Here is a 57,671-nt window from a genome sequence, read left to right as displayed (position 1 = left end):
CTGCTTCATGGTCTCTTGCAGGTTTTTCATCGCTTCCGCACTCCCTCCCCAGCAAAGGCACGACTGTCTTTGTACGATAGAATATGTACTGTTGCCTGGGGGGTGTGTTCAAGATCATCCAGTTTGCCCTACATCAGCACTATCTGTCGCTGGTGCAGGCGGAGCCAAAATATCTGGTGGTGGCATGTTACTATCCGTCGGCTCAGGATTGGATTCGCCGCCATTTCCATCTGGTACAGTCGGCGGTGTTACAGGCTCCTGTGTTGATTCTGGGGCCGGATTTGGTGATGGTGTAGCTGGTTTTTGTGTTTTTGGCTGCTCTTTCGTACCTGTCGTGGGCTTGGGCTTCGGAGCTGGTGCTCTCTTCTCTGCTTTCATTTCGACCTTGGCTACTTCCGCTACAGCTGCATCACTGAGCTGTTCGCTCGCTCCAGCTACACCCACTTCTGTTTGCAGGGCAGTTCGAACAGCTTGCATGTTCTCCCTCGGCCACAAGGAATAAGGAGAGCTCCAGATCGCCCCATTATCCAAAGTAACCATGTTGCTTGACGAAAAGCTGGCAAAATCAAGGGCCAATCCTTTTATTTGGTCTGTCGACAGATCGGTTTTAATATGCTGACCAACGGTATCCAGTACGGCTGTCAAACTCGATAATCCATCCAAGGACATGCTCTTTTCTGCAACAGCACGAATCACCTGCTGCTGTCTGCGGTTGCGATCGAAGTCGCTCGAGTTGTAAGCGTCTCCACGTCTGTCGATGCGATGACGGACGAAGCCGAGTGCCTGCTCTCCGTTCAATACTTGTTTCCCTTTTTTCAAATTACGGTATACACCTTGCTTCGGCAGTTCGTATACGAGATCGCGATCTACATCAACCGTAATCCCGCCCAGCTTGTCAATGACCGCTGTGAAGCCCTCAAAGTCAAGCTGCACATAATGCTCAACCGAGATCCCCAGCATGTGATTCAATGTTTTCTTGAGCATCGTCATGCCATTTTCTGTAACAGGCTTTCCTTTGATTTCCGCATCTTTCCTGATATTTTCCCCTAATGCAAATACTTCATTGACCTTGTGAAAGCCTGGATATCCTGGGATTTGAACGCGGGTATCACGGGGCAACGATACCATGCTCAGCTTTTGCGTAACCGGATTAGCGACGGCTACGACCAGAACATCCGTGTTTAACATACCGATGTTTTTGCGCGTATCCACCCCGACGATGGCGAAGGCGATTGATTTCTTTTGTTCGTACAGCTTCTCCACCACAGGTTGATCCGGTAACTTGTAAGGGTCTTGCGTTACGATGTCCAGTGTCTTGTCTAACTGGTTGAGGGCGAAGCCTGCTCCTACGGCCAACAAACAGAGGAATAAGCAACCCGCCAAGAGCAGATACATCCGCTTGCTTCGCTGGCCACGCTTGATCCGTTTACGCGGCTGTTTTGCAGGAGCTTGAGGCTTGTCATTCTTGGCTTGCACGTTCGGTTCACTCCTTTTTAAAATCACAGGGTCCATAGTGCTTTGGGCTTTTCATTTTTCAATATATTCTGTAAAACTTTCGTCCCATTTTACCACAATATCCCGTCAAAATGTAGAATCCTGCCGATTCAACTCGATCGGTTTTCCCTGAGAGTTCTTGCACTTACGAATCGAAAAAGGTAGTCTAAAACTGAGGAAAATCAGATAGATGAATAAGGGAATCGGAGGGACTTGAGAGTGGAACACATACAGGTGCTGATCGCAGGTGGCGGCATCGCAGGGTTGTCCGCAGCAATATGGTGCCAACGATTAGGTCTTTCTTGTCTTCTTATCGAAAAAACGGATAGACTCGGCGGCCAATTGCATCACATTTACAACGAGATTACCGACTTTCCACCCCTTGTATATGACCAGGGAGCTGCCCTTGTAAAGGTACTGATCGCCCATCCTTTCATCCAGCAGCCAAACATACGATTGAACGAAGCCATTCTTTCCATTGATCGGGAAACGAAACAGGTAATGACTTCGAAATCCGTTTATCGTGTCGACTATCTACTCATCGCCACAGGAGTTGGCTGGAATGAAATACCGGCCCTAGCTGATTGTCCAAGTGTCCTGTCGCCTTGGTTTTCTACAACAGCCCAAGCCCACACCATCGCCGGGCAAGATATCGCCGTTATCGGCGGAGGAGATCGCGCATTGGAGAGTGCAGCAAATTTGAGCTTTCATGCCCGACAAGTTTATCTGTTGGTTCGGAGCAGTGAGTGGCGTGCTCGTCCCGAATGGCAAAAGAAAATCACAGGCCTCCCCAACATCCAAGTCCTGTGGGAAACACAAGTAACTGACTATCAGGACGAAGAGGCACGGACGGTTCTGACACTCACCTCTACGCGCGCAGGCAATCCAGAGACGATCGTAGTCGATTGGATTCTGCCACGAATTGGTGTTCATGGAAACACAGTGGGTCTCGAAGGTTTGGACACGTTTGGCGATGACTATTTGCAAACGGATTCCTATCAACGAGTCAACTCTCCATGGATATACGCAGTCGGAGATGTGAGCAACGGAGCCGCTTATGCGAGTTTGGCACTGGCAGCTGGTCAAGCGATGAAGGCAGTCAAGCATATTTCCTTGCAAATTCAAAACAATAGATCAATGAGCCTGTAGAGGAGCGCTTTGCATGTACGCTTTTTACGACGATTTCGGCTTACCTGTCCAGCTAACCTTTTCTCCCGAAGAGTATCGTAACCACCAAGCAGGTCACGTGCTGATCTTCGCTTTTTATCAGGGAAAGCTGTTATTTACTCGCCATCGTACACGCGGTGTGGAGCTACCAGGGGGAAAAGTAGAAGCGGGTGAAAACAGCCTGGCGGCAGCAGTTCGTGAGGTCTATGAAGAAACCGGCGCCATTCTGGAAGGGATTGAGCGCATCGGACAGTACACCATCGACGACTCGATGCGAAAAGACATTTATACCGCAAAGGTAGCGCATTATACAAACCAGCCAAGTGGCTCAGACGTGCTCGCCACCATTGTGTTTGCGGATATCCCGCGAGATGTAAAAGGCAATCAGGAGTTTAGTCGTATTCTGCAAGATGATGTGTACCCGCTCGCACTCGAACGAGCTTTACGTCATCCCTTTGCGGAGTCCTAGCCATCATAAACAGGCTCGTCCCTGTCGCTCCCCGGCTTTGTATTCGGTGAGACTGACCGACAGAGACAGCCTGTTTATTGTTTTTCCTTTTCCTTCTTTCCCGACAACACACGCTTGACGAGCTCATTTGGATCAAAGCCATACTTTTCGATGGCTCTCTCTCGTTGTACCTCGTGCACCGTTTCTGGTTCAATTCCCAGTACCTCTGATATTTGCCGCCACCCATTCGTCTCGCTGTCTTTTGTCCCTTGTCCTGGCTGCTCGACCTGCTTGGGCTTCAAGAAAAAGATCGCTAGCACAGCGAAAACGAGCGATAAACATGCGATTGATAGAAACATGACCGTCCGAGAAATCCCGAGCAACCAGGTAAAAATAGGTGGGCCGATCGCAACACCGATAAAACGTACACCACTATACAAAGAAGTAATCATGCCTCGCTCTGTTTTTTGTACGGCCCCAACGATCATGGAGTTCAAGCACGGTAAAATCATTCCCGTCCCCGCGCTGCCGATGACCAAAATGCCAATCAGGACATAAGCCCCTTTGACAAAGCTGGCCAGAATGTAAGACGTAGCCAGCAAAAACATGCCGATAATCACAAACAGACGCATCAGCTTCAGCTTCTTTTTGATAATGACTCCTGTCACATATGCCGCGATACTCATCACGAGCAAGGGAATCGCCAAAAAGAAGCCTTTGATGACACCATCAATCTTGTATTTTTCTTCCAATAAATCAGACAGGTAAAACAGTACACCAAACAACGTGAACAGGCAGATGCTCCCAATAAAAAACGCGGGGACAAGCCATTTTCCATGCTGCTTAAACACTTGCGCGATCGAATGCATGTACTGCTTGACAGGGAGTAGCTTCTTATCCTGTTTCTTTTCCTTAGTCAGAAATAAAAACATCAGGAGGACGACACCGCAAATAATCGGAAAAGCTAAAAAGACCATGTACCAAGAAATGAGAGCAAGCAAGGAGCCAAAAATCGGACTTAATACTTTTCCCATCCCGTTTGATGTCTCCAACAGCCCCAATGCCCTACTCTCCGAAGCGCCATCGAACAGATCCCCTACCAATGCCATTGCGATGGGCGCTGTCCCGGCAGCCCCGATCCCCTGCAAGACTCGCCCTCCCATGATAGCCATATAAGGTTGATCTATCCACAACGCGGCAAGCCCTGCGACCAAACCACCAATACCGTACAAGGCAAGGGAGCTGATAATGACAATTTTTCTCCCAAATCGATCTGACAAATAGCCGGCAAAAGGGATAACAATACCTGCTGCAATCGAAAAAGCAGTGATCAACAAGCTCGTCTGTAAGGCGGTGAGCTTCATTTCTGTTTTCATTGTAGGCAGTACAGGGATCAGCATCGAGTTGCCCAGCACCATCACTAATGGAACCCCGACAAGCCCAATCAGGTTTTTCGCATTTTGTGCCATACGAAACTCCTTGTCTTACGCATAAGCGCTACCGTCCCAGCGCGACGCGTTAATAATCTCCCAGTCAGGTTCAACGCCTATTCCCACGCCAGTAGGAAGCGTCACTTCGCCATTTATGGGTCGCAGCGGAAACAATTGTGAAAACGGGTTCTCCATGACATCCCATTCGACAGGCTCAATCGGATGGCTATCCATCTTGGTCCATGCCAGCAAGCACGCTTGTGCAAATAACGTATACAATCGTGCCAGTGATCCGTCAAAGGAATGTGGAGACACGCGATAGCCAAACTGACGGGCCATTTGAAGATGCGTTCGATAATCGTCAATGCCCCCCGTATGCATCAGGTCAGGCTGAGCAATATCGATAGCGCCCCCCTCATACAAGGGCAAAAACTGTGCGCAGCGAATCAAGTTTTCTCCACCAGCAAGCGGGATGGATAATGCCGAACGAAGCTTGATATACTCGTTTGTACGATCCATGGGCATCGGCTCCTCCAGCCAAAGCCAATTGCCATAACGGGAAAAAAGCCCCTCCCACTTCCTTGCAGTCACACAGTCGTAGCTCTGATTGGCATCTACCGCTACTTGAACTTGTTCAGGAAGCAAATTCATCAGTTTTTCGATGTGCGTCTGATCCTCTTGAACAGAGCGCCCTCCAATCTTTACTTTCACCATCTTGAAGCCGTCGTCGACTTGCTGGCTGACTTGCTTCCATGACTGCTGCATCCAGTCTTCTGTTTCACGGTAGGATTGGAGGGAGGCATATACCGGGATGCCCGAATGTATCTGGCCTCCCCACAGTTGACCCACAGATAGCCCCGCCGCTTTTGCCAAAATTTCCGTAAGTGCCATACTGACACCTGAAGCCGATCGCTGATGCCACTTTCCTATGACATCGACAATGGCTACTCTGTTGTCCACCTGCTTACCCAGCAAGTACGGAATGATGCGCTCACAAAAGCCCTTATGGAGCGTCGGCAGCCAGTCGATAATTTCTCCCCAGCCATCTATTCCTGCCCTTGTGATAATCCGAATGAGATAACTGGTTCGATAACGCTTATACCCATTCGCATCGCCGTAAGCTTGCGATAGCCGATGAAGTAGCGGATACGTTTCCACTCGCTCAATTTGCAGGTCAATGACCGCTATCTGCTCATGAGTAGTCATCCAATCCCTCTCGTTCTGCTTGCTCTCCTTCGTAATCGTCATAGGAGAGCAAGTTTCCTTTCCCTTCTCCTTTTCTCATGTACTCCTCATACGTCCCGCTTCTCATAAAATGCACACTGTCCGGTCCGTGATAGCCCTCAATATCGGTATAACCGATTTCCTCTACGGCTTCTACAAAGCCATCCGGCTCATTGCTCTCGATATACATTTCGTCGTAATCCGTTTTGTCGGGTTCCTGGTAGGAGAAAGGCGTGCTGGATGTCCCCCATGACTCGACAATTTGCCAAGCATCCTCACCGTCGAATCCGTTCTGGCCTTCTTTTTCATCCAGAGATGTACGTCCGAACGGCGGCTGCAAAAACTGTTCCTCGATCGGACGCGACTCGTTGATTGACGGCGCTGGTGCATGCTCCTTGCACGTTTGTGCCTGAGGTAGTGCTTCCAGTCGCTCCACAGGTATTTGCTCTCCACAGACCGTACACAGGCCGTAGGTGCCTTCCTCCATGCGCAGTAGCGCCTGATCAATCTCTTTTAATGTCTCACGATCGAGACTGTCTAGGGCCAAATCTTTTTCCCGTTCAAACATCTCACTGCCGATATCTGCCGGATGATTATCGTACATGGCAAACTCCTGCAAAGAGGTTGTCATCGGTTCTCTCATGCCATAATGGTCCTGTACGCGGTCTTCCAGTTCTTTTTTCTGTTCCAGCAGCTTTTCCCGGAAGCTGGCCACTCTCTTTTGGTCCACGCTGTACACCACCTTTGTTTGGTTTCCTCAACAGGTAGTATGTCTTGGTCCCGTAGGAAATATGACCAACAAAACGGCCATGATCGTTTTGTTGGTTCGCATGTGGCCTATCACAGCAAAAAACCTGCCATCCCCAAAGGGAACGACAGGTTAATCAACCGATTTTTATTCTGCTACATGTGCGTAGTTTTGTTCTACGATATCTGCGCAACGTACGCAGAGCGACGCGTGCGACTCGCGAGTGCCAACATCCGGTTTCACTACGCGGCAACGCTCGCATTTTCCACCGTCTGCGGCAGAGACCACAGCAGCAATTCCTTCGAGTTGTACCGCTTCTGCCGGAGCAGAACCGCTGTGTACGTCCACGTGAGCCACGATGAACAGGTCAGCCAGATCGTCCATTGCTGCCAATGTTTTCGCAACTTCTTCCGTTTGTGGGTACAGAGCCAGCTTCGCATCAACGGAGTTACCGAACACCTTGTTGCGGCGCGCTTCTTCCATGGCTTTGAGAACCTCGTCTCGGATCGCCAAGAACGCATCCCATTTGCTCTCTGCTTCTGCTGCAAAGCTGAGATGTTGTTCGTCGCCTTCTGGCATATCCGTCAACTGCACACTCTTCTCTTCCACGCCTGGAATGAACGCCCACACCTCATCGGCTGTATGCGGCAACAGTGGAGCAACCAGCTTCACCAGACTGATCAAGCAATCGTACATCACTGTCTGTGCAGCGCGTCGTTTCAAACTATCTGGCGCCTCTACATACAGGCGATCCTTGCAAATGTCCAGATAGAACGCGGACAAATCAATAACGCAGAAGTTGTGAACGGCATGGAAAACGGTATGGAACTGATATTCATCGTACGCTTTGCGTGTACGCTTCGCTACTTTTGCTGCTTTCGCCAGAACATAACGGTCAAGCTCTCCCAGCTCTTCGTACGCTACGCGGTCTGTTGCTGGATTAAATCCATCCAGGTTACCCAACAGGAAGCGGAACGTATTGCGGATTTTGCGGTACACCTCAGCGATCTGATTCAGAATCGCATCGGAAATTCGTACATCAGCCTGATAATCAACAGAAGCTACCCACAGACGCAAGATATCTGCGCCCATCTTGTCAATAACTTGTTGAGGCACGATGACGTTACCGAGGGATTTGGACATTTTGCGTCCTTCTCCATCCAAAGCAAAGCCGTGGCTCAGGACGGATTTGTAAGGAGCTGTGCCATACACAGCAACACCCGTCGAGAGAGAAGAGTTGAACCAACCACGATACTGGTCAGAGCCTTCTAAGTACATGTCAGCTGGCCAAGCAATGCCTCTTTCGCGCAAAACAGCCTGGTGGCTGGAACCGGAGTCGAACCAAACGTCCATAATATCCGTTTCTTTGCGGAAATCCTTGCAATCGCATTTGGTGCAAGAAAGCCCTTCTGGAATGAGCTCATTTGCTTCACGGGAGAACCATACTTTCGATCCTTCTTTACGGAACAGATCAGCAACATGGTTGATCGTCGTGTCGTTAATGATCGGTTCGTTACACGATTTGCAATAGAAGATTGGAATCGGTACACCCCATACACGCTGACGGGAAATGCACCAGTCGCCACGATCCGCAATCATGTTTGCCAGACGAGTTTCTCCCCAATGCGGAATCCATTTTACATTTTTAATCGCTTCGAGCATTTGCGCACGGAATCCGTCGATAGATGCGAACCATTGCTCTGTCGCGCGATAGATAACCGGTTTTTTCGTACGCCAGTCATGTGGGTAAGAGTGCGTGAAGAAATTGAGCTTCAAGAGTGCTCCGTTTTCTTTCAGCTTTTCTGTAATCACTTTGTTGGCATCTTCGTAGAACAGACCTTCAAAGCCTGGTGCCTCATTGGTCATTTTACCTTCGTGATCTACTGGGCAAAGGACACCCAGATTGTATTTTTGACCAACGGTAAAGTCATCTTCCCCGTGTCCTGGAGCAGTATGAACGCAACCAGTACCTGCATCCAAGGTTACATGCTCACCCAGGATGAGTGGAGACTTGCGATCATAGAACGGATGCTGAGTTTCTACGCCTTCCAGATCTTGACCTTTAAAGGTCGCGAGAATCTCTACGCCTTCCCAGCCAATTTCTTTGCTCGCAGCTTCAATCAGACCGTTGGCTACCAGGAATTTGCGGCCATCTACCTTCACTACGTTGTACTCGAGTTCAGGGTGCAGGCTGATCGCAAGGTTTGCTGGCAATGTCCACGGAGTCGTTGTCCAGATAACAACGCCTGTTTCTGTGTCCAGCTTGCCTTTTCCATCTGCTACCTGGAAGCTGACGTAAATAGAAGGAGAGCGCTTGTCTTTGTATTCGATTTCTGCGTCAGCCAAAGCAGTCTCAGAAGACGGAGACCAGTACACGCAGCGCAGACCTTTGTAAATATAACCCTTTTTCGCCATTTCGCCGAATACGCGAATTTGGTTGGCTTCATACTCAGGCAAGAGTGTCACATAAGGGTTTTCCCAATCTCCACGAACGCCCAGACGCTTGAATTGGTCGCGTTGCTTGTCGATGTAGGACCAAGCATACTCTTCACAGCGCTGGCGGAAATCGTTCACTTCAATGCTGCGGCGATCCAGCCCTTGTGCATTGATAATCGCTTGCTCAATTGGCAAACCATGTGTATCCCAGCCTGGGATGTACGGCGCATAAAAACCTGCCATGGATTTGTAGCGAACGATGAAGTCCTTGAGGATTTTGTTCAGTGCGTGACCGATATGGATGTCTCCATTCGCATACGGAGGGCCATCATGCAAGACAAAAGACGGGCGGTCTTTTGTACGATCTAACACTTGTTGATAAATATTTTGCTCTTCCCATGCCGCTTGCATTTGTGGCTCGCGGCTTGGCAAATTTCCGCGCATGGGGAAATCTGTTTTTGGTAGCGCTAAGGTTTTGCTGTAATCCATGGCCTGATTCACTCCTTAAATAAATAAAAGCTTTCACTCATCCCATAAAAGGGACGAGAGAAAGCTCCCGTGGTACCACCCTGATTGAACAAACCCGTACGACAAAAAAAGCCTGCATCGGAATTGTTCCACTTCACTCATTCGTAACGGGAATGACGCGCTCACTTACTCACCTGTTTCACCATCAAGGTTTTTCTGGGTTTTCGGATATTGAACTCCCGGGTGATTTTCTGCGAAAGCAACTGGCCGGGTTTTCACCTTTTCCCGACTCTCTAGGCAGTGCTGGCTCACGTACTCTTCCCGTTCATCGTCTATGATTTGTATAAGCCTGTTCAACTACTATAAGTGCTTTATTTCGAAAAAGTTGTCTTTCATTATAATACCATCATTGCTCGAACGTCAATGATTTATTCAACTGTTACAGGCGAATCAACTTGTGGCTGTTCAATGCTATCCCAATCGCCATTCTCCAGCATCTCGAGCTGTGCTTCCAAAAGCGTCCGAAAGCGCATGCGGTAAACCGAAGCACGTTTTTTTAATTCTTCGATTTCGATCGCGATTTTGCGCGACTTCGCCAGTGCTTCATTGACAATTCGGTCTGCATTTTTCTCGGCTTCTTTTAAGATGAGCTGCGCTTCTTTGCGCGCATTCGACTTCACGTCCTCCGCTGTCTCCTGCGCCACCAGAATCGACTTGCTCAAATTTTCTTCCAAGCTCTTATAGTAATCTACGCGCTCATTCAGAATGGCTACGCGCTCTTCCTGTTCTTTTTTCTCTTTTATCAAGAGCTCAAAATCTTTGATCACCTGATCGAGAAATTCATTCACTTCGTCAATGTTATACCCACGAAAGCCTGTGCTGAATTCCTTATTGTGTATATCCAACGGCGTTAATGGCACATGAACCCCCCACTTTTCCCGATAATTCGTCTTCAATCATTTCGACAGAATTAGCTGTGTTTCCTGCCGTATTTTACAAATTTTTGAGCCTTGGTCCATCTTATGTAACCAGTCCGACAATCATGCGAAGTCTTCCACTGCGTGTTGGACCTGCTACCTCAAGAATTTTGAACCGACCATAGCCTGCAAGAGATACCATGTCTCCCATCTGGAGTTGATAAGATGGGTCTTCGATTACTTTCCAGTTGATTTTTACTTTTCCCGCTCGAATTGGCACCAGTGCTTTTGCGCGAGACATATTGTGTACTTCTCCAATGATCGCGTCAATTCGCGGTGATGGAACGGTGAGTGTTTTCTCTACAAACTTGGGTGCAGGCGGTGTAAACGCCTCCCATGCTACCCGCTCAAATTGAACAGATGTCCGATGAATTTGTGTCACCTGCGCACAAACAAAATCAGCGACTTCCTCTGCTACAATTGCGTAACTGCCAGCTGAATCTGTCAGCATATCTCCGAATTTCTCCCGCTTCATCCCGACGCCCAGCATCGCCCCCATCACATCTCGATGCTCTAGCACATGAAAGCGCTGATCAGCCTTGATTGCCAATAAGGTAAGGCGATAATCCTCAGGCTCAACAGGGAGGTACTCCGGATGGATGATAATCCGAACACGCTCAGCACCCTCGTAGCCTCCATAAGGAGAAACCTTCACATCTCTTACTTGTGAAGATAGACTCTCAAAAATCATCAATTGCCTCGGGTCTACAAAATCAGTAAGGCGCATGGCCTGCGTCCGCTCTACTTGCGTCAGCATTTCCAGCGCCCGTTCAACAAAGGGACGTTCTTCTTTTGAAAAATGGTCAAATATGCTCATCGTTTCACTCGCCTACATGATTTGTTGCAAAATGGCGAACAGGCCAGATTGGGCAAAGCGCAGTGCAATCAATGCGACAATGGGGGAGATATCGATGAAGCCGAGCGGTGGGATAAACCGGCGAAATGGAGCCAAATAAGGCTCAACCAGTTTTTCCAGTAACTGTCCGATGCCTGTACCTCTCATTTGAGGAACCCATGACATCAAAATGTAAGCAATAATCATGTATTGATATACCGTAAAAGCAAAATTTAAAACCGAAAAGACAGCAATCATTTGCTCACCCTTTTAATTTCGTCTTAATTGGCTACTCTTCCAACACACTTGAAATCGTACCCTGAATATCCACATGATCAGGCGTGCACACGAAAATCGTGTCTCCGACCTTTTGGATATCGCCGTTTAATGCGTAGACCGTCCCGCTCAAAAAGTCGATAATTCTTTTAGCTTGGTCTTTTTCCACACGATGGAGGTTGACCACAACCGGTCTACGATGACGCAGGTTGTCTGCGATATCCTGTGCATCACTGTAATGACGGGGTTCACAGAGAATCAAACGGATTCCCTCCTTTTCCCGTGCTTGAAACGGTACCACGTTGTTAGTTCGGCCGATCGCTGGCTGGCGTTTGTGCGAGGACTCTTGCTCTTCTCTTTCCTCTTCCACCGTTGTTGTCTCTTCGATGTATTCCTCGTTTTCTAACCCCAGAAACCCCATCAATTTATTCATAACACCCATACTCTTCCTCCTCTCTTACTCCGTGGTTTGGTCTGTTTTCCTTTACTCCGGCTTGACCAATACCGATCCCAAACGAATATATGTAGCTCCCTCTTCAATGGCAACTTCAAAATCACTAGACATGCCCATGGACAGCTCTTCCACCTGGGCGTGTGGGAATGCCATTTCGTTAATCCGTTGCTTCCACTCATAGAGGCCACGGAACACCTTCCTGGCTTCCTCTTGGTTTTCGACAACAGGCGCCATCGTCATTAATCCGACGATACTTATATGTTTCATATTACTGGTTTCGCGCAAAAAAGCCAATACGTCATTGGGACTAAGCCCAAATTTTGTCTCTTCGCCGGATATATTGATCTGCAAAAAGCATTTTACGACATGATCCAACGTTTCACCGCGTCGATTCAGCTCTTGTGCCAAAGAAAGTCGGTCCAGAGAATGGATGTACGGGAATCGTCCTACAACTTCTTTTGCCTTGTTCGTCTGGAGGTGCCCGATAAAATGCCAGATTCCTTTATCGCCATGAAGCTGGTGCTTGGGCAGGGCATCCTGCACGCGATTTTCCCCGATATTCTCTACGCCTACCGCGAGCAAGTCCCCAATGGCATCTGCGTCGACATACTTGGTCACGGCAATAATTTTTACTTCCTCACGTTTGCGGTTCGCCCGATCGCAAGCAGCCTGAATTCTTGCTTCGATGGATTGCAGTCGTTCTTTTAACAATTCTTGTTCCTTGGTCATAACGAACCCTTCCCTTTCTTCTACAGGTTTTCCTTCCAGCCGATATAGGAAGCCATGCGTCCAGTAGTCCCTTGTATCCCAGCTTCCTTGCGATGAGAGAAAAACAAGTCTGTTCTGCAGCTTGTACACCAATCTGTGGATAAAATATTCCTTGAAGAAATTCCTGCTTCGAGCAATATCTCTGTGTTTAGCTGACGAAGGTCCAGCATGTACCGCTCCCCTGTGGAGGAGATGACTGCTTTTTCCCAATCGGCTGCACAAGTGCGTACCTGCGTCATGATTCGCTCATCTACTTCATAGCAACAGCCGCCAATGGATGGGCCAATTGCGACGCGAATGTCCTCTGGCTTTGCCTGATATTGCTTCGTCATGGCCTTCACCATTTCCTCGGCAATACGGCCCACTGTCCCCTTCCAGCCTGCGTGAGCAAGTCCGATTGCTCCCGATTGGGTATCCAGAAAATAGAGGGGAACACAATCTGCATAAAACGAGGTCAGCATGACTCCTTTTTCAAGGGTAAACAAACCATCCGTTGCAGATATGACGTCCTCCAGACTTTCTTTACCCGCACCGCCTGCTGTGACCTGGCATACCCGATTCCCGTGCACTTGATCGGCGCATGTCCACTCCGTAAAAGACATCCCTACTTGTTCTGCCAGCTTGCGTCTATTGGCTACTACGTTCGCAGATTCATCACCCACATGTAGCCCCATATTAAAAGACCCGTACGGTTGTTCACTTTCCCCGCCTGAGCGAATGGTAAACCCCGCCACTAATCCAGGAAATTGTTGCTCCCACTCTGTTAACGATAAGATTGACTTATCCTCTACCCTGACAAATGGCTCTCTCATGTTGTCACCTTCCTCATATGGCTAATCATACCATAGCCGAAAAGAAAAGAAAGGCTATCCGTGCCTTTCTCCCTTTACGCGTTAGTATTCATCTCCACCAGAAGTTTTTACTTCAACTTTAAGTGCTTCTTCCATCCGGACAAGCACCACATCTTTCCCGATCTTCACAATATTGCGCCAGGGTATGACATAATCGTTCCCGGCAGAAAAGAAGCCGAGAAACTTGCCTGGTCCCGGTACAACGATAGCCTCTACACGACCGTGACGCAGATCGATCTCCAAATCTGAAACTTGCCCAAGCCGCTTCCCATCGAGAATATTTACCACTTCTTTGGTCTGGAAGTCAGAGATTTTTACCATTCTTCCTCACCTTCTTTTCTCCGTTACTTTCAGTATATGAGTCCAATGAGGAATATGTCCGCTTCTTTGGCAAAAAGTAAGGAGATTGAAAACTAACTTTTCGACTCGTACAAAAAACCCGAACGGTACAAGACCGCCGGGTCGCCTATTTGGTTTCTCCTTACGATTGAACGTGCTTTTGCATATGGGCAATTGCCGCTTTTTCTAACCGAGAGACCTGTGCTTGTGAGATTCCGATTTCCTCTGCTACTTCCATCTGCGTTTTTCCTTCGTAAAAGCGCATGGATAATATCATTTTTTCTCGGTCACCTAGTCGCTGCATTCCCTCACGAAGCGCAATTTCCTCTACCCACGTGACGTCTTTGTTCTTCTCGTCACTAATCTGATCCATGACGTAAATCGGATCGCCGCCATCCTGATAAATCGGTTCAAACAATGAAACCGGATCTTGGATCGCATCGAGTGCAAACACGACGTCTTCTTTGGCTACGTTCAATTCCTGAGAAATCTCGATAATGGTAGGCTCTCGCGAATGTTTGTTGGTCAGATTGTCACGCACCTGCAAGGCCTTGTACGCGATGTCTCGCAAAGAGCGGGAAACGCGAATCGGATTGTTGTCCCGTAAATAGCGTCGAATTTCTCCGATGATCATCGGTACGGCATACGTGGAAAACTTCACGTTTTGTCCGAGATCAAAGTTGTCGATCGCTTTCATCAATCCGATGCAGCCCACTTGAAACAAGTCATCCACGAACTCTCCGCGATTGTTGAACCGTTGGATTACGCTAAGCACCAGTCGCAAGTTGCCGTTGACCAGCTTCTCGCGGGCAGCAAGCTCCCCACTTTGCAGGCGCTCAAACAATTCTCGCATCTCTTTGTTTGTTAACACCGGAAGCTTGGAGGTATCTACCCCGCATATCTCTACCTTATTGCGCGTCACGTCTTTCCCTCCTCGAAGCAAGAAAAAAGTCCCTAACCCGGTTGTCTTGAAAGGCCGCGTAACTGACGCGTAGCCGACCAAGAAGGTGGCAAAAACCACCATCTGTTTCGGTTTAGGAACAGTATCCCCCCAAGCTGGGAAAATATGCGTTAGACCATCTTGTTGAATTCTTTTCGTAACCGTTTTATAATTCGCTTTTCCAAACGCGAAATATACGACTGTGAGATACCCAACAAATCCGCTACATCCTTCTGTGTCTTTTCCTCTTCTCCCGCTAAGCCGAAGCGCAGCTCCATGATAATTCTCTCGCGGTCAGATAGCTTATCCAGTGCTTTTTTCAGAAGCTTTCGATCCACTTGGTCCTCGATGTTTTTATAGATCGTGTCATTCTCCGTACCCAAAACATCTGAGAGCAACAGCTCATTGCCATCCCAATCAATGTTAAGCGGTTCATCAAAAGATACCTCTGAACGAATTTTATTATTGCGGCGAAGATACATGAGGATTTCGTTTTCGATACAACGAGATGCATACGTTGCCAGCTTGATGTTCTTGTCTGGATCAAAGGTGTTCACTGCCTTAATCAAGCCAATGGTGCCAATGCTGACCAAGTCCTCAATATTAATTCCCGTATTCTCAAACTTGCGGGCGATGTATACGACCAGACGAAGATTGCGTTCAATTAGCATACCGCGGACAGCCGGATCACCAGAAGGCAGTCGTCCGAGCAGCAGCTCCTCTTCTTCTCTGGTCAACGGTGGAGGCAATGCTTCACTCCCGCCAATATAATAGACTTCTTCGGCGCGTACACCAAGCCAGAGCAAGATTCGGTACCAGGTCAATTGGAGTTGTAGGCGAAGTTTTACATACATGATTAGCCCTCCTGTTTGAGAATAAAGGTTGATTCCTCTGTATAAGATTCCATCATGGCTGGGTGCACGATGGCCTGATACTTGCCGTCAGCGGCCAATGGGATCGGGTTAAGTCCGATTAACACCCTTTCTGTTTCAAAACGAATCCCGTCTTGCACAACCATCACATGGTCTGGTTTGATCGCGAGCAAAAAATCCATACCTCTTGACACGCTGCGATACGGGATCAAACGTACCCGAGACTGCCATTCCAGCGGCAGCTGGTCCCAAGATCCGTCCAGCTTCTCCCACACTCCACCGTTTTCATCGGCTTGTCGGAGAAGCGACGGCGGAAGCAAATGTGCGAACATGCGATTCTCCATAATCATGACGGGTATGCGTGTAATCGGCTCGTGGAGCTGGTTTCCTGTATCCACAAGTCCACGGCAAATGACTTTTTCCCCTGCCAACGTAACGACGACATCGACGAGAAAGGTTTCGATTCTTCTCGGCTCCTGGATTGCGCGGTAGCTCTTTTTCCCGAGGAAAAAGATCAGGATAAAACCGATCAGGACGATCCCCAGGGTTGGCTTGAACCCAACGCCAAACCCATCATTATGCGTGACAACCAGTCCATTCACAATTTCACTCTGCGGTGCCAAAAAATACTGTAGCCCAAGCACTCCCCCTCCGAACACAAATGCGACAAAGTAAAAAATGATCAAGTTTTGCGCAAAGGACAACAACCTCCTGTTCCCAAAAGCAATCCACAGCATGATGACAGAAAAGAGCAGTTTGACCCACCATTGATACATCGGAGAAAACACAGGGAAAAAGAAAAAGACCAGATACGCGGAGCCAAACACAGAGGCAAGTATCATTCTCCACCACACCATGCGCTCTTTGCGAAAATAAGCAGTAAACCAGAGTAACAAGGTATCAATAGCCACATTCAGGAGTAGAATGATATCAAGATACACAACCACTTGCTTTCCCCCTCATCTTTTAACCGACTTGGCAGCAAGCATGTGTCCTAGCAAAAATGGTAAATAGTAGGACGACTTCTATCAGTAAAAGCAGTATATATCAATGTGTATGTAAAGTCTGTCAATTCTTGACGGTGTTTTTTTGGTTTTTTTGTCTAACATTTTTCATCCAATCAACGAAAAAAAGCCTTGTCCCCACTGACGGGAACAAGGCTTTTGACAGTCATTTATTGCTTTAGTTTTTGTTGCGGCGGCGATTGCGCAGGAATGCTGGAATATCCAGATTATCCAGGTTGCCCATGGAGAAGAAGGACTTGTCTTCCTCTTCTTCCTTCGCGCGGCTGTTATTCGTATTGGAAACTGGTGTCGGACGATTGCCAGGCGTGTTGATCGGCTGTTGTTGACGGCGAGGAGCCTCCACCGCGCGTTGACTATGCTCGAAGCCTGTAGCAATCACGGTCACTACCAATTCATTTTTCAGATCCTCGTTAATTACCGCACCGAAAATCATGTTTACATCTGGGTCCGATGCAGAAGATACGATGTCAGCTGCTTCGTTTACTTCATACAAGCTCAGGTTCGTACCGCCTGTGATGTTCATGAGAACACCGCGTGCACCATCAATCGCAGTCTCGAGCAGTGGGCTGGAAATAGCGCGCCGAGCTGCTTCAGCCGCACGATTTTCGCCGCTGCTTACACCGATTCCCATGAGAGCAGAACCGCGCTCAGTCATGATCGTCTTCACGTCAGCGAAGTCCAAGTTGATCAATCCAGGTACCGCAATCAGATCGGAAATACCTTGAACACCTTGTCGCAGTACGTTGTCAACTTCGCGGAACGCTTCGAGCATTGGCGTATTTTTATCAACGATTTCCAGCAGACGGTCGTTAGGAATCACGATCAGTGTGTCTACTTTTTCTTTCAGAGCAGCGATACCGATCTCACCGTGCTGGGAACGTCTACGACCCTCGAAGGAGAATGGACGGGTTACAACACCAACTGTAAGAGCACCCATTTCTTTGGCGATCTCTGCAACAACAGGTGCTGCACCTGTACCCGTACCACCACCCATACCGGCAGTTACGAATACCATGTCAGCTCCACGCAGAGCGTTTTCAATCAAATCACGGCTTTCTTCCGCCGCTTTTTTACCGATCTCAGGATTCGCACCTGCTCCAAGTCCACGTGTCAGCTTTTCCCCGATTTGCAGCTTGATATCTGCACTAGAGAGCTGAAGTGCTTGCGCGTCAGTGTTCAAGGTGATGAATTCTACACCCTTTACTCCACCTGCGATCATGCGGTTTACTGCGTTACTACCTCCGCCCCCGCAACCAATGACTTTAATTCGTGCAAAGGATTCCAAGTCCATATCAAATTCCAGCATATTGCTAGTCCTCCCCAATTCAACATAAGAAAACTTCGTGGCTACAGAAGCCTGTCAACTAAACACAATGGAACGAATCGATCCTCATCTTCGTCATTGTAGTTAAGCTTGGTAAGCGAACTTCATTAAATAAATTCGCTAAACCAGTTTTTTACTTTTTCCATCAAACCGCCGCCTTCTTTTGGCTTAGACGAGACGGTTTGCTTCTGAGTGCCCTTGAATGAGGGGGTCACGCGAATGCTGCGGCGCTCCATCAACTGCAAGGCATATTGAATCAAACCTACCCCAGTGGTGTAGGCAGGATCTCGCACTCCGATGTAATCAGGAATCGCAATTCGAACAGGTGCGTCCAATTCTTCTTTTGCCAATTCCAACATGCCCGGCATGGCTACGGTACCACCCGTAAGAACATAGCCACCTGCAATTTCGTCGCGGTAGCCTAATTTGTATACAGCATCCTCGACTAATTGGAATATTTCCGCAGCGCGCGGCTCGATAATATTGGCCAAATCCACTTGCGTAAATTGCTTCTCGACTTCGCTGCCAATCCGGTTCACCTTGAACTTCACATCTTCGGATGCTTCGTCAATAAGGGCACAGCCGTTCTTGGTTTTCACACGATCTGCCACATCTGTATGCGTGCGCAGTCCCAGTGAGATATCGCTCGTAATGTGGTCGCCACCGATGCCGATCACGGTGGTCGCTGCCAGTTTCCCCTGCTCGAATACACCGATCGTGGTAGAACCCGCACCGATGTCGACAAGAACGACACCCATATTTTTGTCATCTTTGGATAGAGCAACAGTGCTAGCCGCAAGCGGTTGCAAGAATATTCCAGCTACACGCAGATTGGTTCGTTGAGCACAGCGAACGATGTTATGTACGACCGTTTTCAATCCGGTCACAATGGTCCCTTCCATTTCCAGTCGGACACCAATCATCCCACGTGGGTCCTTAATGCTCCCTTGTCCATCAACGATGTACTCCTTTGGGACTACCTCGATGATTTCACGGTCTGGAGGAATAGCCACAACCTTCGCTGCCTGAATTACGCGTTGAATATCTTCTTCTCGTATCTCACGGTCTTCGCTGGATACAGCGACAACCCCTTGGGTTTCATGCAGATCGATATGGTTTCCAGTGATCCCCACATACACTTCTTCGATTGAAACGCCAACCATGCGCTCGGCATGATCAACTGCTTCTCGGATGGCATGCACGGTTTGGTCGATGTCTACAATCACGCCCTTCTTGATACCTTCTGAGTGTGATTGTCCGACGCCGATGATGTTGATGGAACCGTTGTTGATCTCGCCGATCATGACGCGTACTTTGGATGTTCCAATGTCTAGGCTGACGATGAATTCATTGCTTACCAAACCTGTGACACCTCCCCTGCTACGTCTTTTTTCTTGCTAAAGTGAGAACACCTGCATAAATTATTCCACACAGGACAACCATTCCCTTTTTTTCTTATTGATTTTTTGTAAAAAAATGACCATCTTCCCATTTTTCTTCGCGTTATTCTTGCTGATTGATCCATTTGGATAGAACAATTCTCCTAATGACAGCGAGATTGTTGAACAAGCGGACCCCGAAAGCCACGATCGCAGCCAAATACAGATCAATCCCCAAGAACCCTCCGATGAAGGCCAAGCCTGCTGCAAAAAGTGTGTTGAAAAAGAATCCAGACATGAAAATACGAACGTTAAAAGTACGTTCTAAAAACGAACGAATCCCCCCAAAGATCGTATCCAATCCAGCCAAGAGGGCTATTGATAGATAGCTGCTATACTCCTGGGGCACACGCCAATCCAGCAGGAAGCCGACAACAAGACCGACAATCAGTCCGATAAGCGGGAGCCACATGGTTACGAATCTCCTTTTTCTTTCACAGGTTTCATAAATTGAATGACACGCGTTTCGTTATTCGCTGAGATCATCAGCTTGTCCCGTTTTTCGGCCAGCACCTTCTTATTCGCCAGCTGAAAGTTCTCTTCTACGCCCTCCAGCTTCAATGCGGACAACAATACTTCAGGTTCCCCCAATGCTTTTATCTCATACGGAGCCCTGATCGTCCTGGTATCGATTTGGATGACGTCTCCCACATTGCGGATCGCAGTGGTAGCAATCAGTCGATGACCATTAATGGAAACACCTTGTGCTCCGTTTGCAAACAGGATATTTACCAACCAGCGCAAATCTTCATCGTCAATCGTATAGTCTCCTACAACTGGCACAGGCATATGTTCATCCATAGCTGGTTCTTCAGGCGTATGGGCATCGACAACATCAATAACGATGCCTTCTCCCTCCATCCCTACCATACCAGCCATTCGGCGAGTCCGTGCCAACTCCTCTTTCATAACGGAGATACTTTCATCTTCACTGAGTGAGGTTTCGTATTGGTAGTACAGCTGATTATACTTTGAAATGTCTGCGAGCAGGTTTTTGTGTTTCTCCAGTTCTTTTTGCAACGTGGTCCGAAGTTCCGCGATGCTGCGAGACTCTTTATGAATAGGATGAAGACTGCTTCGTAATTGCACAGTCAACATCACACCTATGATAGCACTAATAATGGCAAGAATAAATGTGATTTTACGGCTTTTTTGTAACATAGGTAAACGCATCCTTTTATTTAGGAGTGTTTCGTTTTCGTGTCACCAACAAAGGCAGGCAGCTCGACCCGCTCTTTTTTGGCTACGCTTATTTGGACAAAATCTTGCAAGGAGTGCAAAACGCCTCCCGGCAAGTTCAACGCACTGTCTAGTGTGTCGGGATTTCCGATCGCTGTTACTACGAATGGAGCGGCCGACTTGATGCCGTTTACAATGATCGTTGGTCCAATGCAACGGATCTCGGAATTACTCACCACTCGCTGTCCGTTAATGCTGATCGCCTCTGCTCCTGCTGCACGCAGTTCATTGACGACCAGGCGGACATCCTGCTCATGTACGATGTAGTTCGCGATGTCTGCGCTGTTCGCTGCATTCTGGCTATCCTGCATCGTTATGACGATACCCGGCCCTTGGACAGCGACTACCCCTGCCAGCATCCGCGCTGCATCCAGTTGACTGAGTGTCTCGGCAGCCTCCGATTTACGCTCCGCCATCGCTTCTTCCACTTTTCCCACCTGACGCTGCAAATCGAGCAGTTGATTTTCCAGATGCTGATTTTGCTCCTTCTCAGCCAAAATTCGGTCATTCAATTGCGTTTCCTGTTGGAACAGCTGATCATTCAGCCGTTCTTTGCGCGTAAGCTTGTTCGTTTCGAAGGAAGTGGCCACTAGAAAGCCGGTAGAAAACGTCACGATGGTTAAATACAAATGAAATTTGCGACGACGACTCATTGTCAACTTTCCCCTTTTTCATTTACTGCTGTGGTTGCTCTTGCCCTTCCTGAATAGAAATAGCCCCTTGAGCCCCGTACGGAATAAACCATGGCTGCTCAAACAAAGAGAGCACCCCTTTTGTATCTGGCGGCAATTCTTTCACGATCGTCGGATACCAGTTCATCATCTTGTCCAGCTTGTAGATAACGCTTCTTACTTCATTCCCGTCTCGCATGTACAGCGTGACGCGCTGCTTGTCGTAAACCGTTGGCGTCAGTGTAATATCCGAAATCTCCGCGAGTACATCTGGCGATAATTTCGATAGCGACTTCGCGAGATGGGGAAGGAGCTCAGGTGAGGCCCACGAGCTAATCAATGGCCTGTCCACTACGCGCTTGGCGAAATTAACCTGTTTGAGCACATAGCCATTGTCCAGTAAAGCATAGCGGCTTCCGTCCTGCACACTCCAAAAAGCGACGCGCTTTTGTTCAGTTATATGTAGCGTGATCAATCCAGGGAAAGAGCGGCTCACCGTCACATCCTTAATGGCCTCTAGTGGTTTCAAGTTATTTCGTACACTGTTCTCCCATACGTTTAGAAACTGCATGTCCTTGATTAAGCCAGATTGTGTAATGATTTGCTCCGTCGTATAAATATCATTACCAATCACTCGAATCTCTTGCACCTTACTGTAAGGGGAACGGATAAAAACGATGATGAGAATGGTAAGAAAAAACAATACCAGTAGAATGACCAGCTTGCGGTTGCCCCTTCTTCTGGGGCGTTGTTGCTTGACTTGCGGAATGCGTTCCTCATATACCGCCATGGCCGTACCCTTCCTCATGTTTTTTAGGCTCATTGCCCAGAGCAAAGTAAATTACTGGATGTCTTTCGAATAAATGTCACTAAACAAAACAGGGAAAGCGGCATAACATTATGCCGCCCACTCTCCCTCGGTTAAATCGATACTCGTGATATATCGGCTCCTAATTGACGCAACTGCTCTTCCAGCCGATCGTAACCGCGATCGATATGATGGATCTGGTTCACCGTGGTAATACCTTCTGCAGCAAGCCCTGCGAGGACTAAGGCAGCACCTGCTCGAAGGTCAGTAGCTTCGACATTCGTAGCGGTCAATTTGTTGACACCCCGAATGATTGCGGAGCCAAGATCAACGTATATAGAGGCGCCCATTCGCGCCAATTCATTCACATGTTTGAATCTTCCTTCAAAAATGGTCTCTTTGATGACACTCGTTCCCCTAGCCTGTGATAGAAACACCATCAGCTGCGCCTGCAAATCGGTTGGAAACCCAGGATATGGCGAGGTGATGATCCGGTCGTAGGCACGTGGACGGGAGGTGCTTTTGATTTCCATTATATCATGGCGGGTCTTGATTTCAACACCGCAGCTACGGGCGACCTCAATCAAAGCCGTCAATTGTTCAGGCAGAGTATTGGTCAATTCGATATGTCCCTGTGAAATACCGACAGCCAGCATATAGGTTCCTGTCACAATCCTGTCCGGGATGATCCGGTAACTGACGGAACGCAAGCGAGGTACACCACTGATTTCAATCGTATCGGTGCCTGCCCCTCTGATCCGCGCCCCCATTGCATTCAGGAAATTTTGGAGGTCGATGATTTCTGGTTCTCGTGCTGCATTACAAATTCGAGTGGTGCCTTTTGCCAGCACAGCCGCCATCATGATATTTTCCGTCGCGCCCACACTGGGGAAGGAAAGAAAGATATTGGACCCACGCAATTGTTTGGCCCGAAATGTAATGTAGCCTTCACTTTCTTCGATTTTGGCTCCTAGCGCAGTCAATCCAGCTAAATGCAAGTCAATCCTGCGCTCTCCAATGTCACATCCACCTGGCCTGGAAATCGTGACCTCACCTAGACGTGCCAGGAGTGGTCCCGCCAAAAAAATCGAAGATCGCATTTGGCTCATTAAGTCATCCGGCACCTGCGGGACACAGACAGATGTTGTATCCAGATCGACACATCCGTCCTCATGCTTCGTATTCGCCCCAAGCAACGTCAAGATTTCGAGCATGACTTTAATGTCTTTTAGATGGGGGACGTCATAGATATAGAATTGCCCTTCCGCGAGCACAGCAGCGGCAAGAATGGGAAGAGCAGCGTTCTTAGCACCTTGGATCCGAAGCGAACCGGACAGAGGTCTTCCGCCTTCGATCGCAAAAGTCTCCAAACTTTCACCTCCGTGTTACCCCTCGCCCACCACCAGGACTTCCGGATGCAGGTCAATCCCATTTTTCTCGAGAATGGTCCTCCGAACGTGATCAATCAAGGTGAGGACGTCGGCAGCCGTTGCTCCTCCGCAATTCACGATGAAGTTGGAGTGTTTTTCTGAAACCTGAGCTCCTCCGACCTGATAGCCCTTCAACCCCGCCGCCTCAATCAGGCGACCTGCGTGGTCATTTACCGGATTTCGGAACACACTGCCGGCACACGGCATCTGCAGTGGCTGCGTATTGCGCCTTCGTTCCTTATTGGCAGCGAGCGTGGCCGCAATCTCTTTGCTGTCGCCCATCCTCAATTGAAAACGGGCTTCTAGCACGATCCCTTTTTGCTTTTGCAAAAGAGAAGTCCGATAACTAAAGCTCAGTTCCTCGTTACTCAACACTTTACTTTCGCCGTTTTCGAAAAGGATCTCGGCATCAATAAGAATACGTGAAAGATCAGATCCGTGTGCCCCCGCATTCATATAGACGGCGCCGCCTACCGTACCAGGAATCCCTCCTGCAAACTCCATACCTGTTAATCCCATCTTGCCTGTCTCCACCGCCAGGCGGATCATGGAATATCCGGCACCCACACACACCTCTTCGCCCTTGAACTCACAGTGGCTCAAGCCCTCGGCCACTTTAAGCACGGCTCCACGTATCCCTCTGTCCCTCACCAGAAGGTTTGAACCGCGCCCGATTACACTCCAAGGAATTTCATGACGATGGATGATCTGCAAGGCTTTTTGCAAGGATGCTTTATCCTTGGGTTGGATTAACAAATCAGCAGGACCCCCGATCCGCCACGTTGTATGATTAGCAAGGGGTTCATCGGTCCACACTTTTTCGATTCCTGCTTGCATGAGTTCATCTGCGATCTTTTTCATTTGTGAACCTCCTGATACGTTTGCTAGGTCGGACCTAGTCTTCTCACGTGTTTGCTCCATACTATGCGTTCGCCCAGATCGGCGTGACAATCGCCCATCTGATCATTTTTTTCGTGTAATCGCCTCTAATTGACGGACAATCTCCGTCGCAGCTTGCGGCATTCCCAATGAAAGTGAACTGTTTTTCATCTCTTCCCATTTCGCTGGATTGGCAAGGATATTTTCCAAGGAAAGTAGCAAGCTCTCTCCGGTGAGCTCCCGCTCTACGATGACATGAGCTGCCCCTACGCGTTCCAATCCCCTTGCATTTTTCTCTTGATGGTTGTTCGTGACGTACGGGGACGGAATCAAGATCGAAGGCACACCTAGTGCCGTTATTTCTGCCAAGGTAGATGCCCCTGCACGACCAACCAATACATGCGTCGCCGCCAAAACATCCGGCATATTATGGACGAAAGGAAGCACAGAAATGTTACTTGGAAGTGTTCCCAGTTCACGAAGCTGTGCCGAAATCGTTTCAAAATGAACGTCGCCTGTCACATATACAAAATGAGTATCGGCATATTTGCCCAACTGCGTAACAACCGAAAGCACTGCCTCATTTATTGCGCGTGCTCCCCTGCTGCCACCAAAGATCAGGACGATTTTTTTGTTGTTGTCCACGCCCAAAAAGCTACGCCCCGCCTCTGCATTACCGTGCATGACTTCCGTAGCACGCGGGTTGCCGGTCAGTACTGTTTTAGAAGGGGGGAAATGGGCAAGCGATTCTTTGAACGAAACGGCCACCCGTGTAGCTGAACGAGAAAGAAACTTGTTGGTCAAGCCCGGCACTACGTTTTGCTCATGGATGAGAGTCGGGATTCCCAAGCGAGATGCTGCATATACGACTGGACCACATACGTAGCCACCTGTCCCAATTACGACATCCGGTTTGAATTCGCGCAACATTTTCTTGGCATCACCAACGGCTCGGACGAATTTCCACAAGGTCTTCAGGTTGTCCAACGACAGCTTGCGCTTCAACCCGCTAATTTCCACAGATTGGAAAGGAATATTTGATTTCGGAACCAAACCTGCTTCCAAGCCTTTTTTACTGCCAATATACAAAAAGGCAGCCTGCGGATTTTGGCGAGAAACTTCCCTCGCCACCGCAAGCGCCGGATAAATATGTCCACCTGTGCCACCGCCTGTTAAGACGACACGCATACGTTCACACCCTTTTTTGAGAAGGAGTAGCAATAGGCTGATTTACTCGCTTATTGCGTACTCCCTGTTGAGGTTTCTATTATCGAGAAAAACGAGAGATGTTCAACAAAACACCTACACCCGTGAGCATCAGTGTCAACGATGAACCACCGTAGCTTAAGAACGGCAACGTGATTCCTGTCACTGGAAACATCCCTGTCACAACACCAATATTGATGACCACCTGGATGGCTATCATGCCGATGATCCCTAGCGCAAGTAGGCTTCCGAATAAATCTGGAGCCGTAATCGCTGTCCGCATTCCCCTCCACAACAAGAGGAGGAAAAGCAGGAGAATGAGCGTGCCTCCGATAAAGCCAAGCTCCTCCGCGACAATCGAGAAAATAAAATCATTGTAAGGCTCAGGCAGATACAGATGCTTCTGTCTGCTTTGCCCTAGCCCAAGACCCAACAAGCCGCCGGGACCTATTGCGTAAAGGGATTGGATGATTTGATAGCCAGTATTGAGCGGGTCAGACCACGGATCGAGGAAGGACGTAATCCTTTTGATTCGATAAGGTGCTGACAAAACCAAGCCGATGAAGCCAACAACTCCGATCATTCCTAATCCGACAAAATGACTGATCCGCGCACCTGACGCAAAAATCATGATAACTGCTGTTCCCATCAAAACCGTTCCTGTGCCCAAATCCGGTTGCAGCATGATCAAACCAAAACAAAGAACTGGGATTCCCAAGGCAGGCATAAGACCTTTTCGGAACAAGACAATTTGCTTCTGATTATCTGCGAGCCACCTCGCCAAGAATGCAACGACGCCAAGCTTTGCAAATTCACCTGGTTGAATTCCAAAAGCTCCAAAACCAAGCCAGCTTTTCGAGCCATTTACTTCAATCCCGATGATCAGAACCAGAATCAACAAACCGATGCTCATCAAATACCCTGGCTTGGCCCATTGCTTCCACACCCAGTAGTCGATATTCATCGTAATGTACATGGATGTAATCCCTAACAGAGCGAAGATCAGTTGCCGCTTGGCAAAAAAATACGGATCAGAAAATGGCGGCTTTTGCGCCACGATCGCGCTGGCGCTGTACACCATCACGATGCCAATTCCCAATAAAAAAAGTGTTGCAAAAATAATTACGAAGTCGGGGGCAGAGCGTACCTTGCTCATTGTGCCAGGTCATCCTTTCTCATGCCGTCCCGCTTTTGTCATATTCTTGATGGTACAGTGGGACGTTATGCTAGGCTTGTTTTAAGTCTATGCACGCCGTCCTTAAACATGCTCCCCCTTGTCTCAAACGAAGGAAACATGTCCCAACTCGCACAAGCAGGGCTCAGTAAGACCACATCACCTGATTCGGCTAACTGGGAAGCAGCAAGAACGGCTTTTTCCACAGTATCGACATGGATACGCTCATTAATCCCTGCTTCCTGAGCACGTTCCAGTAAAATCGGAGCCGTTTGCCCGAGAGCGATGACTACTTTTACCCGACCTTGGATTACAGGTAGCAGTTCCCGAAAATCAACACCACGATCGAGCCCGCCGCAAATCCATACGACCGGCTCCTTGCATGCTTGCAAGGCGCGCGATGCCGCTTCCGGGTTAGTCGCTTTTGAATCATTGAAGTATTTGACACCGCGAATCGAATCCACGAACTCCATCCGGTGCTCTACCCCTGGGAAGGTAGTAAGAACTTGAATAATCGATTGCTTGTCCGCGCCCGCGAGCTTCGCAACTAGAATCGCTGCCAGAGCGTTGTCCAGATGAGGAACAGTAATGTCCGCTATCGCCACGATTGGCTCTGTATTCCCATTCCCATCCGCAAACAAGATCAAACCATCCTTGATAAAAGCTCCCTTTGGTACCTCTTGACTCTTGCTAAAGTAGTAGATAGCTGAAGGGAGGTCTTTGCATTTTTCTACAATCTCTGGTTGGTCATATGGCAAAATAGCTGCGTCATCTGCCGTTTGGTTCGCAAACATTTTCAGTTTGGCTGCCAAATACTCTTCCATTGTGTGATGGTAATCGAGATGTGCAGGATACAGATTGAGCAAAACACCGATATGAGGGCGGAATTCCCTCGTCCCCATCAGTTGGAAGCTACTCAATTCGGCAACAAGCCATTCGTCGGGACCAGCTTCCTCCGCTAGCCCGCACAACACGGTACCAATGTTGCCTCCTACCTTCGCATCCAGACCCGCTTCTTTAAAAATCAGTCCGACGAGCGTAGTAGTCGTCGTCTTGCCATTGGAGCCTGTAATGCCGATAATCGGTGCCTTGGCAATCTGGGAGGCCAGCTCCACCTCCGTCACAACAGGAATGCTTAGTGCCTGCGCCTGCTTGACGGGTGCTGCTTCATACGGAATCCCCGGATTTTTGACCACCAAGGAGACGCCTTCATGAATCAGATCATCTGGGTGATAGCCGCAAATGACCGGAATCCCCAACGATTCCAGCTCTTCTATCCCCACCGCTTCTTCACGTGGCTTTTTATCATTTACGACGACATGAGCACCAAAGCGGTGTAGCAGTTTTGCCACTGCGACACCGCTCTTTGCCATACCAATAACGACGACATGCTTATCTTGAAAACGCATCATCTGATTGTCACCACCTCAAGGTATACACCCAATCCAGCAAAGAACATACCAACGAGCCAGAACGTGACAACCACGCGCCACTCTGACCAGCCTGTTAATTCAAAATGATGATGCAGGGGACTCATACGGAAAATGCGCTTTCCACGTGTCTTAAAGGAGACTACCTGCATAATAACAGAGAGCGTCTCGACAACAAATACCCCACCGATAATAGCCAAGAGCAATTCCGTCTTGGTCATGATTGCAATTCCCGCAAGTGCTCCACCAAGTCCGAGTGAACCGGTATCACCCATGAACACGCGTGCCGGATGTGCATTGAAGACGAGGAAGCCAAGTAGCGCACCTACAACAGCCGCACTAAAAATAGCGGTGTCATAATCTTGACCAAACCATGCGATGATTGCATAAGCACCAAAAGCAATGGCTCCCGTCCCTGCCAATAGTCCATCCACTCCATCTGTGATGTTAACGGCATTCGTTGTACCTACCAAGAGGAACAACAGGAATGGGAAGTAAAAATAGCCGAGCTCCAGCTTCCACGGTGTACCTGGCAGATGAATAGACGTGTCATGCCCCATCATGAGCAGCAAAATATAAGCGCCGATTGCCAAGACAATCTGACCTGCAAACTTCTGTTTGGCGGTCAAGCCGAGGTTGCGTTTTTTCTTGATTTTGATGAAATCATCCAGAAACCCGATTAAACCGTATCCGAGAGTCACCAATAACAGGAAGTAAATTTCCATTTTCGCATTGGCAAACTTCAACACGGTAAATATGAGTGCCAAAAGAATGATGGTGCCTCCCATTGTGGGAGTTCCAGCCTTCTTATAATGGGATTGCGGTCCTTCCTCACGAATTGCCTGCCCAAATTTCAGGCGGCGAAGGAATGGAATAAACAATGGGCCAATGAGTACGGCGATGAGAAACGCAGCGACGATCGTGACGATTAGGACGTTGTCAACGAACATGCCCGAGCCTCCTTTCTTTCGATGCAGTGTGTGGCATCTGTTTTATTCTTGGTTGTACCGGGCAATCGCTTCGCGCGCAACTTCACGGTCATCGAAGGGCAACACCTGGTCTTTTATAATTTGATACGTTTCGTGTCCTTTTCCGGCGATCAAGATCACATCGTCCGGCTTTGCAAGCGAAACTGCATGCGCAATTGCTTCGCGTCGGTCTGTCAGTGCCGCATAACGATCAGGTGCCACTTCCGACAAGCCAGCCAGCATGTCATCGAGAATCGCCTGCGGCTCCTCCGAACGCGGATTATCTGATGTTAAGACGGTCAGATCAGCATATTTCGTTGCAATTTGCGCCATGATTGGGCGTTTGGTTCGATCTCTGTCGCCTCCGCAACCAACAATGCAAAATACGTTGCCACGGGCAAATTCCTTGACGGTCATCAAGGCATTTTCCAAGCTGTCTGGTGTGTGGGAGTAGTCGACGAGTACCGCAAACGGCTGACCAGCATCTACTGCTTCAAATCGCCCATTTACGCCCGCTACCTCTTCCAGGCTCGCTTTGATCGCTTCTAGTGGAATACCTTCTGCGAGTGTAACCGCGATGGCTGCCAAAGCGTTATACACATTGAACTTTCCCATCAGCTTCAAGTTCAGACGCGCACTACCAGCAAAGCTTTCGACTGTAAAAGAAGTTCCTTTACTGGTGATTTCGATTTGTTTTGCCCTTACATCTGCTGGTTGATCTATGCCGTATGTAATGACTCGCGCCGGTGTAACGGTAGCATATAATTCGGACGCCTCATCATCCGCATTCAGTACAGCCGTTTTTAAACGGTCTGTGTCATAGCCGTTGCCCAGCTGGGAAAACAACAATGATTTGGCGTAGCGATAGTTTTCCATCGTTTTATGATAGTCGAGGTGATCCTGCGTCAGGTTGGTGAAAACCGCTGTATGAATTTCGCAACCGCGGACTCTTCCCAGCTCCAATGCATGAGAGGAAACCTCAATAATCGCATAGTCTGTGTTTACATCGCACATGCGACGAAAGCTTCTTTGCAAATCTATGGCATCCGGAGTCGTATTTTTGACTTCCTCCGTTACGTCTCCAATTCTCATATGGATCGTCCCGATTAAGCCTGTTTGCTTGCTTTGATCGCTCAAAATTTTGTCGATCAAATGCGTAGTGGTCGTCTTGCCATTTGTCCCCGTTACGCCAATGACTTTTACTTCTTTCGTAGGAGATCCGAAAATACGATCAGCCAGCATAGCCATTGCCCGCCGGGTATCCGGTACTTTGACAATAGTCGCTGGCACGTCCAGATCTTGTTCGGATAACACGGCAACGGCACCATCCTTCACCGCCTGGGCCGCGAACGTATGTCCATCCACGGTATATCCAGTCAGACAGACAAACAAGTAGCCGGGCTTTACCTGGCGCGAGTCTGCTGTCAAACCCGTAATCTCCATGCTGTCATCCCCCGAAACCGTTACTGGCAACAAAGGCATGAGCAGATCCCGTAGAAACATGAAACAGGCACCCCATTCTCCAACTAGTATAGACAGAAATTTGAACATTTGTACTTGGCTACGCCGTACATTTAGGCGCAGTCTTGACGAACAAAGGCAGAGCGAACGTAGACAAGCCTACTCCCCTCCGCCTTCGAAATCTCATTTTATAGCTAATTGGTCAATTTGTCACCAAGGTATATGCGAATTTTTCCGCCCTCATCAATTTTTACTCCGGGAGCAGGGGACTGCTGGATGACGTACTGACCTTTACCTGAAACGACTAGCGGCAGAGTATCATATGTTGTCACTACGTCTCTCATGGATTGTCCGACCATGTTTGGTACTTCGATTGGCGCCCTTTCTCCAAGTGCTTTGTTAATTTCCTTGGGGATGCCATCTTTTCGTTTCGGTACATTCAAATGTTGAAGGGAGGATTCCATGATACTTTTTACACTCGGAGCGGCAATCAATCCACCAAACGCCAGTGCTTTCGGATTGTCTACGGCGAAATATACGACGATCTGTGGATCATCAGCCGGCGCAAATCCGATAAACGACACGATGTATTCCCCATCCATATAACGGCCATTTTTTACTTTTTGCGCAGTTCCCGTCTTTCCTCCTACCCGATATCCTTCGATATATGCCTTATTACCCGTTCCTTGAGCAACCACACTTTCCAGCGCATGCCGAACCTTCGCTGAGGTCTCCGCGGTAATCACCTGTCGAACTTCTGTCGGCAAGGTCCTCGCTACGACATCGTGTGTCACACTATCCCGCCATTCTTTGGCGACAAACGGCTTCATAAGTTTGCCCCCATTGATAGCGGCTGAGACTGCAGCCATTTGTTGAATTGGCGTTACCGATACCCCTTGACCGAAAGAAGTCGTCCCCAGTTCTACCGGTCCCACTTTATTCAAGTTGAATAACAACCCGTTTTCTTCGCCAATCAAATCGATCCCTGTCTTTTGTCCGAAGCCAAATTTTTTGATGTAGTCAAAAAGTCGTTCTTTTTGCAGTCGCTGGCCCATCGTAACGAAGCCAGGGTTACAAGAATTCTCAACCACTTCCAGCATCGTTTCCTGTCCATGCCCCTGCCGCTTCCAGCAACGCAATCGCTTACCGGCCACGTTTATGAATCCCGGATCGTAAAAGCCTTCATTCAGATTGATGACCCCTTCGTTTAAAGCGGCTGCCAGTGTCACAATCTTGAATGTGGAACCAGGCTCGTATGTTTTCCAGATAGGGAGATTTCTATTGTACACCTCTGAAGGATAGTCTCTGTACGCATCCGGTTGAAAAGTCGGGCGACTTCCCATCCCCAATATTTCTCCTGTCTTTGGATTCATGGCGATCGCCAGAACATCATCAGGCTGATAAGCGACCACCGCCTGATCCAGCTCGCGTTCGATAAACGATTGGATGGTACTGTCGAGTGTTAAATACATGTCCATACCATTCACGGGTGCTACGTAGTCTTCGGTTCCACCTGGCAGTACGCGCCCTTTGGCATCTGACGGAAATGAGATATGTCCCTCAGTCCCCATCAAGAAGGGATCGTAAATTTTTTCAAGCCCTGTCAGCCCTTGATTGTCAATGCCTGTGAACCCAAGAATATGGGCTGCCATATTACCGTTCGGGTAAAAACGCTTCGTATCCCCTGCCAAGTATATACCTGGCAAATTCAGTTCTTGTATTTTTCTTGCCTTTTCAACAGACAATTTTCTTCCACCTGGAATCTGGTTGTTGCTCATTTCTTTTTTCGTAATGGCACGAAATACATCTTCTTCTTTTCGCTCCAAAATGACGGCGAGCTGTCTCGCTGTTTCTTTAGGGTCTTTGATTTGCGCCCCTACCGATACCAGTGTGGGGACGGTCATATTCGTCACGAGCTCATTGCCGCTTCTGTCTAGAATGCGACCGCGATTGGGTTGAAACTTAATTTCCCGCTTGAGCAGTTCATCAGACATTTGCGAGAGTTTCGGTCCTTCTATCAATTGAACATAACCCAAACGGGTGACAAGTGCCGAATACAAAACAACTCCTACAATCAAGATGATAAAAATGCGACGGCGTACAGTAGCATTGGATACCCGCAAAGCGAGTCCCCCCTCAAATAGGTTGTCTCTTCTTAACCTTATTCGCAGGGGGGACTAGTTAGAACTATGGAGTTGTCGGTGTTTGTGTTGATTGGTCTCCTGGATTGTCAGGAGGAGGTGTCTGTCCAGATGCTGGCGGCTGTGCTGCACCGCCTTGCCCAGTTTGCTGACCGGAAGATGGCGGAGCCGGATTATTTCCACCTGTTGGATTTGTAGTAGCATCCGGCGCCGTATTGCTTGGCGTCGTTGTAGCAGGCACTGTGCTGCCCTCCTGACCTGGAGGAGGTGTTGTCGGTACAGATGGTTCCGACACGGATTGCAGCGTCACCTGAAGCAACTCTGTACCCTGGAGCACCGTTCCCGGAGGAATGCTTTGTTGGGTGACGAAGCCAGTTCCAGTCGATTTCATTGCGAGATTGATCAAAGAGCTGAACTCCATGACGTCCCGCAATGATTTTCCTTTGAAGTCAGGCATCTTTGTTCCTTTGACCCTGTCTGTTACAAGGATGATCTGTTCACCTGGAACGACCTGATCATACGCTTCCGGGTACTGTTTAACGATTTTCGTACCTGTCCCGGCTACTGTGACCGTCAAATTGTCCTGCTTCGCTCGCAATTGCGCGGCTGTCGTGGACATCCCTTCAAACTTAGGCAATGTCTTCGGTGTAGCAGGTGAGGATGCCAGTGCTGCCTGGGCTTCTTTTTTCGACGTCGGCTTTTCATTCTGTTTATTCTTGCCTACCGACAAATCAGGCTGCTGCTGCAAATATTGCAGGCTGCGTTCCATGATGGTTGTAAACATGGGAGCGAGCATCATCTGGCCCCACAATGCATACCATGCATCTGTTTGCGGATCGTCAATGACGACATAAACCAACAGCTTCGGGTTGTCTTTTGGCGCAAAACCGATGAAAGAAACAACGTAACGGCCATCCATGATTTTCCCTGTGTTGGGATCATATTTTTGTGCAGTTCCCGTCTTTCCTGCTACTTGGTACCCTTCGATCTGATATAGTGTACCAGTCCCGGGCTTCTCTGAGACAACCTTACCCAAAATGTCTCGTGTTTGTTGCGCAGTCGCTTCACTTACAACCCGCTCCACAACCTCACGTTGCGTGCGATTGACGACTGCTCCAGTGTGAGGATCACGCTTTTCTTTTACAATATGAGGTTTTAGAAGCTCTCCTCCATTCGCGATTGCCCCTACAGCGGCAATCTGCTGGATCGCCGTGACCGTCGCTGCTTGTCCATACGTTGTTGCAGCCCAGTCACGTGGTGAGCGAGGTTTTTCCAGGTTGATCAGACTTCCTTTTTTCTCGTAAGGAAGCTCAATTCCGGTTTTTTCACCCATCCCGAATTTTTTGAAGTATTTCTTCAGACCTTCCAGCTTCAAACGTTCATACCCCAACTTCGCGAACAATACGTTACTGGATCGCTGAACCCCTTCCAAAAAGGTGATGGTTCCCCAACCGGCACCATTGTTGTGGTCACGGATCGGAATCTGCCCCTTGATGGTATAAGCACCTGATTGATAGGTTTCATTCTGATTAAACATTTTTTCTTCAATCGCTGCCGCAAGAGTAATAATCTTAAACGTAGAGCCCGGCTCAAACATTGTGGTGACAGCATGGTTATTGTAATTATCAATCCCGTTGTAGTATGTATTCGGATTAAACTGCGAGCGGTTGCCCATCGCCAATACCTCACCCGTTTGCGGGTCAGCCACAATGACCGTCATGCCCTGCGGCTTGTACTGCTGTTCCACCTTGTCAAGCGCTTGCTCTACATAATTCTGGATTTGCCGGTCAATTGTCAGGTAAACATCTAAACCATCCTTTGCCGGAATGTACTCCCCTTCTCCGTCCGGCAGCTGGTAGCCTGCGCGATCCTTTTGGTAGGCAATATGTCCCTTTTTACCAGCCAATTCTTCGTTCAATTGCAGCTCGATCCCCATTTTCGGTTCATCATACAAATCAAGATAACCAATCACATGGGAAGCGAAGGCGTTATTCGGATAAACCCGGCGAGTCGTTTCAGTCAAATAGATTCCTGGGAGCTGATTCTTTTTGAGCTTCTCACCACTTGGCAGGGTCGGATATTGCAAATTCAGAATTCGGTTCCTTTGCTCTTCACTGATCTTTTGCCCGTAGCGTCCCAATTCCACGACTTTGTTCGGCTTGGTCAAATTCTTCACCAATTCTGGAACAGGCGCATTCAAAATAGGAGCCAGCATATTCGCTGTGTAGTAAGGATCTTTCACCACATCTTCGTCTCTTTCATTGCGCGGCTTCAGTTTTGCGTTTACCGTGTATGCCTTACCATCATACGCCAAAATCTCGCCGTTTCGATCATAGATCGCTCCGCGCTTCGGCTTCAAGACTTGCTGCCTGTCCCACTGTTCTTGAGCCGTTCCCATGATATCGGTAGCTTTGACGGTCTGAAGCCAGTAGATTCGAAAGCTCAACGTCGAAAAAATCAAAATCGTACATAAGGCTACCATGAGAATTCGCCAATTTACTTTTCGCTTCCATTCCATCTCCATTCAACTCCATCGCATCAAAGATCGCCCGCTCCTTAAGCCACGAGAATGTATCCCTTCTTGGGAGACGAACACATAATAGCCGAGTCAGAAACTCTGGCCCAGCTAAGAAAAAATGTTACCGCACATAAGGAGCAGTAACATTTAAGGTTTTTTGGGTTGTGTTTGTGGCAGAGAACTTGCCCGTACTTCTGATTTCCCAATCGTATGTACAGCTCCTGGATTGTATACCATCCCCTGCTTCTCTGCTTCTTTTTGCAGGCGATCCCGGTTAGTCATTTGCTCAATTTGCAATTTCATCGTTGCATTTTTTTCTGTCATCACACGATTTTCATGTTTAGTGCTTTGGATTTCGTAATTCAACTGGGAAATTTGCGAGTAGCGGACACCCACTAGACCCAAGCCGACGACGGTTAACGAGATAAATAAGAGATACAGCAATTTTTCTCCGGTCGGAATCGTTGGCTTGATCCGAACCGTTCGCTTTGTTGTCTTCGTTACAGATTTGGATTGTTGTTCCAACTCCATAGCTAAATTTCCTCGGTAGTAATAACTCATCGCTTCTCCCTCTCCTTTCTCGTTGTTTCCGTTCTACAGCTTCTCCGCTACCCGTAGCTTAGCTGATCGTGCACGCTTATTCGCTTCCAATTCTTCTTCAGATGGCAAAATCGGCTTCTTTGTAATGACTTTTACGACTGCTTTATTCCCACATGTGCAAATCGGAAAGGCTGGCGGGCACGTGCACCCTTTTGCAAAGTCTTGATAAATTTGCTTGCAGATTCTGTCCTCTAAGGAATGAAACGTGATGACGCTTACCCGACCTTCTGGATTCAAGACAGTAATAGCATCGACGACGGCCTCTTTGAATGCATCCAGCTCATCATTGACTGCGATCCGAATCGCCTGAAATGTGCGCTTCGCCGGATGGGGTCCGGTACGGCGCGCAGCGGCAGGAATTCCTTCCTTAATCAATTCAACCAGCTCGCCTGTTGTTTGGATCGGCTGCTTCTTTCGTTGTTGAACGATTTGCCGGGCAATTCGGCGGGAAAATTTCTCTTCTCCGTACAGCCAAATGATCTTGGCAATCTCTTCTTCTTCCCACTCATTGATAATGTCATAGGCTGACAATGGCGCTTGTTGGTCCATTCTCATATCCAGAGGCGCATCAGCATTGTAGCTGAAGCCACGCTCTCCCTCATCCAACTGTGGAGAGGATACCCCAAGGTCAAACAAAATTCCGTCTACGCCAGTCAAACCTAAATCGCTTACAATGTCTTTGATATGGCGGAAGTTGCTCTTTACCAGCGTGACTCTGTCCATATAGGAAGAGAGTCTTTCGCGGGCATTATCCAGCGCCCAGTCATCCTGATCGATGGCGATAAGTCGACCGCCCTCCGTCAGCTTGGAAGCAATCAAACTGCTATGCCCTGCTCCACCGAGCGTACAGTCTACATAAATGCCTCCAGGACGAATATTCAGCCCTTGGACAGCCTCATCCATTAAAACGGTTACGTGATGAAACGACAATGTCGTCACTCCTGTTCTTCTCGCTGCTACAAATTAAAATCAACCAGTTTTTCGGCAATTTCTCCAAAAGAGCCTTCTGACTGGGCAAAGTAATCTTCCCAGCGTTCCTTGCTCCATACCTCTACACGGTTTGACACCCCGATGATCACACATTCTTTTTGCATGCCTGCATGCTCACGTAAATTGGGTGGTATGTTTACCCTTCCCTGCTTGTCCCACTCGCATTCGGTGGCACCTGAAAAGAAAAATCGTGTAAATGCGCGAGCATCTGCTTTTGTAAATGGGAGAGACTTGAGTCTTTCCTCTAGTTGTTTCCACTCATCTTGCGGATAAGCAAACAAACATTGGTCCAGACCGCGGGTAATAACAAAGGAAGTGCCTAGCCCTTCACGGAATTTGGCTGGGATCGTCAGGCGGCCTTTTTCGTCGATGCTGTGTTGATATTCCCCCATGAACACGCCCTAGTCCCCCACTTTCCTGTCGGTTGGCTCCACTTTCCCCCACTTTTCCCCACCTAGTACCTATTTGTTATTATAAAAAAAAATCCTGCGTTTGTATGCAGGATTTTTTCGCATATTTTTTTGCCGGGAAAAGACGGGATTCGAGGGACTATTCGACCCAGCTTTCCAGGTAGGATTTTTGCTCATCTGTCAATTTGTCGATTCCGATGTTCAGAGCTTCCAGCTTGTACTGAGCAACCATTTGATCCAACTCGAATGGTACGTTCAGCACTTTTTTGCCAATGTTTTTGTACTGTTCATTGACATAAGCCAAGGATACCGCTTGCAGAGCAAAGGTCATATCCATGATTTCAGCCGGATGTCCGTCGCCAGCAGCCAAGTTCACGAGGCGGCCTTCTGCGAGCAGGTACACTTTTCGACCATCAGTCAAGACAAATTCTTCAATATCTTTACGCACAATACGGGAAGATGTCGACATTGCATTCAGATCGACCTTGTTTACTTCGACATCGAAGTGACCCGCGTTGGACAAGATTGCGCCATCTTTCATCACTGCAAAATGCTCTTTGCTGATGATATCGCGGTTACCTGTCACTGTTACGAAGTAGTCACCATGCTTCGCAGCTTCGAGCATTGGCATTACTTCAAATCCATCCATGTAAGCTTCTACCGCTTTGATTGGGTCGATTTCGGTTACGATTACTTTTGCGCCCAAACCTTTTGCACGCATCGCTACACCTTTACCGCACCAGCCATAGCCAGCTACCACAACAGTTTTACCAGCTACTACGAGGTTCGTTGTACGGTTGATACCATCCCATACGGATTGACCCGTACCATAGCGGTTATCGAACAAGTATTTGCAGAATGCATCGTTTACGGCAACCATCGGGAACTCCAGCTTGCCTTCTTTCTCCAACGCTTTCAGACGCAGAATACCTGTTGTCGTTTCTTCTGCACCACCACGTACTTGAGACAACAGATCACGGCGCTCGCTGTGCAAAATAGTGATCAGGTCGCCACCGTCGTCAATGATCAGGTCAGGACGAGTTTCCAGTGTTTTGATCAGATGATCTTTGTATTCCGCAGGATCTGGGTTGTATTTCGCAAATACGCGAATACCGTCTTCCACCAAAGCTGCGCAAATATCATCTTGCGTGGACAGCGGGTTGGAACCAGTAATGGTTACTTCAGCGCCACCAGCTTGAACTACTTTTGCCAGATAAGCCGTTTTTGCTTCCAAGTGCAAGGAGATCGCAACTTTCAGGCCTGCAAACGGCTGCTCTTTTTCAAAGCGCTCACGAATGCGGTTAAGAACAGGCATATGTTCTTTTACCCAATCAATTTTCAGATGGCCGTTGTGCGCCAACGCCATATCTTTTACGATGCTTTCAGATACTGTGTTCATGTACGGATGGACCTCCTTTTATCTCATAAAGCAACCTTGTCTATCATATCATACGCAAGTTCAACCATCATCAGTTTTTCCAATTATTTTCCTATTATCGGCAATTTACGCTCTGCGGTTTCTACCGTAAGCAGCTCCAAAAAGCGTAACAAAGCCTGAGGCATCCATTTCTTTTTATGGTAGACCAACTGTCGGAAAACACGGATATCCGGATGGGAAAACGTGAGTATCACTAGTGTACCATTTTTCACTTCTTCTTGTACGACAATTTTCGGAAGTAACGCAATTCCTAAATCATAGGCAACACATTGTTTTATCGCTTCCAAACTGCCAAATTCAAAAGAAGATTCCACGGTGGCTCCTTCTTCACGCAACACCGATTCCATCATCCCTCGGTAACTGCATCCCTTTTCTGTAAAAATCCAGGTTTCCCCGTTAAAATCGTGAGTTTCTACCTTTTCTTTTTTTACAAGTGGATGGGTAGGTGCAGCCACAACAACTAGTTTTTCCTCACCTAAAACGACATTTGTCAGCTCAGATTGATCTTGGAGCCAATCGAGCACAAAGGCGAAATCGAACTTCCCTTCCTTTACTCCCTGTCTCAAGTCTTGGCAGATGCCCGGTGCAAGCATGATCCGCATACGTGGTTGCTCCAAGCGAAATTTTTGCAAAAAAGGTGGTAAATAAAAGGCTGCCAGTGACTCCACTGTTCCAATACTCAACGTTCCCGCCAAATGTGCCTGCTCCGACAGATTCGCTTTTGCCTCCTCTAATACGGCTTGCAGCTGCTCGCTGTAGCCGAGAAGCACTTCGCCTGCGTGGGTAAGCCTGATTTTTTTGCCCCAACGCTCGAATAGGCTGACACCGAACTCCGATTCCAGATTTTGAATTTGGGCCGTCACACTTGACTGCGCGTAGCCTAAAATTTCTGCTGCACGTGTAAAGCTCTGGCATTTTGCTACTTCACGGAATGTTTGCAAATAACGAGTATCCAGATTTCCCCCTCTTTTCATCGGAAAAATCGATTCGAATTATCTAATATTATAGATAACTCCGATGATTATGTCTATGCTACACTTCAGTTACCAACGAGATGGTAAGTAAAAAAAGTGAGGGATCTACCTATGGGGAATTTATCCACGCAAGCCCCCGGACTAGCCAAAACACTGCGACTTCCGCAGATCGTCGCCTTATACATCGGGGCGGTGATCGGTTCCGGCGTACTGCTCATCCCCGGACTCGCCGCGCAAAAGGCTGGCCCTGCTTCCATTTTAGCTTGGCTCGTCATGTCTATTCTCGTCCTACCTATGGCCATTACGATGGGGCTGTTATCTGCTCGTTATCCAAGCTCAGGTGGAGTCTCTACATTTGTACGGACAGCGTATGGAGATCGATTCGGAAACATGGTAGGCTGGTTCTTTCTCTTGTCTGTCCCGATTGGCGCACCGATCCTGAGTGTTACAGGGGCCAACTATATTGCGATCCTGCTGAACTGGAATGACTCGCAAGTATATGCAGCAGCTGCTCTGCTTCTTCTCGCTGTCCTTATGATGAATGTTGTAGGCTTGCATGTAGCTGCACGTGTCCAAACGATTGTTGTTTCGCTGATTATCACGATTTTGATTTTGGCCGTTGTCGCAAGCATTCCGCATGCATCTGTCACTCACTTTTCCCCTTTTATGCCAAACGGTTGGTTGAGTGTCGTGCAAGCAGCAGGTCTGATGTTCTGGTGCTTCATTGGGTGGGAAGCCGTGACGCATCTCTCAGAGGAATTCGTCGATCCTGCGAAAAACGCGATTCGCGGTGTTTTGTGGAGTGCGGGAATCGTTGCTCTCTTGTATTTTGCCGTGGCCTTTATGACTGTGGCTACGCATAGCTACGGGGTCGGCATCTCTGCTGCCTCGCTCAGTGTCATGGTTCAACTCTCCCTGGGTCCGATCGGCGGATGGATTGTAGCCGTAACCGCCTTGTTCATTTGTATCGCAACAGCCAACGCTTACATTGGAGCTGCGTCACGCATCGCCTATTCGTTGGCGCAAGAAAAGATCGCTCCTCGCTGGTTTGGCACCCTCCACGCCAAGTACCGGACTCCAACCGGCGGGCTTCTGTTTCTCTCTCTTTGTTTTGTCCTCGTTCTCGGCGTACTCTATTTCGACGTAATCGACTTGTCCAGACTCATCGAGCTACCCAATGCAACCTTTTTTGCGACTTACATCGGTGGATGTCTTGCTGGGGTCCGACTCTTGCGCAATAGTCGCGTAGGCCGAATCGCTTCCTGGACTTCTCTCATCTGTACAGTAGGACTCTATCCTTTTTTGGGGTGGTCCGCTCTCTATCCACTCGTGATTGCACTCGTCCTTTTTATCTGGCAAAAACGTCATGCCTGACACGAAAAAAGGCTGGGATCATGTCCCAGCCTTCTTTTCTTATTCATCTTTTCCAATCAGTCGAAACGTTTTGCCATCGCTTGAGTAAAGGTAAAACGTGCGATCGACGCTTCCACCCAAATCTCCTGCGTAATATTGAACCGTCATTCTATATTTATTCATTCCGATTTTTGCAAAGTACATCAGCTCATTAAACTGCGGAAACCGGACATAATCATACACTTCATACTGCATAAACGAAAAATGCTCGCGTAAAAACGATTCGCTCACAGGCAGATTGTTTTTCTTTACATACGCGACCAAGTCATCAAAGCGACGAATCTTTTGCTTATCCATCACGTCACCTACAAATGACGAGACAGCTTGTGTCATTGCCTTTTTCTCGCTCTCTGTTACATTGCCAGGGTACAGCTCGTCGATTTTTGTTTCCAAACGATTTAACAGAACGACTGCCTGTGCTCTGTTGATTTTGTCATCAGGACGAAAGCTTCCATCTGGAAAGCCAGCCAAAATCCCCATTTTGTAGGCAGGGTAGACCGTCATCACCTGTGTTTCATTTTCGACCGAAAGATCCGTGAAAAATTTCGCTGTCGTTCCCCGATATTTTTCTCCTTCTGATTGATGCCCGATGGCTGCAAGCAAGGTTCTTGCTGCTTCTAACCGCGTCATGCTATCCGTCGGTTTCCCCGATGGCATGATACCCGCTGAAGCCAAATGGTGATAGGTTTTTTCCGACCAACGTCCCACAGCAGCTTGCAAGTAGGTCTCTTTGATAAAGCTCTCCGGCTCATGACCTGTAAAGGAAGGAATGACGCGTTCAATCAGGGATAAAAACTGTTCTTGCGTCACTGTTTGCTCTGGCTTAAAGGTTCCGTCGGGAAAGCCTTTAATCAATCCTTTTTTGGTAGCAATCCCTATTTCTTTTGCTGCCCAATGTCCATTTGTGTCGATAAATGCAGGGGAATTGGCCACGTATGCTTCCCGTGCGTCGGCCTTTTTCAATCCTGCGGTTGCGATGCCCGTCAATAAAACCGACAAGCTTACAACTAGTAGAGTGGCTTTTTTCCCGATTTGTTGTAATGTAATCTGCATCCCGAGTACCACCTTTCCCCAAAAACAATCCATTACTACTAATACGCAGAATTTGTCGGAAAAGTTTCGGCATAATTTGAAGAAAAGTTTTCCATCTGCTTAAACAACAAAAAATAGCCGGGTCCACCTCTAGGACGATCCGACTATTTTTGCACTGCATTTTACAGGTAATAAAGTTGATGAGTACCATCATGCGCGAATGGCGCATCTACTAATCGGTCAACCAAGCCAAGACCATATTTATTCGCGAACGGGAAAAACGAATGCTTTCTTTCTTGCAGCCCACCTTCGGGCAACAATGCGGTCTCAATTCGTTGGACGCGCACATGCTCCACGTCATCTTTTTGCTGTAGCGAGCGAATCAGACGCTCTTCCAAAAAGGATACTTGCTCTAACAACAGCTTACTATTTTTCTCAGCCAGACCACGCAATCCGCCATCCAGAGAAATAACCTCCTCTACCAGCGGACGATAGATCGACATGATCGACTCCCGTGCCGATGCGAATTGCTGCTCCAACGGATGTGGCGGCTGGTTTTTGGACCACTCGGTTTTCCAAGCAGTGAAATCAGTCAAGACTTGTTCAATAGAAAGCCCTAAGCTATCCAGCAGTCTCAGTTGAGCACCTTCCACAAGGGTAATGGACATACGAGGCAATACGATCGGCATCTGCATCCCGAATAGCTCGAATACCTCCCGATAATATGCCCAATAAGCAATCTCGCCCGGACCTCCAATGAAGGCAAGCGTAGGAAACAGATGCTCCTGCATCAACCCGCGGGTAACAACATTTGTGCTGAAACGCTCCGGTGAATCTGCAACCTGCTTGAGCAATTCATCGCGACTGTAAGAACGTCTCCGATTGATAAAGCGCTCCCCGTGACGTTCTAGCAGCAATCGATCATCGCTCTCATAGACGAATAGATTGGCTTGATGCTCTTCCACTTGCAATTGAAGCGGATAGCCAGCGGTTGAAATCCGATCCGCTGCCCGTAGCAACACCTTCGTCAATTGCTCATTGTTCTCAATGATCTGTGAAAAGATGGGTTGCTGCAGTTCACGAACAATCGGCAACGAAGATTCAACCAGAACAAGACCGTGCCTGCCAAACAGTTTTGCCATCAAGCGGGCAAACCACTCTGCGATTGTACGCGAATCTGCTGCAGTCTGCGTCAGCAACTCACGAATCTGTTTGGTTTCGGCTGTCTCTGTCTGTCCCTGGAAAAACTTTTCCAGGAACTGCGTACACAGTTCAGGGTCCAAGGATAGCGTACTTGCCGATTGGCGGCCCTTTTTGTTCAGAGCTAGTCGCTCTTTGTGTAGGCGCTTCCCATCGTCCGCTCCCCAGTACACATGATCGATCTCATCGATGTCATGGTCTTCGCCAGCAATCCAAAACACCGGAATGACGTTCGCCTGAAGCTCGGCAGACAGCCTCTTCGCTGCCTGGATCAGATGAACAGCTTTGTTGACCGTATAGAGTGGTCCACCCAGAACTCCTGCTTGCTGACCGCCAATGACCACATAGGTGTCTGGCTGTTTGAGCAACTCGATATTTTTCAGTGCTTCAGGGTGAGTACCCATCTCTTTATTAAAATGATATAAGCCTTCCACGAGCTGGTTCCGGTGAGGATAGGATTGACTTTGAAGCCATTCCACGCGTTCTCGGTAGGACTGTTCACGGTAGGGATTATGCGCAAAAAACTGTAATGCAGAGGCATTTTGCTGCTGGTACTCCTGTGCCAGCGGATTCGCCAATGGAAGCGCGAGACATTCAACATTCATGCTAGCTCACCTTTCTTAGGGCCATGGTCATCCAAAATTATACCATGCTCCACAGCCACAAAAAACAAGACAACCCACTTTAATGGGTTGTCAAAGTGTAATACAGGCTCGATTGCGCTTGTATTAAAATTGCGGAGGGGTGACGGACCAGATTAACAACGCTTCCGTTTCTCCTGTATTTTCGATTGAGTGTGTTTTGCTGCTGTCAAATGAAATACTGTCTCCTGCTTCCAATACATGCTCTTCATCGTTGAAGCGCGCTGTCACACTACCAGTAATGACCGTGAAGCACTCTTCTCCCTCTGACTGTACGAACTTGTCGACAACCATTTCTCCAGGCATCAGTCGCACTTCCAGCATCCCCAGCTTGGCACTACCTCCCATCGAGAGCAGCGAATAAGTGCCCGTCGATTCAGGAAAGACCAGTTGTCTGCGTTTTTGCAAGCGAGTCACATGCACCTGCTTTTGATCAATATCTTCGAAAAAATGAATGATGGGTGACTCCAGAGCTTTGGTGATTTTCCACAGCGAATCAAGCGACGGCTGCGAAATTCCACGCTCTACTTGACTCAGCAAACCTTTGCTTAACCCTGTCTTACCTGCCATAATTTCCAAGGTAAAGCCGCGTTCTTTCCGAATCATTCGAATCTTGTGACCGATGGTCTCGATGGGAAGTCGCATATTTCCAACCTTCTTTCTTATCGGAATAAATACGATATGTATCAACAGTGCTTTACACGACACCCATCGTTTTGATAATTCCGGTCGTAAACAGCACTATGTAGACGAATCCAAACCAGAGAAACGACAAACGCCAAGCCGAAAATCCTACCTTTTTGAGGGAGAGCCGTCCCTTCCACTTCATTTGTACCCACCCAAGGAGCACGGTTACCACCAGGTAAAAGCAGAATACCCACCACCAAGCGGAAAAAGCCTCGGGCCAGATCAGTTCGTATGCGGAAACGGCAGAACGAATCACCAAAAGATTCGTGATATTTATCGCGAAGCGGCCTGCCAATTTCTTGTTCCGCGTCGTCACATACAAGATGAAATAAACGAGCGGAAACCCGAGAAACGGCACAACCGTCAGCGTACCCCACAAATAGGCCCAGACATTCGCCAAAAAGGTCATCTACTGTCGCCTCCCTCCTTCCGTATTCCCATGTCTGACTTCAGAAGGATAACGCGAAGCAAGGTTTCGTGCAGCGGAGTCGGAATCCCTGCCTCTTTTCCTACTTGGACGAGATAGCCGTTGATAGACTGCACTTCCGTCGGTCTGCGCTTCTTTATATCCTGCAGCATGGAGGAAAGATTACGGGAAGTATTTCGGCAAATGGAGACAATTTCCTGCAAGTCTGCATCCTCGATTTTTTGTCCGGCATACGCAGCCACTGCAGCTGCTTCCATAAATAAAGCACGCATGAGCTGTTGCGTATGTGAATTTTCGAGGAGAGCACCATTTGGGATTTCAAAAAGCGCGGTTAACGGATTGATCAGCGCATTTGCGATGAGCTTGCGCCAAGCGAAGGGCTGTATTGCCTTTTCATAGACAGCCTCCATGCCTGTTGATATCGCCCAGTCGACAAATATGCGAATCAGTGGATCATTGCAATCAGAAGTCTCCCAAGAACCTACGCGCAAAGTACCTGTACCGGTATGCACGACTTCTGTAGGCGACAATCTCCTAGCTCCTTCCGTATTAATCGCAAAGAAGCACTGCGTCTCCGTTAAAACGGTTCGAAGCAATTCGTAATGACCCATGCCATTTTGCAAAGCGATCACTCTTGCCTCAAGGTCTACCCCTTGTAAGGCTGGAAGCACGTTGTGCAAATCTGGCTGCTTTACAGTTAACAGATACAGCTTCCCTTCAGGCAATCCTTTTTCAATGGGGCTGGCGGTGACGGGAACAGTGACTGTTTCGCCATTAAGCTTTTGAAAGCTGAGCCCGCGTTCATTTAGCTGATTCGCCTGGAGTGAACTGCGTGTAACAATCGTAACAGGTTGTCCAGCAAGTGCGAGCCTTGCTGCATACAGCAGCCCGACAGACCCTCCACCTATGACTACCACCTGATACTTCCTTGGTTCTAGCAGCATTTGTTCACCCACATTAATCAATGCTTATTTTTCAAGAATAACAGAGTTTTCGGGATTGTTCAATTGATTGCCACAAAAAAAGATCGAAATTATCGAAATATTCCTAGGTTATTACACATTTTCTGTAAAAAAAATCAGGCTATCGCCTTTTGACGACAGCCTGAACCTTGATTTATACGGGATAAACTGCATGCTTTCTGTCCGAAAAAACGTGACGCTTTTCCTTGTAAACCTCGTAGCGCTGGATTAATTCTCGTCTCAGTTCGCTTGGAGGCACAACAGCATCAACAATCAAGTTGGATGCCAGTAAGTACAGATCGATGTCTTCCTGATACTCTCTGCGTTTTTCCTGAATAAACGCTTGACGCTCTGCCGGGTCCTCAATCGCCTGAATTTTGTTACTGTACACGGCATTGACCGCCGCTTCTGGTCCCATCACAGCGATTTGGGCACCTGGAAGTGCAAGGCAAGCATCTGGTTCAAACGCAGCGCTGGCCATTGCATACAAGCCGGCACCATACGCTTTGCGTACAATGACTGATATTTTCGGTACGGTGGCTTCCGCCATGGCGGAGATCATTTTGGCCCCGTGTCTGATAATGCCTGCCCGCTCTACTGCTGTCCCGATCATAAAGCCAGGAACATCCGCCAAGAACAGGAGTGGGATCGAAAACGCATCGCACAACGTGATGAATCGAGCCGCCTTGTCAGCCGAATCGACAAACAGGACTCCTCCCTTCACTCGCGGTTGGTTAGCAATGATTCCAACCGGCTTGCCATCTAGTCTCGCCAATCCGGTAATCAGCTCTTGGGCAAATAACTTTTTGATTTCAAAGAACGAATCCTCGTCGACCAATGCTGTAATGACATCATGCATATTGAAAGCTGCATTCTGGTTCTCCGGCACGATACTCGTGATTTCCTTCGCTGTAGGCACAGGTGCTCTCGCCAGTGCAGTCGGCGGCGTCAACGTATAGTTCGCCGGGAAGAAACGCAGATAGCTGCGCGCTGCTTGAATCGCTTCTTCTTCATTGGCAGCCAGTACGTCGCCGCATCCGCTGACGGAGCAATGCATGCGTGCGCCGCCCAACTCTTCCAAGCTCACCTTTTCTCCAATCACCATTTCCGCCATACGCGGGGAGCCCAAGTACATGCTCGCGTTTTTGTCGACCATGATGACAATGTCACAAAAAGCTGGGATATAAGCGCCACCAGCAGCAGAAGGTCCAAACAAAATGCACACTTGTGGAATTTTGCCGGATAGCTTCACTTGGTTGTAAAAGATTCGCCCAGCACCCCGTCGGCCTGGGAACATCTCCAATTGGTCAGTGATACGCGCTCCTGCTGAATCGACGAGATAGAGAAGAGGAACACGCATTTTTTCAGCTGTCTCTTGAATGCGGATAATTTTTTCGACGGTCCGCGATCCCCAAGACCCTGCTTTCACTGTCGAATCATTGGCCATCACGCATACAGTTTGACCATTTACCTTGCCGATTGCGGTTACAACTCCATCCGCCGGCAGATCACCTGCCATAACATTCGCGAACAGCCCATCCTCGACCATGAACTCGTCATCGAACAATAGCTTGAGGCGATCGCGGACGAACAGCTTGTTTTGCTCCTTGAGCTTGTCATGATACTTGGCATCGCCCCCTTGCACTACTTGGGCGATTTTTCCATGCAATGTGTCTTCCAAATGTTTGGTCATCAGCGTAATCCCCCTCGTCACTCTCCGCGGTATATCGGTTTTCGTTTTTCTTGAAAGGCTACGAGTCCTTCTAGGCGGTCTTTCGTCGGGACGAGCAGCTTGTACGCATTGCTCTCAATCTGAAGTCCGCTAGCTAACTCGACCTCCACTCCACAATCGATGGCAAACTTGGCTTGGGCTAAGGCAAGTGGAGCATTCTCTGAAATTTGCTCGGCCAAAGAAATCGCTGTCGCCATGAGTTGATCAGCGGGAACAATCCGATTGATCAACCCAATGGACAGTGCCTCCTCTGGAAATACACGCCTTGCCGTAAAAATCAGTTCCTTGGCGACGCCCTTTCCAACCAACCGAGGTAAACGCTGTGTTCCGCCAGCACCCGGGATGATCCCGAGCGATGTCTCCGTTAAACCCATCTGGGCATGTTCACTCATGATCCGCAGATCGCACGCCAACGCCAATTCTGTACCGCCCCCCAGTGCCAGCCCGTTAATCGCCGCGATGACTGGTTTCGGTAGCTTTTCCAGCTCTGTGAACGTATCTCGAATCGTTTGGATATATACTTCGACTTGTTGTGGTGACATTGAGCGCCGCTCTCTTAAATCTGCACCGGAGCAAAACGCCTTGTCGCCAGCACCTGTCACAATGACTGTCCGGATGTCACGATCATGGCTGATTTCACTGATCAAGCCGCGGAGTGTCACGAGCGTTTCAAGATTGAGGCAGTTAAAAACTTCTGGCCGTTGCAGCGTTAGTACGCCGATTGCGCCCTCTCTTTGCAGGGAAACCGTCATATTCTATCCCCTCTTTGCGAATGTGTGGAAAATACAGATCATCCAGCTGGTTTGCTTGCGAGCGATGCCCGCAGCACTTTTGAGGGGAGCTCTTTGTCCAACTGCTGCCCAATATACGCACCAGCCTCAATCAACTTCTCTAGATCGACACCCGTTTCATAGTCCATTCCATGTAACATGTAGACCAAATCTTCAGTCGAAATGTTGCCGGCAGCTCCTGGGGCATACGGGCATCCACCGAGGCCGCCGATTGAGCTGTCAAAGATCCGGATTCCTTCATCCAGCGCTGCTGCTACGTTCGCCAATCCAGTTCCTCTCGTATCGTGGAAATGGGCGGCTAAGCGCTCGTTCGTAACATCTTTCACAAGTTCTCCAAAAACCTCATGAACCTGCTTCGGTGTTGCAACCCCTATCGTATCCCCTAGAGAAATCTCGTACACTCCCATTTCCAATAGCGCCTCTGTCACCCTGCGGCTATTGTCCAACGGAACGTTTCCCTCGTACGGACAACCGAACACCGTTGAGATATATCCGCGAACTTTCATCCCGAGAGCCAGTGCTTCCTGGGCAGCCTCCCGCAGGATCGGAAACGTGTCTTCTATCCGTTTATTGATATTTTTTTGATTATGCGTTTCAGAAGCAGACATGAACAGGGCAATCTCTGTCAGTCCGCATTGACGCGCCCGCTCCAGGCCGCGAATATTTGGAACCAATGCGCTAAGCGTTACCTCTTGGCTGCGATTGATTCCCTGCAAGACCTCATCTGCATCCGCCAATTGCGGTATCCATTTCGGATTCACAAACGAACTTGCTTCTATTCGCTTCAAGCCTGCTGCCATCAGCTTATGAATCAGCGCGATTTTTGCTGCTGCCGGAACGATCACACTCTCATTTTGCAGCCCGTCACGAGGACCGACCTCCACGATTTGCACACGCACAACAAGTCACCTCCTTGCCTAGCGGTCGCTCAGTTTAGAAGTATTCTAATCCTATTCCAAAACGACAATGATATCGCCATCGTTGACAAAATCGCCAATATTCGCTTTTACTTCCACAACCTTGCCTGAGGCTTGAGCCTGTACAGGAACTTCCATTTTCATCGATTCCAGTACAAGAACGTCTTGTCCTTCATTGATCTCATCACCTGGCTGCACCAGGACATTAATAACGGTTCCTGCCATATTGGCTGCTACTTGTTTCATGGATGGTCCTCTCCCTTGCATATCATTTTTATTAGCTTAGCGTTTTTCCGTGCTTGACGCTGCTCCACGCTCAGTAACGAACCATGTCGTATAGTTACCAGCTCGGAATTGTTCGTCCTGTAATACTTGTTGCAAAAACGGAATGTTCGTTTTAATGCCAGTAATCAGAAAATGATCCATAGCTTTCTGCGCTTGTTGCACAGCCTCTTCTCTTGTCTCCCCCGATACAATGACCTTTGCAATCATCGGGTCGTAAAAAGGAGTCACCTGTGTACCTGTCTCTACCCCATCATCAATTCGTACATGTTCGAATGAAGGTGGTTGGTACAACGTAATCGTCCCTGGCGATGGCAGGAAGGTGACAGGGTCTTCCGCATAGACACGCAGCTCAATCGCGTGGCGCAGAGCCTTTACGTCCTCTTGCTTGATCGACAGCGGGTGACCATCAGCAATGTCCAGTTGGAGAGACACGAGGTCAATGCCCGTCATTTCTTCCGTCACGGGATGCTCCACTTGCAAGCGTGTATTCATTTCCAAGAAGTAAAAGTTTTTCTGTTCATCTACGATAAATTCAACCGTTCCAACACCCGAATAGCCCACTGCTTTCGCTGCTGTTACCGCTGCATCGCACAGAAGCTCTCTCGTTGCTGTGTCCAAAAAGGGCGAAGGGCTTTCTTCGAGCACCTTTTGATGTCTGCGCTGTATGGAGCATTCCCGTTCTAATAAGTGGATGACGTTTCCATGCTGATCGGCAACGACCTGTACTTCGATGTGACGCGGACGTTCCACGTACTTCTCCATGTACATCGCATCGTTACCAAAATACGCTTTTGCGCGACCTTTCGCCGATTGGTAGGCTTGACGCAGCTCGGCCTCGTCTCGACAAATGTGCATTCCGATTCCTCCGCCGCCAGCACTGGCTTTGAGCATCACGGGATATCCGATGGACATCGCGATGACAGCTGCTTCATCTGGAGAATCGATAGCCTGTTCGCACCCTGGAACGACTGGTACTCCCGCAGCCTCCATAATATGGCGGGCAGTCAGCTTGTCACCCATTTGACCGATGACCTCTGGGGTTGGACCAATGAAATGAAGACCTTCCTCCAGAACGCGACGGGCAAAAGATTCGTTTTCTGACAAAAGACCGTAGCCTGGATGAATGGCATCGGCACCGGTGCTTTTTGCTGCTGCAAGAATGGCCTCTACGTTCAGGTAGCTGTGTGGTACAGGTGGTGGACCAATATGGACTGACTCATCTGCTTCACGAACAAACGGCAGATCCTTGTCTGCATCCGAATAGACAGCAACCGTAGCCACTCCTCTTGCCTTGCATGTACGGATAATTCGTCTGGCAATCTCACCACGGTTTGCGATTAATACCTTGTTCATGGCAACGCTCCCCTCTTTGACAAACCGACTACAACCGTAAGCGCTTCCAAATTGTTTGCCTGGTTTGTATCATGTGATGCTACTTTCTATTTTGCCACGAGAATGATCATAGTTCTAGGATGAAATTTTAAATTTTTCCAAGGAAGCGAAATCATTGCCTGACAATCCCTCCAATAAAAAAAGAAAAACACTTCGGAAAAGCCAATCATCGTGTATAATAAAGGGGCGGGGCCAAAAGGTGGCCAAGGCAAAGAGCTGTGAGAGGAGTGGCTAACCATGTTTGAAGTAAGACGTTTGCAAATCAACTATAAGACACTGGAGGAATTCCAGAAGTTTCGCGAATTTGGCCTGGAGGAGCTTTCTATGAAGGAAGACCTGGAGGCGAACATCGTGGAAAACGATTCGGAATCTCCATTTTACGGTATTTATGACAACGATCTTATGGTAGCACGTATGAGCCTCTACAAAATTGACGGGAAATACGATCGTTACTTCCAACCTGCGCAAGACTATTACGAGCTGTGGAAGCTCGAAGTCCTGCCCGACTACCGTCACAAAGATTACGGAACTGCTTTGGTCAACCACGCGAAGAGCTTTGGAGCTCCTATTAAAACCAACTCCCGCTGTCGCGCAGACGATTTTTGGTTGAAAATGGGCTTCACGCCTGTGAAATACAACCTCATGCGTGACCGTGGTGAAAACCCGTACGTATGGTTGCCAGAGAGCGTAGAGCTGCAAGACTAGCTCTCCCTTTCCCAACATGAACGACAAATGAATGCGTAAACAAAAAGAAGCGGATCAATGACCGCTTCTTTTTTCATGCCTTGCGCTTATTTTTCCACACGCTCTAAATTTCCGTTTTCATCCATTTTGAAGATCGCTTTGTTGGAATCCTCTTCCTGTAAAAAAGCAAGCTTGCGTGCACGTTCCATGATCTGTACCAAGGCACGGTAGTCATCATTGACACCCTGAACCTGATCCAGCTCTTTTCTAGCGCGTTCGTGGGCTTCTTTCAATTCTTTTAACTCCAACTCTTTTCCTTCCAACTCTTGTTCCAATTGTCGCAAGCGACGAGTCATTTCTTTTTGATTGCCGAGCATGCGAATGACTGCTTCAATCTGCTGCTCCTCTACATCCGCGTACTTTTGTACCTCTGCTACTGGTGTTTCAGATCGTTTTGTGTGCAATGTGACGACCTCGACCTCAGCCACCACAGGAGGCGGTGCTTGAATCCTCCCGAGCTTTTTCAGCTGCTGCCTTTGGCTTTTCGCAATCGAAATAGCCGCATCGTACCGTTTGCGCACGCAACTGTTCCAGCGGAAGCCGCACGCAGCTGCTGTCCTTCCTAACCTTTGACCCACTTCTTCAAATGCAGCAAGCTGTGTGCCGCCTTCGCGTATGTGGCGCAAGGTGACTTCCGCCAACACTAGATCGTCATCTTCGGTCCATGCGTCTTGTCTGGAAGCTACCATATGAGTCCCTCCCGTTACCTTTAAAAAGGATGATGTAATTCATCCTATGCTTTTCCCTACTCTTGTAGAATCGCTTTCTACTAGAAAAAGTATGTCCAAGCAAATAAATGTTTAAACGAAAAGGACGACATCGATCAGGACGTGGGGCGCTTTGTCAGGAAGCTTTCCACTACGGTGACGTGTTCAGGGCTACCCCAAAGATGCGCACATTGACTCACTTCGCGCCGGATTCGTTCTTCTTGTGGAATGCCCATACGCTTCCACTGCAAAACCTTCATGTACGCCTCAATGCCAGTTAGCGGCTGGGCAGCGATTTTTCGAGCAAAACGATATACTTCCTCATGCAGCTTCTCTTCTGTATATACCTCGTCAACAAAGCCGTAGGACTTGGCTTCCTCTGCACGCAATCTGTCACCAGTCAACAGGAGAGCGAGTGCTTTTGACTCTGGCAGCAAGTCCAACACCCGACTTCCTCCACCCCAGCCTGTCGTAATATGCATGCTGATTTGTACAAACCCGAAGGTCGCCCGGTCACTGGCAAAACGAAAATGACACGCGCCCGCAAACTCACAGCCACCTCCGACCGCTGCACCGTTAATCATGGCAATCACCGGTTTCGAATACTGATCAATGGCGGACAAAAGCCCTGTTACTTTACTGAGCAAAGGATGCGCCTGTTCAAAACCGCGCGCTGCAATAAACTGATTCAGATCGCCTCCGGAAACAAAGCTTCTGCCTGTCCCCGTCACAATCAGAACCTTTACCTCAGGATCGGCTTGGCAATCTCGTAAGACCTGATGCAGTTCGTCAACCAGCTCCACGCTGATCGCATTATGTACATGCTGCCGATTTAATGTGATCGTTACGATACCGTCCTGTTTTTGCAAAAGCAAGGTCTCCATAAAAACACCCACCTTTTATCAGCTTGTGGCTTTATTTTACCTTTCGATGGACAAACAAAAAAGAGGAGGTCTTTCCCCCCCTCTTCATTAGGACAGCAGATTTTTCATGGCGGAAGAATTGAATCCGACGATCAGGTTTTCACCGTCAGTCAGGATCGGACGCTTCAAAAGCTGAGGCTCTTCACTAAGCATTTCGAGCAGTTCCTTCACAGACATATCATTAACATCGACATCCAGGTTTTTAAAACGCTGACTTCTCATCGACAGGATCTCATCCAATCCATTTGAAGTCATTTTGATAATATCCAACAGTTCTTCCGCTGTCGGTGGATTTTTGAACAAGTGACGCTCTTCGTAATTCACTCCGTTTTCTGCCAGCCATGCCTTCGCTTTGCGACAGGATGTGCAGCTAGGATAAGTGAAAAACGTTAATTTTTGTGTTTGTGTACGTTCAGCAACGGCCATTTGTTACCCCTCCATCTCATCTATCACGAGTGATTTCATCTATAAAAGTCTTACCATTTGTAGTTCTTGATGTTTCGTTTAATCTCTTACAAAAAGTTAGTCAATAAATTTTCTTTCCTTACTTTGGATTTTACTGCTTCATTAACACTATGTCAATAGTAGTTAATTTAAAAACTAGATGAAAATTCGTGTGATATGCTGTTGTAGCACACTGCTACCTTAACAAGTAACACAAAATGGGATACACTTATGGAGATTGTTCAAAAAGTCGTCTTTTGATCACGAAGGAGTCCCGAAAGCTTGGGCAACATCGAAAGAGGCGTTCACCTTCAAAGTCCGGTGCTCATGTAGGTCCCCTACACTCCGCTCCTCCTTTTTCAGGTTCTCACCACTTTCTCGGTGCTAAAAAGACGACTTTTTGAATTTGATCTTATGGAGATTGTTTTGAGAAAGGGGTATCGGCATGGACCACGATGCGCAAAAGTTAACCAGTGCTTTAGCTGACCCCACCCGTTTTTCCATTTACCAATTTGTCGCCTACAGTAAAGATCCCATCACGGTTCAGGATATAGCTGATCACTTCTCTATCCACCCTAATGTGGCACGCTTGCATTTGACGAAGTTAGAGGACGTGAATTTACTCACTGCTGTTACAGACAAAAGTGGTAAGGGAGGACGTCCCAGTCGGTTGTACTCACTGTCTGAACAGGTTGTGAGTCTGCAATTCCCTCCTCGTGATTATCAGCTGTTGGCCGATATCGCGATTGAAAGCCTGCTCTCGCTCGGCGAAGCTGGCGAAGCCGCTCTAATTAAAATGGGACATCGCATTGGAACAGAGATGGCAAAACGGGCGGTTGTCCAAAGCGGAATCAATCTAGAAATAGCCTCTATGGAAGAAAAATTGGACCTGGTCCATCGGATTGTCGTGGCTCAGGGATTGAAACCAGACATCGAAGCAATGGACGAAGGAAAGCTGCGTTTTCGCGTAAATAATTGCACCTTCTCTGACAGCGCCCAAAAATATCCGAATGCCGTATGCCAGATGCACAACGCTCTGTTGATGGGAATATTCGAAACGTACTTGGGGAACATTGAATTACGTGAGGATGATTCCAAAATTCGCGGATGCCAATCCTGCAACTATACGGTGATTCAGTATTAGCACCGCAAGTCCAGTCTCTCCTCCCCGGGTGACAACAATCCGTCATACCTTTATCGTTTACACGTGTTCACCTGTCCTATATAATGGGGGAGGAATCTTGTAAATCTTACCGATCGAGGCAAAAAGGGGGGACAAAAAATGGATCGTATGTATCGCGTTCTTGGTTTCTGGACCATCGTGATCGCGTTGATGGCGTTTTGGGCAGAATTGTACCCGATGGCGCTCATCTTCTTCAGTTTGACTGCTTTCTTTGTAGCGCTGAGCTATATGAACCTGACTGAACGAGTATACCTAAACATTTTCTTCGGCTTCATGTTCCTGTCTTTTGTTGGATTCACGTATTACACATTCTTCGTGATGCCTGTTGGCCCACAAGAACACGCTTTTCTACAATTGATCATGTAAGAAAAAAGATGCTCGCCATGAGCATCTTTTTTTGTGTTCTCCTCTTCTTTTACTCCCGGGTGCCTTTCTCTTGGACCATGACCCAAAAACGCCCACCCAAGCCAGCAGGATCAATCAACTGCTGGATCGCTCGATTCCGTTTCATCGCAACGCTCGTGAAAGGGTCTGTATCCATATGCGCGACCGCTTTATGAAGCAAGCCATTCCGCATCAAAAACCGATCCTGTCTCATATAGTCTATTTCCCGTAAACCCGCCTTTTCTCCATGCTGCTTCCACGCAGAAAAATTCACATGTGTCGTCAAGTCTTGTTCACCTATGTTGATATACGGATTCGTATGAGCCTGATGACGATGGTAGCACATCAGTGTTCCGTTTTTCCGACTGGGATGGTAAAGCTCTTCTTGCAGATCACCGTAATCAATCGTGATGACGAACCCTTTTTTCAATAGGCCGGAAACTTCTTGTGCAGCTTGCTCCATCGCCATATTTATCTCGATCCGCATTCCGATTGGCAGCTTCAAGTTCAGCTCACGCAAATATTCCCCTAGAGCTGGTGTCATCTCCCCTAGATACTCTTCCAGCCCGTCCTCACCAACACGCACCCACACTTCCTGCCAGCCGGATCTGGTTTTCTCCACTATATGTACCGGAAATGCGTCCAGCCATTCATTCGAGAAAATAACCCCTTCTATTTTTTCATGCTTGGCAGCTTCATTCACGGAAGAGTACCAACGCTTCGGACCCTCGTGCCACTGGAGCGCCTCCTGCTGCATTTTCCGGTGATACGGACTCGCCTCTATCAAAATGACCGTCAGCTCTTTGTATACCTCTGGCCTGCTCTCACGGACGCGCTCCAGCAGGTGACGGCAAACAGCTCCGGTTCCCCCACCGATCTCAACGAGCACAGGCGAAGTGATATCCGCCTTCTCCCATAATGCCAAGACTGCATCTGCGATTGTTTCCGCAAAGACAGGATGCACCGATGCACTCGTATAAAAATCTCCCGCTTTACCTACTTTGGGTTGTTCGACCATATAATATCCAAAAGTGTCATGATAGAGGGCCAACTCCATAAAGCGCGCGAACGTAATCGCTTTCCCTGGTTGGCTTGCTATTTCCTCGCGAATCAGTTCAATCATCGTCATAAGCTCTTCTCCTGCTATCCAAATTCAACTAGATAAGGCTATAATACGAAAAGAAGCATACAATATGGAAAGGCAAAAGCAAAAGGTGAAATCATGCGCAAATTTCTTCTCGTCTTGTTCCTACTTGTATGTCCACTGACGACGGTGTTCGCCCAGGAAGAGACCTCTACTCCTTTGGAGCAGCTCATCCTGCAGCAGCATTTTACACAAAAAGAGCTGGAGCGAACCCTCATCTTACTCAAGGAAGAAGAGACGCGGACATACGGGGAAATCGCTCAAATGGATCTCGATTTGCAACGGCAAAAGCTGGTGATGGAAGCGACACAACGCCGGGCCGGTGAGGTAGCGCGGGCCTATTACATGGGCGAGCGTACTAATCTTCTGACGTTACTATTAAATGCGGAAAATTTCAATCAGTTCTTATTGATGTACGACTTCTACGAGATCTTGTACGAGCGTGACATGTCTCGACTAGAGTCCTATCATACTGAGCGCACCAAGCTCACCGCGATGCAAACCGACAAAAAGAATCGATTGGACCAACTTCAAACGCTGCGAAAAAAATACGAGCTTCAATTAGCAGAGATGCTCGCCGTCGCCGCTGAAAAAGAAAAAAACGTACAAAAACTGGATGACCCGACGGTTGTGGAATCCATGATGAATCACTTGATTTTAGACTGGGAAAAACGTGGTTTGCCCGCTTTCCAGACCTTCTTCGGAATGCTCGCGCAGGTCATGGTTCAAGTTCCCGAGTTGGCGACGCCCGATCGAATTCAGTCGGAAGGGCTCCTCAAGCATACGTTAACCATCAACCAGACTGACTTCA

The 57,671-nt window shown here is 48.3% G+C and carries 57 protein-coding genes and 1 other annotated feature (2 of these 58 running past the window's edge); of the genes, 7 read left to right on the top strand and 50 right to left on the bottom strand.

Annotated elements, in window-relative coordinates:
• Both HP399_RS11795 and HP399_RS11790 read right to left on the bottom strand, forming a co-directional pair.
• Positions 1–30, bottom strand: the beginning of a protein-coding gene (locus tag HP399_RS11795; RefSeq protein WP_173617236.1) for an Hsp20/alpha crystallin family protein. 567 nt of this gene lie to the left of the window's left edge; 30 of the gene's 597 nt are visible here — the first part of the coding sequence; the start codon lies at positions 28–30; its stop codon lies beyond the left edge, outside the window.
• Between the two features lie 84 nt (positions 31–114).
• Entirely contained in the window at positions 115–1,476 is a 1,362-nt protein-coding gene (locus HP399_RS11790; protein WP_173617235.1) for an LCP family glycopolymer transferase, read from the bottom strand.
• Positions 1,477–1,713: 237 nt separating this feature from the next.
• Between HP399_RS11790 and HP399_RS11785 the strand changes: the two genes are divergently transcribed.
• Both HP399_RS11785 and HP399_RS11780 read left to right on the top strand, forming a co-directional pair.
• The gene (locus HP399_RS11785; protein ID WP_173617234.1) at positions 1,714–2,643 is read left to right on the top strand and encodes an NAD(P)/FAD-dependent oxidoreductase; all 930 of its coding nucleotides are present in this window, start codon (positions 1,714–1,716) and stop codon (positions 2,641–2,643) included.
• Between the two features lie 13 nt (positions 2,644–2,656).
• Positions 2,657–3,130: an NUDIX domain-containing protein gene (locus tag HP399_RS11780; RefSeq protein ID WP_173617233.1), complete on the top strand. Its 474-nt coding sequence runs from the start codon at positions 2,657–2,659 to the stop codon at positions 3,128–3,130.
• A 74-nt stretch (positions 3,131–3,204) separates the two neighbouring features.
• Here the strand turns inward: HP399_RS11780 and HP399_RS11775 are convergent, their stop codons facing one another.
• The 34 genes from HP399_RS11775 to HP399_RS11610 all read right to left on the bottom strand — a co-directional run bounded on the left by HP399_RS11775 (position 3,205) and on the right by HP399_RS11610 (position 39,852).
• Positions 3,205–4,578, bottom strand: coding sequence for an MFS transporter (locus HP399_RS11775; RefSeq protein ID WP_173617232.1), 1,374 nt, complete (start codon positions 4,576–4,578; stop codon positions 3,205–3,207).
• Positions 4,579–4,593: 15 nt separating this feature from the next.
• Positions 4,594–5,745, bottom strand: coding sequence for a mandelate racemase/muconate lactonizing enzyme family protein (locus tag HP399_RS11770; protein ID WP_173617507.1), 1,152 nt, complete (start codon positions 5,743–5,745; stop codon positions 4,594–4,596).
• Entirely contained in the window at positions 5,732–6,505 is a 774-nt protein-coding gene (locus HP399_RS11765) for a TraR/DksA C4-type zinc finger protein (protein ID WP_173617231.1), read from the bottom strand. Before HP399_RS11765 ends, HP399_RS11770 begins: the two co-directional genes overlap by 14 nt.
• 153 nt (positions 6,506–6,658) lie before the next feature.
• Positions 6,659–9,436 (bottom strand): isoleucine--tRNA ligase, encoded by a 2,778-nt coding sequence (ileS, locus tag HP399_RS11760; RefSeq protein WP_173617230.1) that lies wholly within the window; start codon positions 9,434–9,436, stop codon positions 6,659–6,661.
• Between the two features lie 46 nt (positions 9,437–9,482).
• Positions 9,483–9,753, bottom strand: a binding site (T-box leader).
• 90 nt (positions 9,754–9,843) lie between these two features.
• Positions 9,844–10,335 (bottom strand): DivIVA domain-containing protein, encoded by a 492-nt coding sequence (locus tag HP399_RS11755; RefSeq protein ID WP_007717747.1) that lies wholly within the window; start codon positions 10,333–10,335, stop codon positions 9,844–9,846.
• Between the two features lie 100 nt (positions 10,336–10,435).
• Positions 10,436–11,209 carry a YlmH family RNA-binding protein gene (locus tag HP399_RS11750; RefSeq protein ID WP_173617229.1) on the bottom strand — a complete coding sequence of 258 codons (774 nt, stop codon included), beginning with the start codon at positions 11,207–11,209 and terminating at the stop codon, positions 10,436–10,438.
• Between the two features lie 12 nt (positions 11,210–11,221).
• Positions 11,222–11,485: a YggT family protein gene (locus HP399_RS11745; protein WP_173617228.1), complete on the bottom strand. Its 264-nt coding sequence runs from the start codon at positions 11,483–11,485 to the stop codon at positions 11,222–11,224.
• A gap of 31 nt (positions 11,486–11,516) precedes the next feature.
• The gene (locus HP399_RS11740; protein ID WP_173605318.1) at positions 11,517–11,945 is read right to left on the bottom strand and encodes a cell division protein SepF; all 429 of its coding nucleotides are present in this window, start codon (positions 11,943–11,945) and stop codon (positions 11,517–11,519) included.
• Between the two features lie 42 nt (positions 11,946–11,987).
• Positions 11,988–12,686 (bottom strand): YggS family pyridoxal phosphate-dependent enzyme, encoded by a 699-nt coding sequence (locus HP399_RS11735; RefSeq protein ID WP_173617227.1) that lies wholly within the window; start codon positions 12,684–12,686, stop codon positions 11,988–11,990.
• Between the two features lie 20 nt (positions 12,687–12,706).
• Positions 12,707–13,537 (bottom strand): peptidoglycan editing factor PgeF, encoded by an 831-nt coding sequence (pgeF, locus tag HP399_RS11730; RefSeq protein ID WP_173617226.1) that lies wholly within the window; start codon positions 13,535–13,537, stop codon positions 12,707–12,709.
• An 81-nt stretch (positions 13,538–13,618) separates the two neighbouring features.
• Positions 13,619–13,897, bottom strand: coding sequence for a YlmC/YmxH family sporulation protein (locus tag HP399_RS11725; protein ID WP_173617225.1), 279 nt, complete (start codon positions 13,895–13,897; stop codon positions 13,619–13,621).
• 160 nt (positions 13,898–14,057) lie between these two features.
• Positions 14,058–14,837, bottom strand: a complete 780-nt coding sequence (sigG, locus tag HP399_RS11720; protein WP_007717728.1) for an RNA polymerase sporulation sigma factor SigG — start codon at positions 14,835–14,837, stop codon at positions 14,058–14,060.
• A gap of 149 nt (positions 14,838–14,986) precedes the next feature.
• Positions 14,987–15,709 (bottom strand): RNA polymerase sporulation sigma factor SigE, encoded by a 723-nt coding sequence (gene sigE, locus HP399_RS11715; protein ID WP_007717727.1) that lies wholly within the window; start codon positions 15,707–15,709, stop codon positions 14,987–14,989.
• A gap of 2 nt (positions 15,710–15,711) precedes the next feature.
• Positions 15,712–16,674, bottom strand: a complete 963-nt coding sequence (gene spoIIGA, locus HP399_RS11710) for a sigma-E processing peptidase SpoIIGA (protein ID WP_173617224.1) — start codon at positions 16,672–16,674, stop codon at positions 15,712–15,714.
• A 235-nt stretch (positions 16,675–16,909) separates the two neighbouring features.
• Positions 16,910–18,058: a cell division protein FtsZ gene (gene ftsZ, locus HP399_RS11705; protein WP_087348016.1), complete on the bottom strand. Its 1,149-nt coding sequence runs from the start codon at positions 18,056–18,058 to the stop codon at positions 16,910–16,912.
• A 125-nt stretch (positions 18,059–18,183) separates the two neighbouring features.
• On the bottom strand, positions 18,184–19,437 hold the full coding sequence (gene ftsA / locus HP399_RS11700) for a cell division protein FtsA (protein WP_007717723.1): 1,254 nt from the start codon (positions 19,435–19,437) through the stop codon (positions 18,184–18,186).
• 142 nt (positions 19,438–19,579) lie between these two features.
• Entirely contained in the window at positions 19,580–19,927 is a 348-nt protein-coding gene (locus HP399_RS11695) for a small basic family protein (protein WP_007717721.1), read from the bottom strand.
• Positions 19,928–19,929: 2 nt separating this feature from the next.
• Positions 19,930–20,676, bottom strand: coding sequence for a DUF881 domain-containing protein (locus HP399_RS11690; RefSeq protein ID WP_007717719.1), 747 nt, complete (start codon positions 20,674–20,676; stop codon positions 19,930–19,932).
• 20 nt (positions 20,677–20,696) lie between these two features.
• A complete protein-coding gene (locus HP399_RS11685; protein ID WP_173617223.1) occupies positions 20,697–21,407 on the bottom strand; it encodes a DUF881 domain-containing protein in 711 nt (236 codons plus the stop codon).
• A 22-nt stretch (positions 21,408–21,429) separates the two neighbouring features.
• Positions 21,430–22,215 carry a cell division protein FtsQ/DivIB gene (locus HP399_RS11680; RefSeq protein WP_173617222.1) on the bottom strand — a complete coding sequence of 262 codons (786 nt, stop codon included), beginning with the start codon at positions 22,213–22,215 and terminating at the stop codon, positions 21,430–21,432.
• 131 nt (positions 22,216–22,346) lie between these two features.
• Positions 22,347–23,603 (bottom strand): UDP-N-acetylglucosamine 1-carboxyvinyltransferase, encoded by a 1,257-nt coding sequence (gene murA, locus HP399_RS11675; RefSeq protein WP_173617221.1) that lies wholly within the window; start codon positions 23,601–23,603, stop codon positions 22,347–22,349.
• 15 nt (positions 23,604–23,618) lie between these two features.
• The gene (gene murB / locus HP399_RS11670) at positions 23,619–24,524 is read right to left on the bottom strand and encodes a UDP-N-acetylmuramate dehydrogenase (protein ID WP_173617220.1); all 906 of its coding nucleotides are present in this window, start codon (positions 24,522–24,524) and stop codon (positions 23,619–23,621) included.
• 102 nt (positions 24,525–24,626) lie between these two features.
• Positions 24,627–25,730: an undecaprenyldiphospho-muramoylpentapeptide beta-N-acetylglucosaminyltransferase gene (murG, locus tag HP399_RS11665; protein ID WP_173617219.1), complete on the bottom strand. Its 1,104-nt coding sequence runs from the start codon at positions 25,728–25,730 to the stop codon at positions 24,627–24,629.
• Positions 25,731–25,809: 79 nt separating this feature from the next.
• Complete coding sequence (spoVE, locus tag HP399_RS11660; RefSeq protein ID WP_173617218.1) at positions 25,810–26,904, bottom strand: stage V sporulation protein E; 1,095 nt, start codon at positions 26,902–26,904, stop codon at positions 25,810–25,812.
• 65 nt (positions 26,905–26,969) lie between these two features.
• Entirely contained in the window at positions 26,970–28,334 is a 1,365-nt protein-coding gene (gene murD / locus HP399_RS11655) for a UDP-N-acetylmuramoyl-L-alanine--D-glutamate ligase (protein WP_173617217.1), read from the bottom strand.
• On the bottom strand, positions 28,331–29,302 hold the full coding sequence (mraY, locus tag HP399_RS11650) for a phospho-N-acetylmuramoyl-pentapeptide-transferase (protein WP_007717699.1): 972 nt from the start codon (positions 29,300–29,302) through the stop codon (positions 28,331–28,333). Before mraY ends, murD begins: the two co-directional genes overlap by 4 nt.
• Positions 29,303–29,344: 42 nt before the next feature.
• Positions 29,345–30,823: a UDP-N-acetylmuramoyl-L-alanyl-D-glutamate--2,6-diaminopimelate ligase gene (locus HP399_RS11645; RefSeq protein ID WP_173617216.1), complete on the bottom strand. Its 1,479-nt coding sequence runs from the start codon at positions 30,821–30,823 to the stop codon at positions 29,345–29,347.
• A 152-nt stretch (positions 30,824–30,975) separates the two neighbouring features.
• Positions 30,976–32,904: a stage V sporulation protein D gene (locus HP399_RS11640; protein WP_007717697.1), complete on the bottom strand. Its 1,929-nt coding sequence runs from the start codon at positions 32,902–32,904 to the stop codon at positions 30,976–30,978.
• 64 nt (positions 32,905–32,968) lie between these two features.
• Positions 32,969–35,440 carry a penicillin-binding protein gene (locus tag HP399_RS11635; RefSeq protein ID WP_173617215.1) on the bottom strand — a complete coding sequence of 824 codons (2,472 nt, stop codon included), beginning with the start codon at positions 35,438–35,440 and terminating at the stop codon, positions 32,969–32,971.
• 147 nt (positions 35,441–35,587) lie between these two features.
• The gene (locus HP399_RS11630) at positions 35,588–36,001 is read right to left on the bottom strand and encodes a cell division protein FtsL (RefSeq protein WP_173617214.1); all 414 of its coding nucleotides are present in this window, start codon (positions 35,999–36,001) and stop codon (positions 35,588–35,590) included.
• A 33-nt stretch (positions 36,002–36,034) separates the two neighbouring features.
• A complete protein-coding gene (gene rsmH / locus HP399_RS11625) occupies positions 36,035–36,979 on the bottom strand; it encodes a 16S rRNA (cytosine(1402)-N(4))-methyltransferase RsmH (RefSeq protein WP_173617213.1) in 945 nt (314 codons plus the stop codon).
• Between the two features lie 17 nt (positions 36,980–36,996).
• Positions 36,997–37,428: a division/cell wall cluster transcriptional repressor MraZ gene (gene mraZ, locus HP399_RS11620; protein WP_007717680.1), complete on the bottom strand. Its 432-nt coding sequence runs from the start codon at positions 37,426–37,428 to the stop codon at positions 36,997–36,999.
• 151 nt (positions 37,429–37,579) lie between these two features.
• On the bottom strand, positions 37,580–38,839 hold the full coding sequence (locus tag HP399_RS11615; RefSeq protein WP_173617212.1) for an adenosylhomocysteinase: 1,260 nt from the start codon (positions 38,837–38,839) through the stop codon (positions 37,580–37,582).
• Between the two features lie 83 nt (positions 38,840–38,922).
• Positions 38,923–39,852: a LysR family transcriptional regulator gene (locus HP399_RS11610; RefSeq protein WP_173617211.1), complete on the bottom strand. Its 930-nt coding sequence runs from the start codon at positions 39,850–39,852 to the stop codon at positions 38,923–38,925.
• A 111-nt stretch (positions 39,853–39,963) separates the two neighbouring features.
• Between HP399_RS11610 and HP399_RS11605 the strand changes: the two genes are divergently transcribed.
• The gene (locus tag HP399_RS11605; RefSeq protein WP_173617210.1) at positions 39,964–41,226 is read left to right on the top strand and encodes an APC family permease; all 1,263 of its coding nucleotides are present in this window, start codon (positions 39,964–39,966) and stop codon (positions 41,224–41,226) included.
• Positions 41,227–41,265: 39 nt separating this feature from the next.
• Here the strand turns inward: HP399_RS11605 and HP399_RS11600 are convergent, their stop codons facing one another.
• The 10 genes from HP399_RS11600 to HP399_RS11555 all read right to left on the bottom strand — a co-directional run bounded on the left by HP399_RS11600 (position 41,266) and on the right by HP399_RS11555 (position 51,292).
• Positions 41,266–42,318 (bottom strand): S-layer homology domain-containing protein, encoded by a 1,053-nt coding sequence (locus tag HP399_RS11600; RefSeq protein WP_173617209.1) that lies wholly within the window; start codon positions 42,316–42,318, stop codon positions 41,266–41,268.
• Positions 42,319–42,479: 161 nt separating this feature from the next.
• Positions 42,480–44,102 carry a bacillithiol biosynthesis cysteine-adding enzyme BshC gene (gene bshC, locus HP399_RS11595; RefSeq protein WP_173617208.1) on the bottom strand — a complete coding sequence of 541 codons (1,623 nt, stop codon included), beginning with the start codon at positions 44,100–44,102 and terminating at the stop codon, positions 42,480–42,482.
• 123 nt (positions 44,103–44,225) lie between these two features.
• Positions 44,226–44,783 (bottom strand): helix-turn-helix domain-containing protein, encoded by a 558-nt coding sequence (locus HP399_RS11590; protein ID WP_173617207.1) that lies wholly within the window; start codon positions 44,781–44,783, stop codon positions 44,226–44,228.
• Positions 44,784–44,835: 52 nt separating this feature from the next.
• Positions 44,836–45,234, bottom strand: coding sequence for a DUF3397 domain-containing protein (locus HP399_RS11585; protein ID WP_173617206.1), 399 nt, complete (start codon positions 45,232–45,234; stop codon positions 44,836–44,838).
• Positions 45,231–46,196 (bottom strand): ketopantoate reductase family protein, encoded by a 966-nt coding sequence (locus tag HP399_RS11580; protein ID WP_173617205.1) that lies wholly within the window; start codon positions 46,194–46,196, stop codon positions 45,231–45,233. Before HP399_RS11580 ends, HP399_RS11585 begins: the two co-directional genes overlap by 4 nt.
• Before the next feature lie 172 nt (positions 46,197–46,368).
• Entirely contained in the window at positions 46,369–47,907 is a 1,539-nt protein-coding gene (locus HP399_RS11575) for an acyl-CoA carboxylase subunit beta (protein ID WP_173617204.1), read from the bottom strand.
• Positions 47,908–47,924: 17 nt separating this feature from the next.
• A complete protein-coding gene (locus tag HP399_RS11570; protein WP_173617203.1) occupies positions 47,925–48,698 on the bottom strand; it encodes an enoyl-CoA hydratase-related protein in 774 nt (257 codons plus the stop codon).
• Between the two features lie 38 nt (positions 48,699–48,736).
• The gene (locus HP399_RS11565) at positions 48,737–49,636 is read right to left on the bottom strand and encodes a hydroxymethylglutaryl-CoA lyase (RefSeq protein ID WP_173617202.1); all 900 of its coding nucleotides are present in this window, start codon (positions 49,634–49,636) and stop codon (positions 48,737–48,739) included.
• Between the two features lie 51 nt (positions 49,637–49,687).
• Entirely contained in the window at positions 49,688–49,900 is a 213-nt protein-coding gene (locus HP399_RS11560; protein WP_015892116.1) for a biotin/lipoyl-containing protein, read from the bottom strand.
• 36 nt (positions 49,901–49,936) lie between these two features.
• Entirely contained in the window at positions 49,937–51,292 is a 1,356-nt protein-coding gene (locus HP399_RS11555) for an acetyl-CoA carboxylase biotin carboxylase subunit (RefSeq protein WP_173617201.1), read from the bottom strand.
• Between the two features lie 276 nt (positions 51,293–51,568).
• Between HP399_RS11555 and HP399_RS11550 the strand changes: the two genes are divergently transcribed.
• Positions 51,569–52,036 (top strand): N-acetyltransferase, encoded by a 468-nt coding sequence (locus HP399_RS11550; protein ID WP_007723302.1) that lies wholly within the window; start codon positions 51,569–51,571, stop codon positions 52,034–52,036.
• An 86-nt stretch (positions 52,037–52,122) separates the two neighbouring features.
• On the opposite strand, the gene HP399_RS11545 is transcribed toward HP399_RS11550, so the two are convergent.
• The 3 genes from HP399_RS11545 to HP399_RS11535 all read right to left on the bottom strand — a co-directional run bounded on the left by HP399_RS11545 (position 52,123) and on the right by HP399_RS11535 (position 54,131).
• Positions 52,123–52,764: an RsfA family transcriptional regulator gene (locus HP399_RS11545; protein ID WP_173617200.1), complete on the bottom strand. Its 642-nt coding sequence runs from the start codon at positions 52,762–52,764 to the stop codon at positions 52,123–52,125.
• A 134-nt stretch (positions 52,765–52,898) separates the two neighbouring features.
• On the bottom strand, positions 52,899–53,666 hold the full coding sequence (locus tag HP399_RS11540; RefSeq protein WP_173617199.1) for an enoyl-CoA hydratase/isomerase family protein: 768 nt from the start codon (positions 53,664–53,666) through the stop codon (positions 52,899–52,901).
• A gap of 87 nt (positions 53,667–53,753) precedes the next feature.
• Positions 53,754–54,131 carry a Spx/MgsR family RNA polymerase-binding regulatory protein gene (locus tag HP399_RS11535; RefSeq protein ID WP_173617198.1) on the bottom strand — a complete coding sequence of 126 codons (378 nt, stop codon included), beginning with the start codon at positions 54,129–54,131 and terminating at the stop codon, positions 53,754–53,756.
• Positions 54,132–54,594: 463 nt separating this feature from the next.
• On the opposite strand from HP399_RS11535, the gene HP399_RS11530 reads away from it, so the two are divergent.
• Positions 54,595–55,293, top strand: a complete 699-nt coding sequence (locus tag HP399_RS11530; RefSeq protein ID WP_173617197.1) for a helix-turn-helix transcriptional regulator — start codon at positions 54,595–54,597, stop codon at positions 55,291–55,293.
• 138 nt (positions 55,294–55,431) lie between these two features.
• Positions 55,432–55,698 (top strand): DUF2626 domain-containing protein, encoded by a 267-nt coding sequence (locus HP399_RS11525; protein WP_017249582.1) that lies wholly within the window; start codon positions 55,432–55,434, stop codon positions 55,696–55,698.
• A 49-nt stretch (positions 55,699–55,747) separates the two neighbouring features.
• Here HP399_RS11525 and HP399_RS11520 read toward each other — a convergent pair whose 3' ends face one another.
• Positions 55,748–56,845, bottom strand: coding sequence for a class I SAM-dependent methyltransferase (locus HP399_RS11520; protein ID WP_173617196.1), 1,098 nt, complete (start codon positions 56,843–56,845; stop codon positions 55,748–55,750).
• 93 nt (positions 56,846–56,938) lie between these two features.
• Here HP399_RS11520 and HP399_RS11515 point away from each other — a divergent pair, with 93 nt between their 5' ends.
• On the top strand, positions 56,939–57,671 hold the 5' portion of the coding sequence (locus tag HP399_RS11515; protein ID WP_173617195.1) for a hypothetical protein. The gene runs 344 nt beyond the window's last position; only the first 733 of its 1,077 coding nucleotides appear in the window; the start codon lies at positions 56,939–56,941; the stop codon falls past the right edge of the window.

It is taken from the genome of Brevibacillus sp. DP1.3A, assembly GCF_013284245.2.
GTDB lineage: Bacteria > Bacillota > Bacilli > Brevibacillales > Brevibacillaceae > Brevibacillus.
This window is presented reverse-complemented; position numbering and strand designations above follow the sequence as displayed.

What these genes read in the sequence shown, in the direction of transcription:
- bshC (WP_173617208.1), bottom strand. Translation starts at nt 44,102, where the DNA reads ATGAATGTTGAATGTCTCGCGCTTCCATTGGCGAATCCGCTGGCACAG.
- mraY (WP_007717699.1), bottom strand. Translation starts at nt 29,302, where the DNA reads ATGTTCGTTGACAACGTCCTAATCGTCACGATCGTCGCTGCGTTTCTC.
- HP399_RS11535 (WP_173617198.1), bottom strand. Translation starts at nt 54,131, where the DNA reads ATGGCCGTTGCTGAACGTACACAAACACAAAAATTAACGTTTTTCACT.
- HP399_RS11525 (WP_017249582.1), top strand. Translation starts at nt 55,432, where the DNA reads ATGGATCGTATGTATCGCGTTCTTGGTTTCTGGACCATCGTGATCGCG.
- HP399_RS11775 (WP_173617232.1), bottom strand. Translation starts at nt 4,578, where the DNA reads ATGGCACAAAATGCGAAAAACCTGATTGGGCTTGTCGGGGTTCCATTA.
- HP399_RS11780 (WP_173617233.1), top strand. Translation starts at nt 2,657, where the DNA reads ATGTACGCTTTTTACGACGATTTCGGCTTACCTGTCCAGCTAACCTTT.
- HP399_RS11695 (WP_007717721.1), bottom strand. Translation starts at nt 19,927, where the DNA reads ATGTGGCTCCCGCTTATCGGACTGATTGTCGGTCTTGTTGTCGGCTTC.
- HP399_RS11605 (WP_173617210.1), top strand. Translation starts at nt 39,964, where the DNA reads ATGGGGAATTTATCCACGCAAGCCCCCGGACTAGCCAAAACACTGCGA.
- HP399_RS11560 (WP_015892116.1), bottom strand. Translation starts at nt 49,900, where the DNA reads ATGAAACAAGTAGCAGCCAATATGGCAGGAACCGTTATTAATGTCCTG.
- HP399_RS11630 (WP_173617214.1), bottom strand. Translation starts at nt 36,001, where the DNA reads ATGAGTTATTACTACCGAGGAAATTTAGCTATGGAGTTGGAACAACAA.
- murB (WP_173617220.1), bottom strand. Translation starts at nt 24,524, where the DNA reads ATGAAAAAGATCGCAGATGAACTCATGCAAGCAGGAATCGAAAAAGTG.
- HP399_RS11685 (WP_173617223.1), bottom strand. Translation starts at nt 21,407, where the DNA reads ATGAGTCGTCGTCGCAAATTTCATTTGTATTTAACCATCGTGACGTTT.
- HP399_RS11645 (WP_173617216.1), bottom strand. Translation starts at nt 30,823, where the DNA reads ATGTTTCTACGGGATCTGCTCATGCCTTTGTTGCCAGTAACGGTTTCG.
- pgeF (WP_173617226.1), bottom strand. Translation starts at nt 13,537, where the DNA reads ATGAGAGAGCCATTTGTCAGGGTAGAGGATAAGTCAATCTTATCGTTA.
- HP399_RS11690 (WP_007717719.1), bottom strand. Translation starts at nt 20,676, where the DNA reads ATGTTACAAAAAAGCCGTAAAATCACATTTATTCTTGCCATTATTAGT.
- sigE (WP_007717727.1), bottom strand. Translation starts at nt 15,709, where the DNA reads ATGTATGTAAAACTTCGCCTACAACTCCAATTGACCTGGTACCGAATC.
- HP399_RS11575 (WP_173617204.1), bottom strand. Translation starts at nt 47,907, where the DNA reads ATGACCAAACATTTGGAAGACACATTGCATGGAAAAATCGCCCAAGTA.
- HP399_RS11770 (WP_173617507.1), bottom strand. Translation starts at nt 5,745, where the DNA reads ATGACTACTCATGAGCAGATAGCGGTCATTGACCTGCAAATTGAGCGA.
- HP399_RS11520 (WP_173617196.1), bottom strand. Translation starts at nt 56,845, where the DNA reads ATGACGATGATTGAACTGATTCGCGAGGAAATAGCAAGCCAACCAGGG.
- HP399_RS11635 (WP_173617215.1), bottom strand. Translation starts at nt 35,440, where the DNA reads ATGGAATGGAAGCGAAAAGTAAATTGGCGAATTCTCATGGTAGCCTTA.
- HP399_RS11725 (WP_173617225.1), bottom strand. Translation starts at nt 13,897, where the DNA reads ATGGTAAAAATCTCTGACTTCCAGACCAAAGAAGTGGTAAATATTCTC.
- spoVE (WP_173617218.1), bottom strand. Translation starts at nt 26,904, where the DNA reads ATGAGCAAGGTACGCTCTGCCCCCGACTTCGTAATTATTTTTGCAACA.
- HP399_RS11735 (WP_173617227.1), bottom strand. Translation starts at nt 12,686, where the DNA reads ATGACCAAGGAACAAGAATTGTTAAAAGAACGACTGCAATCCATCGAA.
- HP399_RS11580 (WP_173617205.1), bottom strand. Translation starts at nt 46,196, where the DNA reads ATGCTGCTAGAACCAAGGAAGTATCAGGTGGTAGTCATAGGTGGAGGG.
- HP399_RS11615 (WP_173617212.1), bottom strand. Translation starts at nt 38,839, where the DNA reads ATGAACACAGTATCTGAAAGCATCGTAAAAGATATGGCGTTGGCGCAC.
- HP399_RS11550 (WP_007723302.1), top strand. Translation starts at nt 51,569, where the DNA reads ATGTTTGAAGTAAGACGTTTGCAAATCAACTATAAGACACTGGAGGAA.
- HP399_RS11545 (WP_173617200.1), bottom strand. Translation starts at nt 52,764, where the DNA reads ATGGTAGCTTCCAGACAAGACGCATGGACCGAAGATGACGATCTAGTG.
- HP399_RS11610 (WP_173617211.1), bottom strand. Translation starts at nt 39,852, where the DNA reads ATGAAAAGAGGGGGAAATCTGGATACTCGTTATTTGCAAACATTCCGT.
- HP399_RS11745 (WP_173617228.1), bottom strand. Translation starts at nt 11,485, where the DNA reads ATGATTGCTGTCTTTTCGGTTTTAAATTTTGCTTTTACGGTATATCAA.
- HP399_RS11590 (WP_173617207.1), bottom strand. Translation starts at nt 44,783, where the DNA reads ATGCGACTTCCCATCGAGACCATCGGTCACAAGATTCGAATGATTCGG.
- HP399_RS11740 (WP_173605318.1), bottom strand. Translation starts at nt 11,945, where the DNA reads ATGGGTGTTATGAATAAATTGATGGGGTTTCTGGGGTTAGAAAACGAG.
- ileS (WP_173617230.1), bottom strand. Translation starts at nt 9,436, where the DNA reads ATGGATTACAGCAAAACCTTAGCGCTACCAAAAACAGATTTCCCCATG.
- HP399_RS11570 (WP_173617203.1), bottom strand. Translation starts at nt 48,698, where the DNA reads ATGACGGTTTCCCTGCAAAGAGAGGGCGCAATCGGCGTACTAACGCTG.
- HP399_RS11600 (WP_173617209.1), bottom strand. Translation starts at nt 42,318, where the DNA reads ATGCAGATTACATTACAACAAATCGGGAAAAAAGCCACTCTACTAGTT.
- HP399_RS11540 (WP_173617199.1), bottom strand. Translation starts at nt 53,666, where the DNA reads ATGGAGACCTTGCTTTTGCAAAAACAGGACGGTATCGTAACGATCACA.
- murG (WP_173617219.1), bottom strand. Translation starts at nt 25,730, where the DNA reads ATGCGTGTCGTCTTAACAGGCGGTGGCACAGGTGGACATATTTATCCG.
- HP399_RS11750 (WP_173617229.1), bottom strand. Translation starts at nt 11,209, where the DNA reads ATGAGCATATTTGACCATTTTTCAAAAGAAGAACGTCCCTTTGTTGAA.
- ftsZ (WP_087348016.1), bottom strand. Translation starts at nt 18,058, where the DNA reads ATGCTGGAATTTGATATGGACTTGGAATCCTTTGCACGAATTAAAGTC.
- HP399_RS11530 (WP_173617197.1), top strand. Translation starts at nt 54,595, where the DNA reads ATGGACCACGATGCGCAAAAGTTAACCAGTGCTTTAGCTGACCCCACC.
- HP399_RS11680 (WP_173617222.1), bottom strand. Translation starts at nt 22,215, where the DNA reads ATGGCGGTATATGAGGAACGCATTCCGCAAGTCAAGCAACAACGCCCC.
- HP399_RS11555 (WP_173617201.1), bottom strand. Translation starts at nt 51,292, where the DNA reads ATGAACAAGGTATTAATCGCAAACCGTGGTGAGATTGCCAGACGAATT.
- murD (WP_173617217.1), bottom strand. Translation starts at nt 28,334, where the DNA reads ATGATGCGTTTTCAAGATAAGCATGTCGTCGTTATTGGTATGGCAAAG.
- HP399_RS11585 (WP_173617206.1), bottom strand. Translation starts at nt 45,234, where the DNA reads ATGACCTTTTTGGCGAATGTCTGGGCCTATTTGTGGGGTACGCTGACG.